Source organism: Bacteroides reticulotermitis JCM 10512, assembly GCF_000517545.1.
Taxonomy (GTDB): domain Bacteria; phylum Bacteroidota; class Bacteroidia; order Bacteroidales; family Bacteroidaceae; genus Bacteroides; species Bacteroides reticulotermitis.
Window position 1 is genome coordinate 1 of sequence record NZ_BAIV01000036.1, and the last position, 57,162, is coordinate 57,162.

General features: G+C 42.5%; 46 protein-coding genes, 2 tRNA genes, 1 other RNA gene and 9 pseudogenes. 39 read left to right on the top strand and 19 right to left on the bottom strand.

Annotated features, from left to right (window positions below; translation table 11 throughout):
• Nucleotides 1-454: 454 nt before the first annotated feature.
• Nucleotides 455-2,485, top strand: a complete 2,031-nt coding sequence (locus JCM10512_RS18080) for a hypothetical protein (protein WP_148298465.1) — start codon at nucleotides 455-457, stop codon at nucleotides 2,483-2,485.
• A 77-nt stretch (nucleotides 2,486-2,562) separates the two neighbouring features.
• Here JCM10512_RS18080 and JCM10512_RS18085 read toward each other — a convergent pair.
• Together JCM10512_RS18085 and JCM10512_RS18090 are read right to left on the bottom strand one after the other, a co-directional pair.
• A tRNA-Asp gene (locus JCM10512_RS18085) sits at nucleotides 2,563-2,636 on the bottom strand.
• Nucleotides 2,637-2,690: 54 nt separating this feature from the next.
• Nucleotides 2,691-2,764 (bottom strand) — tRNA-Asp (locus JCM10512_RS18090).
• A 470-nt stretch (nucleotides 2,765-3,234) separates the two neighbouring features.
• On the opposite strand from JCM10512_RS18090, the gene purU reads away from it, so the two are divergent.
• The 9 genes and pseudogenes from purU to JCM10512_RS18135 all read left to right on the top strand — a co-directional run bounded on the left by purU (nucleotide 3,235) and on the right by JCM10512_RS18135 (nucleotide 10,896).
• A complete protein-coding gene (purU, locus tag JCM10512_RS18095) occupies nucleotides 3,235-4,092 on the top strand; it encodes a formyltetrahydrofolate deformylase (RefSeq protein ID WP_044165126.1) in 858 nt (285 codons plus the stop codon).
• Nucleotides 4,092-4,682, top strand: coding sequence for an imidazole glycerol phosphate synthase subunit HisH (hisH, locus tag JCM10512_RS18100; protein WP_044165127.1), 591 nt, complete (start codon nucleotides 4,092-4,094; stop codon nucleotides 4,680-4,682). Before purU ends, hisH begins: the two co-directional genes overlap by 1 nt.
• A 19-nt stretch (nucleotides 4,683-4,701) precedes the next feature.
• Nucleotides 4,702-5,421 (top strand): 1-(5-phosphoribosyl)-5-[(5-phosphoribosylamino)methylideneamino]imidazole-4-carboxamide isomerase, encoded by a 720-nt coding sequence (gene hisA, locus JCM10512_RS18105; protein WP_044165128.1) that lies wholly within the window; start codon nucleotides 4,702-4,704, stop codon nucleotides 5,419-5,421.
• Between the two features lie 34 nt (nucleotides 5,422-5,455).
• A complete protein-coding gene (hisF, locus tag JCM10512_RS18110; RefSeq protein WP_044165130.1) occupies nucleotides 5,456-6,208 on the top strand; it encodes an imidazole glycerol phosphate synthase subunit HisF in 753 nt (250 codons plus the stop codon).
• 193 nt (nucleotides 6,209-6,401) lie between these two features.
• Nucleotides 6,402-7,013 (top strand): bifunctional phosphoribosyl-AMP cyclohydrolase/phosphoribosyl-ATP diphosphatase HisIE, encoded by a 612-nt coding sequence (gene hisIE / locus JCM10512_RS18115; RefSeq protein ID WP_044165131.1) that lies wholly within the window; start codon nucleotides 6,402-6,404, stop codon nucleotides 7,011-7,013.
• Nucleotides 6,998-7,722: pseudogene (locus JCM10512_RS18120) on the top strand (cell division ATP-binding protein FtsE). The gene hisIE and the pseudogene JCM10512_RS18120 overlap by 16 nt, the downstream one beginning before the upstream one ends.
• Nucleotides 7,723-7,736: 14 nt before the next feature.
• Nucleotides 7,737-9,056 carry an aspartate kinase gene (locus JCM10512_RS18125; RefSeq protein WP_044165132.1) on the top strand — a complete coding sequence of 440 codons (1,320 nt, stop codon included), beginning with the start codon at nucleotides 7,737-7,739 and terminating at the stop codon, nucleotides 9,054-9,056.
• 80 nt (nucleotides 9,057-9,136) lie between these two features.
• Nucleotides 9,137-10,296 (top strand): annotated as a pseudogene (lysA, locus tag JCM10512_RS18130) (diaminopimelate decarboxylase).
• Between the two features lie 120 nt (nucleotides 10,297-10,416).
• A complete protein-coding gene (locus JCM10512_RS18135) occupies nucleotides 10,417-10,896 on the top strand; it encodes a ferritin (RefSeq protein WP_044165134.1) in 480 nt (159 codons plus the stop codon).
• Nucleotides 10,897-10,950: 54 nt separating this feature from the next.
• On the opposite strand, the gene JCM10512_RS18140 is transcribed toward JCM10512_RS18135, so the two are convergent.
• Together JCM10512_RS18140 and kbl are read right to left on the bottom strand one after the other, a co-directional pair.
• Entirely contained in the window at nucleotides 10,951-11,355 is a 405-nt protein-coding gene (locus tag JCM10512_RS18140) for a DUF2721 domain-containing protein (protein ID WP_044165135.1), read from the bottom strand.
• Between the two features lie 70 nt (nucleotides 11,356-11,425).
• Nucleotides 11,426-12,613 carry a glycine C-acetyltransferase gene (gene kbl / locus JCM10512_RS18145; RefSeq protein WP_044165136.1) on the bottom strand — a complete coding sequence of 396 codons (1,188 nt, stop codon included), beginning with the start codon at nucleotides 12,611-12,613 and terminating at the stop codon, nucleotides 11,426-11,428.
• Nucleotides 12,614-12,750: 137 nt separating this feature from the next.
• Here kbl and JCM10512_RS18150 point away from each other — a divergent pair, with 137 nt between their 5' ends.
• The 4 genes and pseudogenes from JCM10512_RS18150 (at nucleotide 12,751) to JCM10512_RS18165 (ending at nucleotide 16,366) form a co-directional block, all read left to right on the top strand.
• Complete coding sequence (locus tag JCM10512_RS18150) at nucleotides 12,751-13,704, top strand: NAD-dependent epimerase/dehydratase family protein (RefSeq protein ID WP_044165137.1); 954 nt, start codon at nucleotides 12,751-12,753, stop codon at nucleotides 13,702-13,704.
• On the top strand, nucleotides 13,704-14,552 hold the full coding sequence (locus JCM10512_RS18155) for a DUF4348 domain-containing protein (RefSeq protein WP_044165139.1): 849 nt from the start codon (nucleotides 13,704-13,706) through the stop codon (nucleotides 14,550-14,552). The genes JCM10512_RS18150 and JCM10512_RS18155 overlap by 1 nt, the downstream gene beginning before the upstream one ends.
• Before the next feature lie 54 nt (nucleotides 14,553-14,606).
• Entirely contained in the window at nucleotides 14,607-15,602 is a 996-nt protein-coding gene (gene murB, locus JCM10512_RS18160; RefSeq protein WP_044165141.1) for a UDP-N-acetylmuramate dehydrogenase, read from the top strand.
• A gap of 3 nt (nucleotides 15,603-15,605) precedes the next feature.
• Nucleotides 15,606-16,366, top strand: a pseudogene (locus JCM10512_RS18165) (MBL fold metallo-hydrolase).
• Nucleotides 16,367-17,290: 924 nt separating this feature from the next.
• Here JCM10512_RS18165 and JCM10512_RS18170 read toward each other — a convergent pair.
• Complete coding sequence (locus JCM10512_RS18170) at nucleotides 17,291-17,665, bottom strand: DUF3127 domain-containing protein (RefSeq protein WP_044165180.1); 375 nt, start codon at nucleotides 17,663-17,665, stop codon at nucleotides 17,291-17,293.
• Nucleotides 17,666-17,816: 151 nt separating this feature from the next.
• On the opposite strand from JCM10512_RS18170, the gene dnaN reads away from it, so the two are divergent.
• The 7 genes from dnaN to JCM10512_RS18205 all read left to right on the top strand — a co-directional run bounded on the left by dnaN (nucleotide 17,817) and on the right by JCM10512_RS18205 (nucleotide 26,018).
• The gene (dnaN, locus tag JCM10512_RS18175) at nucleotides 17,817-18,941 is read left to right on the top strand and encodes a DNA polymerase III subunit beta (protein WP_044165142.1); all 1,125 of its coding nucleotides are present in this window, start codon (nucleotides 17,817-17,819) and stop codon (nucleotides 18,939-18,941) included.
• 10 nt (nucleotides 18,942-18,951) lie between these two features.
• Complete coding sequence (locus JCM10512_RS18180; protein WP_044165143.1) at nucleotides 18,952-19,731, top strand: 3'-5' exonuclease; 780 nt, start codon at nucleotides 18,952-18,954, stop codon at nucleotides 19,729-19,731.
• Nucleotides 19,731-20,942: a bifunctional phosphopantothenoylcysteine decarboxylase/phosphopantothenate--cysteine ligase CoaBC gene (gene coaBC / locus JCM10512_RS18185; RefSeq protein ID WP_044165144.1), complete on the top strand. Its 1,212-nt coding sequence runs from the start codon at nucleotides 19,731-19,733 to the stop codon at nucleotides 20,940-20,942. The genes JCM10512_RS18180 and coaBC overlap by 1 nt, the downstream gene beginning before the upstream one ends.
• 26 nt (nucleotides 20,943-20,968) lie before the next feature.
• Nucleotides 20,969-22,627, top strand: coding sequence for a DNA repair protein RecN (gene recN / locus JCM10512_RS18190; RefSeq protein ID WP_044165145.1), 1,659 nt, complete (start codon nucleotides 20,969-20,971; stop codon nucleotides 22,625-22,627).
• Nucleotides 22,628-22,647: 20 nt separating this feature from the next.
• Nucleotides 22,648-23,391, top strand: a complete 744-nt coding sequence (gene rlmB, locus JCM10512_RS18195) for a 23S rRNA (guanosine(2251)-2'-O)-methyltransferase RlmB (RefSeq protein ID WP_044165146.1) — start codon at nucleotides 22,648-22,650, stop codon at nucleotides 23,389-23,391.
• A gap of 4 nt (nucleotides 23,392-23,395) precedes the next feature.
• Nucleotides 23,396-25,096, top strand: coding sequence for a tetratricopeptide repeat protein (locus JCM10512_RS18200; RefSeq protein WP_044165147.1), 1,701 nt, complete (start codon nucleotides 23,396-23,398; stop codon nucleotides 25,094-25,096).
• A 547-nt stretch (nucleotides 25,097-25,643) separates the two neighbouring features.
• Nucleotides 25,644-26,018, top strand: coding sequence for a RidA family protein (locus tag JCM10512_RS18205; protein WP_044165149.1), 375 nt, complete (start codon nucleotides 25,644-25,646; stop codon nucleotides 26,016-26,018).
• Here JCM10512_RS18205 and JCM10512_RS18210 read toward each other — a convergent pair.
• Nucleotides 25,986-27,387, bottom strand: a pseudogene (locus JCM10512_RS18210) (bifunctional folylpolyglutamate synthase/dihydrofolate synthase). The gene JCM10512_RS18205 and the pseudogene JCM10512_RS18210 sit on opposite strands and share 33 nt — an antisense overlap.
• 136 nt (nucleotides 27,388-27,523) lie before the next feature.
• Between JCM10512_RS18210 and JCM10512_RS18215 the strand changes: the two are divergent.
• A complete protein-coding gene (locus JCM10512_RS18215) occupies nucleotides 27,524-28,849 on the top strand; it encodes a PhoH family protein (RefSeq protein WP_044165150.1) in 1,326 nt (441 codons plus the stop codon).
• Nucleotides 28,850-29,244: 395 nt separating this feature from the next.
• Here JCM10512_RS18215 and JCM10512_RS18220 read toward each other — a convergent pair.
• The 5 genes and pseudogenes from JCM10512_RS18220 to JCM10512_RS23130 all read right to left on the bottom strand — a co-directional run bounded on the left by JCM10512_RS18220 (nucleotide 29,245) and on the right by JCM10512_RS23130 (nucleotide 33,389).
• A pseudogene (locus tag JCM10512_RS18220) lies at nucleotides 29,245-30,215 on the bottom strand (dihydroorotate dehydrogenase-like protein).
• A 53-nt stretch (nucleotides 30,216-30,268) separates the two neighbouring features.
• Nucleotides 30,269-30,937, bottom strand: a complete 669-nt coding sequence (locus tag JCM10512_RS18225) for a YggS family pyridoxal phosphate-dependent enzyme (protein WP_044165152.1) — start codon at nucleotides 30,935-30,937, stop codon at nucleotides 30,269-30,271.
• 5 nt (nucleotides 30,938-30,942) lie between these two features.
• Nucleotides 30,943-31,083: pseudogene (locus JCM10512_RS22165) on the bottom strand (DUF4494 family protein); the annotation flags it as partial.
• A pseudogene (locus JCM10512_RS18235) lies at nucleotides 31,079-32,863 on the bottom strand (GumC family protein); the annotation flags it as partial. The pseudogenes JCM10512_RS18235 and JCM10512_RS22165, both read right to left, overlap by 5 nt.
• 43 nt (nucleotides 32,864-32,906) lie before the next feature.
• Nucleotides 32,907-33,389, bottom strand: coding sequence for a hypothetical protein (locus tag JCM10512_RS23130; RefSeq protein ID WP_183209510.1), 483 nt, complete (start codon nucleotides 33,387-33,389; stop codon nucleotides 32,907-32,909).
• A 463-nt stretch (nucleotides 33,390-33,852) separates the two neighbouring features.
• On the opposite strand from JCM10512_RS23130, the gene tpx reads away from it, so the two are divergent.
• Nucleotides 33,853-34,353, top strand: coding sequence for a thiol peroxidase (gene tpx, locus JCM10512_RS18245; RefSeq protein ID WP_044165155.1), 501 nt, complete (start codon nucleotides 33,853-33,855; stop codon nucleotides 34,351-34,353).
• A 127-nt stretch (nucleotides 34,354-34,480) separates the two neighbouring features.
• On the top strand, nucleotides 34,481-35,365 hold the full coding sequence (locus JCM10512_RS18250; protein WP_044165157.1) for a DUF3078 domain-containing protein: 885 nt from the start codon (nucleotides 34,481-34,483) through the stop codon (nucleotides 35,363-35,365).
• Between the two features lie 106 nt (nucleotides 35,366-35,471).
• Here the strand turns inward: JCM10512_RS18250 and JCM10512_RS21630 are convergent, their stop codons facing one another.
• The 5 genes from JCM10512_RS21630 to JCM10512_RS18265 all read right to left on the bottom strand — a co-directional run bounded on the left by JCM10512_RS21630 (nucleotide 35,472) and on the right by JCM10512_RS18265 (nucleotide 39,562).
• Nucleotides 35,472-35,804: a hypothetical protein gene (locus JCM10512_RS21630; protein ID WP_052517288.1), complete on the bottom strand. Its 333-nt coding sequence runs from the start codon at nucleotides 35,802-35,804 to the stop codon at nucleotides 35,472-35,474.
• Complete coding sequence (locus JCM10512_RS21635) at nucleotides 35,801-36,382, bottom strand: tetratricopeptide repeat protein (protein ID WP_052517289.1); 582 nt, start codon at nucleotides 36,380-36,382, stop codon at nucleotides 35,801-35,803. The genes JCM10512_RS21630 and JCM10512_RS21635 overlap by 4 nt, the downstream gene beginning before the upstream one ends.
• A gap of 143 nt (nucleotides 36,383-36,525) precedes the next feature.
• Nucleotides 36,526-36,912 (bottom strand): hypothetical protein, encoded by a 387-nt coding sequence (locus tag JCM10512_RS21640; protein ID WP_052517290.1) that lies wholly within the window; start codon nucleotides 36,910-36,912, stop codon nucleotides 36,526-36,528.
• A gap of 51 nt (nucleotides 36,913-36,963) precedes the next feature.
• The gene (locus JCM10512_RS18260; protein ID WP_044165158.1) at nucleotides 36,964-38,700 is read right to left on the bottom strand and encodes a glutamine--tRNA ligase/YqeY domain fusion protein; all 1,737 of its coding nucleotides are present in this window, start codon (nucleotides 38,698-38,700) and stop codon (nucleotides 36,964-36,966) included.
• 49 nt (nucleotides 38,701-38,749) lie between these two features.
• Nucleotides 38,750-39,562 (bottom strand): PstS family phosphate ABC transporter substrate-binding protein, encoded by an 813-nt coding sequence (locus JCM10512_RS18265; protein WP_044165160.1) that lies wholly within the window; start codon nucleotides 39,560-39,562, stop codon nucleotides 38,750-38,752.
• Between the two features lie 177 nt (nucleotides 39,563-39,739).
• On the opposite strand from JCM10512_RS18265, the gene pstC reads away from it, so the two are divergent.
• Genes pstC through phoU form a run of 4 tightly spaced genes read left to right on the top strand, consistent with a single transcriptional unit; the run spans nucleotide 39,740 to nucleotide 43,310 of the window.
• The gene (gene pstC / locus JCM10512_RS18270; protein WP_044165161.1) at nucleotides 39,740-40,936 is read left to right on the top strand and encodes a phosphate ABC transporter permease subunit PstC; all 1,197 of its coding nucleotides are present in this window, start codon (nucleotides 39,740-39,742) and stop codon (nucleotides 40,934-40,936) included.
• Between the two features lies 1 nt (nucleotide 40,937).
• On the top strand, nucleotides 40,938-41,813 hold the full coding sequence (gene pstA, locus JCM10512_RS18275; protein WP_044165162.1) for a phosphate ABC transporter permease PstA: 876 nt from the start codon (nucleotides 40,938-40,940) through the stop codon (nucleotides 41,811-41,813).
• 9 nt (nucleotides 41,814-41,822) lie between these two features.
• Nucleotides 41,823-42,581 (top strand): phosphate ABC transporter ATP-binding protein PstB, encoded by a 759-nt coding sequence (pstB, locus tag JCM10512_RS18280; RefSeq protein WP_044165164.1) that lies wholly within the window; start codon nucleotides 41,823-41,825, stop codon nucleotides 42,579-42,581.
• A 42-nt stretch (nucleotides 42,582-42,623) separates the two neighbouring features.
• Nucleotides 42,624-43,310, top strand: a complete 687-nt coding sequence (phoU, locus tag JCM10512_RS18285) for a phosphate signaling complex protein PhoU (protein ID WP_044165166.1) — start codon at nucleotides 42,624-42,626, stop codon at nucleotides 43,308-43,310.
• A 458-nt stretch (nucleotides 43,311-43,768) separates the two neighbouring features.
• Here the strand turns inward: phoU and JCM10512_RS22840 are convergent, their stop codons facing one another.
• The gene (locus JCM10512_RS22840; protein WP_158332238.1) at nucleotides 43,769-43,936 is read right to left on the bottom strand and encodes a hypothetical protein; all 168 of its coding nucleotides are present in this window, start codon (nucleotides 43,934-43,936) and stop codon (nucleotides 43,769-43,771) included.
• Nucleotides 43,937-43,991: 55 nt separating this feature from the next.
• Here JCM10512_RS22840 and JCM10512_RS18290 point away from each other — a divergent pair, with 55 nt between their 5' ends.
• Both JCM10512_RS18290 and JCM10512_RS18295 read left to right on the top strand, forming a co-directional pair.
• Nucleotides 43,992-44,594 carry a riboflavin synthase gene (locus JCM10512_RS18290; RefSeq protein WP_044165168.1) on the top strand — a complete coding sequence of 201 codons (603 nt, stop codon included), beginning with the start codon at nucleotides 43,992-43,994 and terminating at the stop codon, nucleotides 44,592-44,594.
• 29 nt (nucleotides 44,595-44,623) lie between these two features.
• A complete protein-coding gene (locus JCM10512_RS18295; protein ID WP_044165169.1) occupies nucleotides 44,624-45,169 on the top strand; it encodes a nitroreductase family protein in 546 nt (181 codons plus the stop codon).
• Between the two features lie 136 nt (nucleotides 45,170-45,305).
• On the opposite strand, the gene JCM10512_RS18300 is transcribed toward JCM10512_RS18295, so the two are convergent.
• Both JCM10512_RS18300 and rnpB read right to left on the bottom strand, forming a co-directional pair.
• Nucleotides 45,306-46,625, bottom strand: coding sequence for a YihY/virulence factor BrkB family protein (locus tag JCM10512_RS18300; RefSeq protein ID WP_044165171.1), 1,320 nt, complete (start codon nucleotides 46,623-46,625; stop codon nucleotides 45,306-45,308).
• Nucleotides 46,626-46,647: 22 nt separating this feature from the next.
• Nucleotides 46,648-47,009, bottom strand: an RNA gene (gene rnpB / locus JCM10512_RS21645) — RNase P RNA component class A.
• Between the two features lie 98 nt (nucleotides 47,010-47,107).
• On the opposite strand from rnpB, the pseudogene JCM10512_RS18305 reads away from it, so the two are divergent.
• The 9 genes and pseudogenes from JCM10512_RS18305 (at nucleotide 47,108) to JCM10512_RS18345 (ending at nucleotide 57,081) form a co-directional block, all read left to right on the top strand.
• Nucleotides 47,108-48,087: pseudogene (locus JCM10512_RS18305) on the top strand (C40 family peptidase).
• Between the two features lie 38 nt (nucleotides 48,088-48,125).
• Nucleotides 48,126-49,273: pseudogene (locus JCM10512_RS18310) on the top strand (dipeptide epimerase).
• Between the two features lie 219 nt (nucleotides 49,274-49,492).
• Nucleotides 49,493-51,028, top strand: a complete 1,536-nt coding sequence (locus JCM10512_RS18315) for a trypsin-like peptidase domain-containing protein (protein WP_044165173.1) — start codon at nucleotides 49,493-49,495, stop codon at nucleotides 51,026-51,028.
• 182 nt (nucleotides 51,029-51,210) lie between these two features.
• Nucleotides 51,211-52,071, top strand: coding sequence for a sigma-70 family RNA polymerase sigma factor (locus JCM10512_RS18320; RefSeq protein ID WP_002561589.1), 861 nt, complete (start codon nucleotides 51,211-51,213; stop codon nucleotides 52,069-52,071).
• Nucleotides 52,072-52,289: 218 nt separating this feature from the next.
• Nucleotides 52,290-52,811, top strand: a complete 522-nt coding sequence (locus tag JCM10512_RS18325) for a murein L,D-transpeptidase catalytic domain-containing protein (protein ID WP_439644387.1) — start codon at nucleotides 52,290-52,292, stop codon at nucleotides 52,809-52,811.
• Between the two features lie 75 nt (nucleotides 52,812-52,886).
• Nucleotides 52,887-53,288, top strand: a complete 402-nt coding sequence (locus JCM10512_RS18330; protein ID WP_044165174.1) for a hypothetical protein — start codon at nucleotides 52,887-52,889, stop codon at nucleotides 53,286-53,288.
• A 94-nt stretch (nucleotides 53,289-53,382) separates the two neighbouring features.
• Nucleotides 53,383-54,534 carry a clostripain-related cysteine peptidase gene (locus JCM10512_RS18335; protein ID WP_244437291.1) on the top strand — a complete coding sequence of 384 codons (1,152 nt, stop codon included), beginning with the start codon at nucleotides 53,383-53,385 and terminating at the stop codon, nucleotides 54,532-54,534.
• Between the two features lie 938 nt (nucleotides 54,535-55,472).
• Entirely contained in the window at nucleotides 55,473-56,651 is a 1,179-nt protein-coding gene (locus tag JCM10512_RS18340; RefSeq protein ID WP_044165177.1) for an XAC2610-related protein, read from the top strand.
• A 16-nt stretch (nucleotides 56,652-56,667) separates the two neighbouring features.
• The gene (locus tag JCM10512_RS18345; protein WP_044165178.1) at nucleotides 56,668-57,081 is read left to right on the top strand and encodes a carboxypeptidase-like regulatory domain-containing protein; all 414 of its coding nucleotides are present in this window, start codon (nucleotides 56,668-56,670) and stop codon (nucleotides 57,079-57,081) included.
• The last annotated feature ends 81 nt before the right edge of the window (nucleotides 57,082-57,162 follow it).

Genomic DNA, 57,162 nt, shown 5'->3' on the forward strand with positions numbered 1-57,162 from the left:
GGGGTACCCCCCTCCTAAATAACGCCCCCCCTTCTTAATAATTAAATTTGTAACGCGCGAGCGATCACGTATGCGCGCGTATTATTAAGTACCTGACGCTTCCACGCGGTTGGAGTTCTCATTGCATCAGCGAATAAATAGCTCTCTTTTCGCTTTCGCTTATGGGGTAGCGGGGGGATTAAGTGGCCGAACAGAGGAAAATCGAACCCAATTAATGGATGTGTCTCAGGTCATTTTGTTCTGCAAAATTAACGCTTTTCTTCTCGTGATATGTTCCTTTTTCCAATGTTTTTTGTGTGAAATTTATTATCTTTGTATCTGTTGAAATAAAAGGGATGCTTTCCAAATTAGACTAATCTGTTTCTCTTGTTTTTAAGGTATTTATGGCTTTTGCGAATGGCTTGGTTTGTAGGAAAGTCAATTGTTTAATTTATAAATTATTGTTGTGATGACTATGTATTCAAAATTCACCGTGTTGTTGGTTGTTTTTCTTTCCGTTGCAGCGTGTAGCACGCGTGGGCAAAAACAGCGGAAGGCGGGATCAAACGATACGCCTTTTACGATCTCTACGGCGGATTTACCGGCATTGAAGTATGAACTGTTCCGTACGAACAAGAAGGTGGTGAATCAGGATATTCAGAATTTGGCTTACTCTCAGGCGTCGGAAGATGTTGTTTCGGCAATGCCTTCGGCTGTGATGGAGTTCGGTCCCCAAGAAAAGGTCTCCTACCATCTCTTGCCCCGTGCGGCCGATTTAGCGTATCTCATCATTCGCAATGAGATAGCAGCCGATGAAACGAAATATTACTACGGAGAGGAAAGTGATTCCCTGATTTCGCTTTGGGAAATAAGCCCGGTTGTGCATCTTGCGAACGGTAAAAAAGAGAACCGGGTTTTCCGCCTAAGTCTGTTGGAAACGAGAGAGTACTACACGGATATTGCTGTTATAGAATCCCATCCCGGCAAGTTTAGTCGCCAATCTCTGAGCCTCTCTCATGTGTTGCAGGATTTTCCCCGGGATTTTTATAAGGATGAAGCCGATCCGGAGTTTTCCTATTCCGATTACTGCAAACACGGTAAGCTGCCTACGGTGTTCTCTACAAAAGATGTCGGGAAAACTGACTTTGTAAACCTGGACGAGCTTTGGAATCATTTCAGCCTGCGTTATTATGAGAATGATACCTCCGAAGTTGCGTTTCACATACTTCCGCCCTATTATAAAAACCACGACCTGGTTGTGGAACGGACGAAAACCGCCACCGGCACTGACCGCTACCTGCTGCGTCGCATAAACCTGCGATGGGATGGGCAAGAGCAACTCCGGCGCACGGCCAGTGCATACAAATTGTACGAACCGCTTCTTGATTTGACATCGGAGCGGCTCGATACGCTTACCGGTGAGGTGATTACCACGGAAGTTGAGATCCTCGAACGCAACATCATACTTGTTTTCGAAGAGCGTTCACGCGGAGCGTACAACCATAAATCCATCTACTCCGTTTCTCCCTATACGCGGGTAACGGAAGAGCGTTCGGGAGATGACCAGATCGGGTATCAGTTTTATCGTTCGCATCATACGTGGCTTTCCGCTGCATCGAATGATGCTTGGTTCGAGGACATGAAAGAGGCAGCTACGGCTAAGGATTACCTGAAGTGGCTTGGTAAGAATCACGATAAGCTTTATGCGGTTGATATGGTACTCTATCCGAATGATAAGGGGAGGAAGCATCTGGAGGTCTCTATGAAGGCTCGTGACCACATTGTCGGAATGATGCGGCAGAGCGGCCTTGTATCTGAGAAATATGAGCAGTATTGGATTGATTATTTCAATGAAGCGCGCGACTATTACGAGAAAAATCAGGATGATGATGAGCGGAGTGACTACTTTGATTATGATATTTTCCTGCATTCCCAAGAGTCCGATGCGCTTACCGCTATACGCGATAACCGTGTGGTCGTTACCGGAGTTCGCAGCATCGCTCCCGATCGTAGTATCGTTACTATCAATATGGGTTATCAGGATATGATTTTCGAACTCTCATACCACGCCGGAAAATGGTTGGTAGATGGGGCTCGGAATCATTTGGCAACCCATTTCGCTACGGACGAACCTTTGGTTCTATTCATGACCAACGACAATGAGCAGAAGTTACGCATGTTGCAACATTATGGCATGGAGGAAGAAGATAAATTCTACTATACCCTGATACAGAATGCCATCCCTAATTTCAGGAACAACGGGATCGATGTTGACATACTCGACCCAAAGCAGTATCTCTCCGTACAGTTTGCGGATAAGACGACCTTTGATGCGAGGAATGATTTCTATTACTACGATGTCATGCTGTATAAACCGGGAAAAGCTCCGACGATCATACGGAATATCGACCGTAAGGGGAGTTGGCAAGAAATAGGCGCGTACTTCGGAATGGATGGTGCGCTGCTGGACCCTAGTATTCTGAGGATACCGATTGATTTGCAATAGCACGCAAGCGAGGAGGGTGTACATAAAAAAAGCTCTGAAATTTGAAGATTCCAGAGCTTTATGCTTATAAGTTGTTGCGGTGCGTACGAGACTCGAACTCGTGACCCCCTGCGTGACAGGCAGGTATTCTAACCAACTGAACTAACGCACCATTGTTTTTTGTGGATTCATTTACTATTTTGATGTTCTCTTTTAAAATAAGAGGCGGTGCGTACGAGACTCGAACTCGTGACCCCCTGCGTGACAGGCAGGTATTCTAACCAACTGAACTAACGCACCATAATAGTATTTGTAATCCGCATCTCTCTCGATTGCGGGTGCAAAGATAGCTGTTTTCTGTAAACTTGCAAGAGTTTTGAGAAAGTTTTTTTAAAGATAAATGGAGTAGAAATGGTTAGTGTCTCATTCTGAGGTCATTTGTAATGAAAAAAAGTTTGTCTTATTTATCCGGGTTCATCCCTTTGCGAGGTCAACGGCGGCTAGTTTGACTAAAGAAATGTGGCGTACGATCGAAAAGGTACTCGTTTGCGTGCGTGTTTGGATTGTCTTCTTATGTGTCTTCGATTGGGTGATACGTTTACGAGCTTCCGTTATGTATGGGCCGATCGCTTTCTAGATGTCGGAATTTAAGGTTTCGCCGAAACTTTCTGCTTTAATAATTCGTAATTTTGCAATAAATCGTTATTTTTGCGGACTAAATTTATAGAGGGTGAAAGAGATTTGCCCGGAATTGTAAAATACTAACAAGAATGATGACTACAGCCAAACTGTTATTGCACTGTCCCGATAAACCGGGTATTCTAGCCGAGGTGACGGATTTTATCACAGTCAATAAAGGTAATATTATCTACTTGGATCAATACGTGGATCATGTAGAGAACATCTTTTTCATGCGTATCGAGTGGGAGTTAAGAGAATTCCTTGTGCCACGTGAAAAGATTGAAGACTATTTCAGAACCCTTTACGCACAGAAGTATGAGATGGATTTTCGGCTTTATTTCTCAGATGTAAAGCCTCGGATGGCTATCTTTGTATCTAAAATGTCGCATTGTCTTTTTGATATATTGGCGCGTTATACAGCCGGCGAATGGAATGTGGAGATACCTCTTATTATAAGTAACCATCCCGACTTGCAGCATGTGGCCGAGCGCTTTGGCATTCCTTTCTATTTGTTCCCGATTACCAAAGAGACCAAAGAGGAGCAGGAACGCAAAGAATTGGAACTTCTGGCGAAGCATAATATCACCTGCATTGTGTTAGCACGCTATATGCAAGTCATTTCCGAGCAGATGATCAATGCGTATCCCAACCGGATAATCAACATTCATCACTCTTTCCTTCCGGCGTTTGTAGGTGCCAAACCTTATCATGCCGCATTTGAAAGAGGTGTGAAGATTATCGGTGCAACCAGCCACTATGTCACGACCGAACTGGATGCGGGCCCGATTATCGAACAGGATGTTGTTCGTATTACGCATAAAGACTCGGTGGATGAACTGGTCAACAAAGGAAAAGATTTGGAGAAAATAGTTCTTTCCCGTGCTGTACAGAAGCATATTGAGAGAAAAGTTTTGGCGTACAAAAATAAAACCGTTATATTTAGCTGATGAAAATAGCTGTCGTAAAATATAATGCTGGAAATATCCGTTCGGTCGACTACGCTTTGAAGCGGTTGGGAGCTGAGGCAGTTATTACAGCTGATAAAGAAATACTTCAAACCGCCGATAAAGTTATCTTTCCGGGAGTCGGTGCGGCTGATACTACCATGGAGCATCTTCGTGAGTCCGGCTTAGACCGGCTAATCAAAGATTTGCGTCAACCGGTGTTGGGCATTTGTCTGGGCATGCAGTTGATGTGCCGCCATTCCGAAGAGGGTGATGTAGATTGCTTCAACATCTTCGATGTGGATGTGAAACGATTCATTCCGCAAAGGCATACCGAAAAGGTGCCTCATATGGGTTGGAACACGATTGGGAACTTGAGCAGTGAACTGTTCGACGGGTTTACAAAAGAAGAATTTGTCTACTTCGTGCATAGTTACTATGTGCCGCTTTGTGAATCTACGACAGCCGAGACCGACTATATTCACCCTTTCAGTGCCGCTTTGCATAAAGGAAATTTTTATGCGACTCAGTTTCATCCCGAGAAGAGTGGCCAGACAGGTGAGAAGATACTGAAGAACTTTTTAGATTTATGATGAAAAACAAGATGTGTAAATGATAGAAATAATTCCCGCCATTGATATTATTGATGGAAAGTGTGTACGACTTTCTCAAGGTGATTATGACAGTAAGAAAGTGTATAACGAGAACCCGGTGGAGGTTGCCAAAGAGTTTGAAGCGAGTGGCATCCGTCGTTTGCATGTTGTCGATCTGGATGGAGCGGCTTCTCACCATGTGGTGAATTACCGCATACTGGAACGAATCACCTCGCAGACTTCCTTAGTCGTTGATTTCGGGGGTGGTGTGAAGACCGATGAAGATTTAAAGATAGCTTTTGAAAGCGGTGCACAGATGGTGACGGGAGGTAGTATTGCCGTGAAAGATCCGGCGCTGTTTTGTCATTGGATCGAACTTTATGGCCGTGATAAAATAATTCTGGGTGCCGATGTGAAAGATCATAAGATAGCCGTCAACGGTTGGAAAGATGAAAGCATCTGTGAGCTTTTCCCCTTTTTGGAAGACTACGTTCAGCAAGGAATTCAAAAGGTTATTTGCACGGATATAAGTTGTGATGGTATGTTGGAAGGCCCTTCGACCGAATTGTATAAAGAAATACTGGCCCAATTCCCGGAGATGTACCTGATTGCCAGTGGAGGTGTTAGCAGCATCGATGATATTGTGGCGTTGGATGAGGCCGGCTTACCGGCTGTAATCTTCGGAAAGGCACTCTACGAAGGACGGTTTACGTTGAAAGATCTGCGAATCTTCCTATAATAGATGAATGGTTTAATAATAAAGTAATATAGTTGTGTTAGCAAAAAGAATTATCCCTTGTTTAGATATTAAGGACGGGCAGACGGTCAAAGGAACGAACTTCGTCAACCTGCGCCAGGCAGGTGATCCGGTAGAACTAGGGCGCGCTTATAGCGAACAAGGTGCCGACGAATTAGTCTTTCTGGATATCACCGCCAGTCATGAAGGACGTAAAACGTTTACGGATTTGGTAAAGCGTATTGCAGCCAATATTAATATTCCCTTTACTGTGGGAGGCGGAATTAATGAATTGAGCGACGTCGACCGGTTGTTGAATGCCGGAGCGGATAAGATATCCATTAACTCTTCGGCTATTCGTAACCCGCAGCTGATTGATGATATAGCCAAGCATTTTGGTTCTCAGGTTTGTGTCTTGGCGGTAGATGCCAAACAGACCGAAAATGGTTGGAAGTGCTACCTGAATGGTGGACGGATTGAAACGGACAAAGAATTGCTCGCATGGGCGCAGGAAGCGCAGGAGCGTGGTGTGGGTGAAGTCTTGTTTACCAGCATGGATCACGACGGGGTAAAGACCGGTTATGCCAATGAAGCGCTTGCTCGATTGGCGGATCATTTGTCGATTCCGATTATTGCATCCGGAGGAGCCGGAAAGGAAGAGCATTTTCGGGATGCTTTCTTACTGGGAAAAGCAGATGCGGCTCTGGCTGCCAGCGTTTTTCACTTCGGAGAGATCAAAATACCCGAATTAAAATCGTATCTTTGTCGCCAAGGAATTACCGTTAGGTAATTTACTGCTTCAAGCATTAGCCACCAGCCTGTTGCAAGCGATTTGCAGCAAGATGAGTTGGCAATCAAAAAGACGATTTTAGATTGAACTGATGTGTACAATCCTTTGTAAGAAGATGAACACTCGCTCATATCTGAAACCGAACTAACAGATAGAATCGTCATTTGAATTAAGAATTTTAGAGATAGATAAAATGGAAATAGATTTCAATAAGATGGACGGACTCGTTCCGGCTATTATCCAGGACAACGAGACATGTAAGGTCTTAATGTTAGGCTTCATGAACAAAGAGGCTTATGAAACAACCGTTAAAACCGGAAAAGTTACCTTCTTCAGCCGTACCAAGAATCGGTTATGGACCAAGGGTGAAGAAAGCGGCAACTTCCTTCAGGTAGTTTCGATCAAAAGTGACTGTGACCATGATACACTGTTAATTCAGGTAGAACCGGTCGGTCCGGTTTGCCATACGGGAACGGATACTTGTTGGGGTGAGAAGAACGACGAGCCGGTTATGTTCTTGAAATCATTGCAAGATTTTATCAGTAAACGTCACGAAGAGATGCCGGAAGGCTCTTACACGACTAGTTTATTTCAATCCGGTATAAATAAAATAGCGCAGAAGGTTGGCGAAGAAGCTGTCGAAACAGTGATTGAGGCTACCAATGGGACCAATGAGCGTCTTATATATGAAGGAGCCGACTTGCTTTACCACATGATTGTATTGCTTACTTCAAAGGGTTATCGCCTGGAAGACTTGGCGCGCGAATTACAGGAAAGGCATAGTAAAACATGGAAGAAGCATTAATCCGATATAGCGATGTAGAAATTCATCAGCAGGAACTCTGTGTGTTGAAGGGAGTCAATCTCGAATTACACAAAGGCGAGTTCGTTTACCTGATCGGGAAAGTCGGTTCAGGGAAGACAAGTCTGCTCAAAACCTTTTATGGCGAGCTGGATGTAACTGATGGTGAAGCGGAAATATTAGGCTATAACGTACGATCCTTAAAGCGTAAGCATATTCCTCAATTGCGTAGGAAACTGGGAATTGTATTCCAGGATTTCCAGTTGCTGACCGATCGTACGGTGTATAGCAACCTGGAATTTGTTCTTCGGGCTACCGGATGGAAAAACAGACAAGAGATCAAAGACCGCATAGATGAGGTTCTTCAATTGGTCGGAATGTCGAATAAAGGCTATAAACTTCCGAACGAACTCTCCGGCGGTGAGCAGCAACGTATTGTGATTGCCCGTGCCGTCTTGAACTCTCCGGATATTGTATTGGCCGATGAGCTACTGGTAACTTGGACGTGGAAACCGGAAAGTCGATTGTTGAATTGTTGCGTGGGATTTGTGCCACAGGCGCTTCTGTGATAATGACCACTCACAATATGCAACTGCTGCAAGAGTATCCGGGACGTGTGTTGCGTTGTGAAGATCACTGCATCAAGGATGTAACCGACGAATACTTGCCACGATTACGATCGATAGAAATAGAATTGAATATAGATAACTAAAACAGTAACGTAAGATGAAAGTTTTAAAGTTTGGAGGGACTTCTGTAGGATCTGCTCAGCGGATGAAAGAAGTAGCCAAATTAATCGCTGATGGTGAACAGAAGATTGTTGTACTTTCCGCAATGTCGGGAACAACAAACACATTGGTGGAGATTTCGGACTATCTGTATAAGAAGAATCCGGAGGGTGCCAACGAGATAATCAATAAGCTCGAAGCTAAGTATAAACAGCATATTGACGAACTATTCGCTACCCCCGAGTATAAACAGAAAGGATTGGAAGTCATTAAGTCGCACTTCGACTACATTCGTTCCTATACTAAAGACCTTTTCACGTTGTTTGAAGAGAAGGTAGTCTTGGCGCAGGGTGAATTGATTTCCACAGCTCTGGTGAACTTCTATCTGCAGGAAAGCGGTGTGAAGTCCATATTGCTTCCGGCTTTAGAATTTATGCGTACTGATAAGAATGCAGAACCCGATCCGGCTTATATTAAAGAGAAGCTGTTGGCTCAGTTGGAACTTTATCCGGATGCTGAAATTTATATTACCCAAGGTTTCATCTGCCGCAACGCGTATGGTGAGATCGATAACCTGCAACGTGGCGGAAGCGACTATTCGGCTTCGTTGATCGGTGCAGTCGTGAAAGCCGCTGAAATACAGATTTGGACAGATATCGACGGTATGCACAACAACGATCCGCGCATTGTTGATCAAACAGCTCCGGTTCGTCAGTTGCACTTTGAAGAAGCAGCTGAGTTGGCTTACTTTGGCGCGAAGATCTTGCATCCTACTTGTATCCAACCGGCTAAATACGCGAATATTCCTGTACGCTTGTTGAATACACTCGACCCGAAAGCTCCCGGAACATTGATCTCCAATGATACGGAAAAGGGAAAGATTAAGGCTGTAGCCGCTAAAGACAATATTACCGCGATTAAAATCAAATCCGGCCGTATGTTGTTGGCACATGGTTTCCTGCGTAAGGTATTTGAAATTTTCGAAAGCTATCAGACTTCCATTGATATGATCTGTACGTCCGAAGTCGGAGTATCGGTAACTATCGACAACACCAAACATCTGAATGAAATCTTGGACGATCTCAAGAAGTATGGTACGGTTACCGTGGATAAAGATATGTGTATCATCTGTGTAGTAGGAGACTTGGAGTGGGAGAATGTAGGATTCGAAGCGAAGGCCTTGGATGCTATGCGCAACCTTCCGGTGCGAATGATTTCGTTCGGGGGGAGCAACTACAACATCTCCTTCCTTATCCGGGAAGGTGATAAGAAGGCTGCCTTGCAGTCGTTAAGTGATATGTTGTTCAACCACAAATAATCTCTTCGACCCTATAAAGTGCTTTTACCAAACAATTGATAAAGGCACTTTTTTTACCAACTAAATATGATTATTAAGTTATGAAAGGAATATTTCCCATAGATAAACTCCGTGAAATACGTACGCCTTTTTATTATTATGACACAAACGTATTACGTGAAACATTAGCTTGCGTAAAAAACGAAGTCGCCCGATACGAACGCTTTGATGTGCATTACGCCATGAAGGCTAACGTGAACCCTAAAGTCCTGAAGATAATCAGCGAAAGTGGGTTAGGAGCCGACTGTGTGAGTGGAGGTGAGATACGTGCCGCTATTAAGGCAGGCATTCCGGCCGGAAAGATTGTTTTTGCAGGCGTAGGAAAGGCTGACTGGGAAATCGAGCTGGGCTTGGAATACGGTATCTTCTGTTTCAATGTAGAATCGATTCCCGAGCTTGAAGTTATCAATGAATTAGCGTCCGCCCACGGCAAAGTAGCGAATGTGGTATTTCGTATCAATCCGAATGTCGGAGCGCATACCCATGCCAATATAACAACCGGGCTTGCCGAGAATAAGTTTGGTATCAGCATGCAAGATATGGAAGCGGTGATTGACGTAGCACAGGAGTTGAAGAATGTGAAGTTCGTTGGTCTGCATTTTCATATCGGTTCGCAGATATTGGATATGGGAGACTTCATGGCCCTTTGTAACCGGGTTAACGAATTGCAAAATCGCTAGAAGCACGCCATATCTTAGTTGAGCATATTAACGTTGGCGGTGGTCTGGGAATTGACTATCAACACCCTAACAGGCAACCGATCCCGAACTTCAAAGAGTACTTCCGTACGTACAGTGATCATCTGAAACTACGTCCGTATCAGACGCTGCACTTTGAGTTGGGACGTTCCATTGTCGGACAATGCGGCTCTCTGATCTCCAAGGTTCTGTATGTAAAGAAAGGGGTTAACAAACAGTTCGCTATTCTGGATGCCGGTATGACCGATTTGATTCGTCCGGCCTTGTATCAGGCGTATCATAAAATGGAGAACCTGACTTCCGAAGAACCTAATGCGACCTATGATGTGGTAGGCCCTATTTGCGAGTCGTCCGATGTGTTCGGTAAAGCGGTCGATTTGAATCAAGTGAAGCGTGGCGACCTGATCGCTCTTCGATCTGCCGGGGCTTACGGCGAAATTATGGCGTCGGGCTACAACTGCCGGGAGCTACCGAAAGGCTATGTCTCGGATGAGCTTATCTAGCTAATTGTATTTTTTGTTTAAAAAGATAAGTTTGCTAGAACAATATCGCTCGAGTGCTTGTTATCACAGTATAATCCATTTGCTAAATATTACATTAACAACTTATAAATAAATACGATTATGATCTCAGAAAAATTACAAAATGCAATCAATGAACAGATTACGGCTGAAATGTGGTCTTCTAACCTATACTTGGCAATGGCTTTTTATTTTGAAAAAGAAGGCTTTACCGGATTTGCTCATTGGGTAAAAAAACAATCTCAGGAAGAATTAGAACACGCTTATGAAATGGCTGACTATATCATCAAACGTGGCGGAACAGCTAAAGTTGATAAGATTGATGTAGTTCCGAACGGATGGGGAACTCCTCTGGAAGTGTTCGAACATATCTATGAGCATGAATGTCACGTATCTAAACTGATTGATAAATTGGTTGATGTGGCTGCTGCTGAGAAGGATAAAGCTACACAAGACTTCTTGTGGGGATTTGTTCGCGAACAAGTAGAAGAAGAAGCTACTGCTCAGGGTATTGTAGATAAGATTAAGAAAGCTGGTGATGCCGGTATCTTCTTTGTTGATTCACAACTAGGACAACGTTAATTACCGTATAAAGAAACAAAAAAGCTGTCTGGAGATTTCTCTAGACAGCTTTTTTTATTTCTTATGTTTTCCTTCCATCGTGCCCAAGTAAATCTCGAGCGAACGGGTAGATATTTGTATCTCTCTGAATGAGACTCCTAAAGAACCGATTAATAGCAAAAGCGCCAGACCGAATGCGTAAATTGATAATAGCTGTAGCCCGATATATATAAGGAACATACTTACCACACAGAAAAAAAGGCTGGCTATTCCCAAACCTTGCATGGTGCGCGTTAGGTTCAAGCGCTTGCGTAGATTCTCTATTTGCTGAACAGTGATATCCGACGGGTTTTCTACATAGCGATCCCGCAATTGACGTACTAGCTGCGCATAGGATAAAAAGCGATTGGTGTATGCGAGTAAGATTAGCGAAATAGCCGAGAAAAGAAGGGCCGGGGTAGTGAGGGTAAGTTCTTCCATATTGATTAAAATACTTCCATTGTTATAGCCTGATATTTACGGTCTATAACAATGGAAGAAGTGTAAATGTTTATTTTATGACACCGAGTTCCTTACCCACTTTGATGAAGGCAGAGATACATTTGTCGAGTTGATCCTTCTCATGTCCGGCAGAGATTTGCACGCGGATACGAGCCTGATCTTTGGGAACTACCGGGTAGTAGAAACCTGTGACATAAATGCCCTCTTCCTGCATGCGTGCCGCATAATCCTGCGACAACTTCGCATCATAGAGCATCACAGCACAAATCGCACTTTGAGTCGGCTTGATATCAAAGCCTGCTGCGGTCATTTTCTCCCGGAAGTGATTGACATTCTCTACAAGTTTATCGTGTAGCGCGTTACTTTCTTTAAGCATTTTGAATACTTCAATGCTGGCTCCGACAACCGCTGGGGCAACCGAATTCGAGAATAAATACGGACGGCTACGTTGACGGAGCAGATCGATAATCTCTTTGCGTCCGGTAGTAAACCCGCCCATAGCCCCACCAAAGGCCTTACCGAGCGTACCGGTATAAATATCAATGCGTCCGTACGTATTGTATAGTTCACTTACTCCATGTCCGGTAGGGCCAACCACGCCGGCAGAGTGCGATTCGTCAATCATGACGAGGGCGTTATACTTTTCTGCTAAGTCGCATATCTTGTCAATGGGGGGCACGTTACCATCCATCGAGAACACACCATCGGTTACTACGATACGGAAGCGTTGTGCTTGTGCCTCTTGCAGGCATTTCTCCAATTCGTTCATATCCGCATTTGCGTAGCGATAGCGTTTGGCTTTGCAAAGACGTACTCCATCGATGATCGAAGCATGGTTCAATGAATCGGAAATGATCGCATCTTCTTCGGTGAACAAAGGCTCAAATACGCCGCCATTAGCATCAAAGCAGGCAGCATACAAGATGGTATCTTCTGTCTGAAAGTAATCGGAAATAGCCGCTTCCAATTCTTTATGTATATCTTGGGTACCGCAGATGAAGCGTACGGACGACACACCGAATCCTCTCCGTTCCATTATCTGCTGAGCGGCTTTGACTAAGCGGGGGTGATTGGAAAGTCCCAGGTAATTGTTGGCGCAAAAATTCAGTACTTCTTTTCCTTTAACCTGAATGGATGCTTGTTGTGCACTCTCGATAAGTCGTTCCTCTTTGTAGAGTCCGGCTTCTTTAATTTCAGCCAATATCTGACTGAGATGTCCTTGCATTTTACCGTACATAGTGTTTGAATTATTAGTTATGATACAAAGGACACTATTTTTATTGGAATAAACAATAAGTTTTTGGACTTAATCTGAAAAAAAAAGTGCTTACTTTGCACACCAATTAGCTTAATATATCTTTGGACAAGAAGAAAATGGAACATGTTTTGGTGATTGGAGCAACCGGCCAAATCGGTTCGGAGCTCACAATGGAATTGCGCAAACGCTACGGAAACAGGAATGTTATAGCAGGTTATATTCCGGGTGCAGAACCTAAGGGTGAATTGCGAGAATCCGGACCATCAGCGGTGGTTGATGTGACGAACCGGAAAATGATCGAGGCAGTTGTGAAAGAGTATCATATCGATACAATCTACAACCTGGCTGCCCTACTTTCTGTCGTCGCTGAGTCCAAACCGGAATTGGCTTGGAAGATCGGAGTCGATGGCTTGTGGAATGTACTCGAGGTTGCCCGCGAATACCATTGTTCTGTTTTTACACCGAGTTCGATCGGATCATTCGGCGAAAGTACCCCTCATGTTAAAACGCCTCAGGACACGATTCAACGTCCTCGCACAATGTATGGTGTGACTAAGGTCACTACCGAACTACTTAGTGATTATTACTATAATAAATATGGAGTCGATACTCGTGCGGTGCGCTTTCCGGGAATCATCTCGAATGTAACTCCTCCGGGAGGTGGAACGACCGACTATGCCGTTGATATCTATTATTCGGCGGTGAAGGGAGAGAAGTTTGTTTGTCCGATCCAAAAAGGAACCTTGATGGATATGATGTACATGCCCGATGCATTGAATGCGGCGATTATGCTAATGGAGGCTGATCCGGCTAAATTGATACATCGCAATGCTTTCAATATTGCGTCAATGAGTTTTGACCCGGAAATGATTTATCAGGCTATTAAGAAGCATGTGCCTAATTTTGAAATGACCTATGATGTCGACCCATTGAAACAGCGCATTGCAGATAGCTGGCCTGATAGTTTGGATGACTCTTGTGCTCGTGAAGAGTGGGGGTGGAATCCGGTTTACGATTTAGAAAGTATGACTGTAGATATGCTCGAAAAGTTAAGTGAGAGATTGAGATAATGAAAAAACAAATTGTGGGGGTTATGCTACTTGGACTTCTTTGTTCTTGTGGAAATAAGACAACCAAGATTGATCCTTTTGCTGATATAACCAAGGAAGTAGACTCTATTCGGCACAAGACCGACTCTGTCCCTGGAGAGAAACAACCAGAGGAACTTAAACCGATAGAGGCTGACGAGTCTTTTGATGATTTTATTTATAGTTTTGCGTCTGATAAAGAGTTACAGCTTCAGCGCGTCAAATTCCCATTGCCCTATTATAATGGCGATGAGAAGAAAAATATAGAAAAGCGTTTTTGGAAACATGATAACCTTTTTACCAAGCAAAACTACTATACATTACTCTTTGATCGTGAAGAGGATATGGACTTAGTAGGTGATACTTCATTAACCTCCGTGCAAGTTGAATGGATATACATGCGGACTCGGATGATTAAGAAGTACTATTTTGAACGTTTAAAAGGTGCGTGGATCCTGGAGGCTGTCAATCTGCGGCCTATTGAGCATAACGATAATGAGAACTTTGTAGAGTTCTTCAGCCGTTTCGCTTCAGACAGTTTGTTCCAGAGCCGTCGTGTGCAAGCCCCTTTGATGTTTGTGACTACGGATCCTGACGATGACTTTTCGATTCTCGAGACTACACTTGATCTCAATCAATGGTTTGCCTTTAAACCGGTATTGCCGGCTGATCGTCTTTCGAATATAAATTATGGGCAACAGAATAGTGACCAATCATCTACCAAAATATTAGCGCTGAAAGGCATTGGTAACGGTTTTTCCAATATCCTTTACTTTCATCGCAAGGGTGGCGAATGGGAACTTTATAAGTTTGAGGACACTAGTATTTAACGACATTCCGAGCTATATTCATAGTTCGAATTAAGAAAAATAGATAACTGATTCATGGAGAAGTATTCGCTATTATCTCATAATACATTCGGTATTGATGTCTATGCAAAAAACTTCATTGAATATACTTCGGTAGATGAACTGAAAAAGTTGATTGCGCAGAACGCTTTTACCGTTCCTTTTTTACATATAGGCGAGGGGAGTAATCTCCTGTTTACCCGCGATTATGAAGGCTTGATTCTTCATTCCCGCATCAGGGGTATTGACGTAGTTGAAGAAACAGACGAATTTGTAACTGTTCGGGTTGGCGCCGGTGTCAACTGGGACGACTTTGTTGCCTACTGCGTTGATCGGAACTGGTATGGAGTAGAGAACCTATCACTGATTCCGGGTGAAGTAGGCGCAAGTGCCGTGCAAAACATTGGCGCGTATGGCGTTGAAGTCAAAGATTTGATAACCGAAGTCGAAACAATCGACTGGCAGGGGCAAGAGCGCATCTATCCGGTTTCCGAGTGTGCCTACGCTTACCGGACTAGTATTTTCAAGCAATCGGATAATAAGACGGTTTTCATTACGTATGTGCATTATAAGCTGCGCAAACAAGCGCATTATACTTTGGATTACGGTACCATTCGGCAAGAGTTGGAGAAATACCCGGCCTTGTCATTGGCTACTGTGCGTAAAGTGATTATCGACATTCGCGAAAGCAAGCTGCCCGATCCGAAGGTGATGGGTAACGCAGGTAGTTTCTTTATGAATCCGATTGTTCCATATACGCAATTTGAGGCCTTGAAAGGGGAATATCCACTGATGCCATTTTACGAACTAAGTGACGGACGTGTTAAGATCCCGGCGGGTTGGCTCATCGATCAGTGTGGCTGGAAAGGAAAATCCTTGGGACCTGCTGCGGTGCATGATAAACAAGCTTTGGTACTGGTGAACTGCGGAGGTGCCAAAGGTAGCGATATTATAGCTTTGTCGGATGCCGTTCGGGCATCTGTACGTGATAAGTTTGGGATTGAAATTAATCCGGAGGTAAACTTTATTTAATTTATGAAGATACGGATATTAGGAAGCGGAACCTCTACCGGAGTGCCACAGGTAGGATGCTATTGTCCGGTTTGCACTTCTGCCGACCCTAGAGATAGCCGCCTGCGAACCTCTGCTCTTGTAGAGACCGATGATGCTCGGATACTGTTTGATTGTGGTCCCGATTTTAGAGCACAAACGCTTGCGCTTCCTTTTAAGCGCATCGACGGGGTACTTGTCACACACGAGCATTACGATCATGTAGGCGGTTTGGATGATTTACGTCCTTTCTGCCGCTTTGGTGAAATACCGATTTACGCCGAAGCTTACGTGGCTCGCGGATTATGTTCCCGTATGCCGTACTGTTTTGTAGATCATACCTACCGGGAGTTCCGAATATCCCTTTGGAAGAGATAATGCCCGGGAAGTCTTTTAAAATTAATCAGACTGAAGTTCTTCCGGTACGAGTGATGCATGGGAAGCTTCCCATTGTGGGCTATCGGGTTGGTCGTATGGCCTATATTACGGATATGCTTACCATGCCTGAGGAATCGTACGAGCAATTGAAGGGTGTGGAAGTTTTGCTGGTCAACGCGCTTCGGATAGCTCCTCATTCTACGCATCAAAATCTACAAGAAGCTTTGGAGGTGGCGAAGCGTATACAGGCTAAAGAGACTTACTTCGTACACATGAGCCATGACATAGGATTGCATCAGGAAGTCGAAGAGATGCTTCCGCCTAATGTGCACTTGACCTATGACGGTTTAGAAATAAGCTGGCCCTAGTCCTCATTCTCATCCAGGCGTTTATTATTCCAACCAATGAAGAGGGGAGGATTACCCGGCCCTATTCGTGCGCTCGTGGCATTCCTTTGCCCCGGGCATTTTTTTATTTGCCCGGGGCATCGCATGTGAAAGCCAAGGGCAAATGAGAAAATGCCCGGGGCTAGCATCAAGAAATTTCACTTGTGTGACTTTACTTGGTTTCAGTTTATACGATTTTTGTTATCATACGTTTTTCATGGTCACTATTATATGCTTCGTACTAAGTTGCTTTACGGCTTTTGGTTTTACGTACGGTCGCTGAATAAAAAGCCCCCGATATCTTTTATTCAACCGCAACTTATTTTGTAGAATCCTTCGCTCGATTTCAGTTGGGCACGCAAGGCTTTCTTCTTTTTACGACTGAATTCTACTACGCTGTCTTCTCGGATTTACGACCGATAATCTTTAAATGAAACAGCTGAAGAATTGAACTGGAAAGAGAATTTGGGGTAAAATCGGCTTGAAAATAAAGTTTTTGCTTTTTCCATTCAGCTTTCAGTTTTGAAGGTAATTGGTTGGTTTATAGCGTTTTTGGGCTGAAGGCAAGAACTGAAAGCCGGGAGTCTGGTTTCAGCCCTTGCTTTTAGTCGTATTCTCTTGTTATTCAGTCGTTTGTTGGGTAAACTGAAAGCTGAAAGCAAGAAATGAAACTTGTGTAGAGACCGTGTGGAGGCGATGGTGAAAATGTCTCGTGATAATCTTCCCGATGTGATTGCGCAAATGTGTAGCTTGTAGTTTGTTAATGCGAGGAGTGTGTTTCGTGCATGGGTTTCAAAGACAAAAAAGGTTGCCAAACTTTTAAGTAAAGAGTTCGGCAACCTTTTTTATAGTTGGTTTTGTTCTTCCGTATTTATTAGGAAAAACTACGGCAATGTCAATTTAGAATCAAAACGGAAGGTCGTCTTTCACGTCTCCCACATTGAAATCCGGAGTAGCGCTGGGAGCTGGAGGAGGAACCGGAGAACCTGTACTCATGCTGCTATCAACACCGGCACGTTCTACCTTCCAAGCACGAATACTATTAAACCAGCGATCCTGCCATTGGCGTGCATCAATGTCGAACGAAACCGTAAGTTCTTCACCCATTTGAATATTGAATTGTTCGATTTTGTCTACACCAAATACATCAAAACACATTTTGCGTGGATATTGATCGTGATTTTCAATTACGAACTCTTGTGATTTCCACTCGTTGCCGCTAGTCTTTGAAACTCCACCTCTAGGAGGAAGGATAGCGATAATTTTTCCTGTAAATTCCATTGCGATAATTTTAAATTCTGCTGCGAAGTTACAATTTTTTGGGAATATCCCCCACACTCCAACTGTTTTTTCTTTTGTTTTGTTGGGTTGCCACAATCTTTTTTCGTAACTTTGTGCATTAGTTCATTCAAAACTTAAATACTCGAAATATATGAAATTTATCGTTTCAAGCACTGCTCTTTTTAGCCATCTACAGGCTGTCAGCCGCGTGATTAACTCTAAGAATACGCTGCCAATTCTCGATTGTTTTCTCTTCGAATTGGAGGATGGAACTCTGTCGGTAACTGTTTCGGACAGTGAAACAACCATGGTCACCACGTTGGAAGTAAATGAAAGTGATGCGAATGGACGCTTTGCAATTGTTGCCAAGACTTTACTTGATGCGCTGAAAGAAATTCCGGAACAACCTTTGACGTTCGATGTAAATGTTGAAACTTATGAAGTTGGCGTTCAATATCAAAACGGAAAATATAGCCTCATGGCTCAAAATGCGGATGAATTTCCCCAATCCGTTACACCGGGTGACAACTCTGTCCGAGTGGAGATGGATGCGGAAATCCTTTTGGGAGGAATCAACCGTGCGATCTTTGCTACAGCAGATGATGAACTGCGACCGGTAATGAACGGTATTTATTTTGATATAACTACAGAAGATATCACCATGGTGGCTTCCGATGGACATAAACTTGTTCGTTGCAAAACATTGGCTGCCAAAGGAAATGAACGCGCTGCGTTTATTTTGCCGAAGAAGCCGGCTACATTGCTTAAAAACCTTTTACCTAAAGAACAAGGCAGTGTTTCAATCGAGTTTGATGAGAGAAATGCCGTTTTCGTACTTGCAAGCTATCGCATGGTATGTCGTTTGATTGAAGGACGTTACCCCAACTATAATTCGGTTATTCCGCAGAACAACCCACACAAGGTTATTGTAGATCGTATGCAGTTGATCGGTGCTTTACGCCGTGTATCTATATTTTCCTCACAAGCTAGCAGTTTAATCAAACTTCGCATGCAGGAAAATCAGATTGTTATTTCGGCACAGGACATCGATTTCTCTACATCCGCAGAGGAAACTCAAATCTGCCAATATGCCGGTACTCCGATGAGCATTGGCTTTAAGTCTACATTCCTGATCGATATACTGAATAATATTTCAGCGGAAGAAGTTGTCATTGAACTGGCTGATCCGTCACGTGCCGGAGTAGTAGTTCCTGTAGAGCAAGCGGAAGATGAGGATTTATTGATGTTGTTGATGCCGATGATGCTGAATGATTAATTAAGGAAATATGAAATTGAATCTTAAGAACCCTATTGTTTTCTTTGATTTAGAAACAACAGGCACCAATATAAATACAGATCGCATTGTTGAGATCTGTTATTTGAAAATTTATCCGAATGGGAATGAAGAGACGAAGACGATGCGTATCAATCCCGAAATGCATATCCCGGAAGAATCGTCCGCTATACATGGTATTTACGATCCGGATGTTGTAGATTGCTCGACTTTCAAAGAGGTAGCTAAAAATATAGCTCGCGACATTGAAGGATGTGATCTGGCAGGCTTTAACTCCAACCGCTTTGATATACCGGTTCTAGCTGAAGAGTTCCTTCGTGTTGGTGTGGATATCGATATGACTAAGCGCAAGTTTGTTGATGTGCAGGTTATTTTCCATAAAATGGAACAGCGTACCCTTTCTGCCGCCTATAAGTTTTATTGCGACCAGAGCTTGGAAGATGCGCATACGGCCGAAGCAGATACTCGGGCTACCTATGAAGTGTTGAAAGCACAACTTGATCGTTATCCGGAACTTCAGAATGATGTTGCTTTTCTGGCGGAATATTCCAGCTATAACAAGAATGTAGACTTTGCCGGTCGTATGGTATACGACGAAAATGGGGTAGAGATCTTCAACTTTGGAAAATATAAAGGGATGTCGGTAGCTGAAATTATGAAGAAAGATCCGGGATACTACAGCTGGATTCTCAATAGTGATTTCACGTTGAACACAAAAGCGGTTTTAACAAGAATACGCTTGCGTGAAATGAGCAATTTGATTACAAAATAATGCTGCAGGGAAAGAAAATTATTCTGGGAATAACAGGGAGCATTGCTGCCTATAAAGCATGTTACATTATCCGTGGATTGATTAAGCAAGGCGCGGAAGTACAAGTTGTCATCACTCCCGCAGGTAAGGAGTTTATTACTCCGATCACACTTTCGGCTTTAACCAGTAAACCGGTTATCAGCGATTTCTTTGCTCAACGCGATGGCACATGGAATAGCCATGTAGACCTCGGATTATGGGCGGATGCCATGGTGATAGCACCTGCTTCGGCATCTACAATCGGGAAAATGGCTAATGGGATAGCGGATAATATGCTAATCACAACTTATCTATCTGCCAAAGCACCGGTCTTTGTTGCACCGGCTATGGACTTGGATATGTTTGCCCATCCTTCTACACAAAAAAATATAGAGACTCTTCGTTCCTACGGGAATCATATCATTGAACCGGGAACGGGAGAACTGGCTAGTCATCTGGTTGGAAAAGGGCGAATGGAAGAACCGGAGCATATAATCCGTGTGCTCGATGAGTTTTTCTCCGCTACCGATGAGTTGAAAGGACGAAAGATCGTAATCACAGCTGGTCCTACGTATGAGAAGATCGATCCGGTGCGCTTTATCGGCAACTACTCATCCGGTAAAATGGGGTTTGCGCTTGCCGAAGAATGTGCGCGACGTGGTGCGGAAGTTACATTAATTGCCGGACCTGTGCAGTTAGACACACACCATTCCCGTATTCGGCGAGTGGATGTAGAGACCGCTCACGAAATGTATGAAGCGGCTTGTCGTGACTTTGTTCAGGCAGATGCGGCCATCCTTTGTGCAGCCGTAGCTGATTTCCGTCCCGAAAGTGTAGCCGATCAAAAGATCAAACGTGAAAAAGAAGATGAATATGTGCTGCATCTTCGTTCCACAGAAGATATAGCCGCTACGCTGGGACAGCTGAAACAACCTGCTCAGAAACTGGTTGGCTTTGCACTTGAAACGAATGATGAACAGCAAAATGCTGAAGGAAAACTGGAACGTAAAAAACTAGATTTCATAGTCCTCAACTCACTGAAAGACAGTGGAGCCGGTTTCCGTCACAATACAAATAAAATTAGTATAATTGATCGACAGGGACGCGTAGACTATCCGTTGAAGTCCAAGCAAGAAGTGGCACAAGATATTGTTACGCACTTAGTTGCTGTGCTGTCGAACGATGCTTCCTGAGTTTTTAATCTAAAAAAAGCTTCAACGTGTTACGCTCATTATACATTCAGAATTATGCATTGATAGAGAAACTGGATATCAGCTTTGATACAGGTTTTTCTGTTATTACAGGAGAGACGGGAGCCGGAAAATCTATTATCCTGGGAGCTATCGGCCTGCTGCTTGGGCAACGCGCTGATATGAAAGCAATTCGTCGCGGAGCCGCAAAATGTATTATTGAAGCCCGCTTTGACATTTCCGCTTACGGGATGGAAGAGTTCTTCGAGAATAATGAACTGGAGTATGAACCCGAATGCATTCTTCGCAGGGAAGTGCAAGCTTCCGGCAAGAGTCGGGCTTTTATTAACGATACGCCGGCCTCATTGACACAGATGAAAGAATTGGGCGAGCAATTGGTTGACGTACATTCGCAACACCAAAACCTTCTGCTCAATAAAGAAGGTTTTCAGTTGAACGTTTTGGATATCCTGGCTCATAATGACGCGGCTTTGGATACTTACCATTCATTGTATGCGGAGTGGAAGCAAATAGATAAGCAATTAGCGGAGCTGATTGAACTCTCAGAACAAAGCAGAGCCGACGAAGACTATATCCGTTTCCAGTTGGAACAACTCGAAGAAGCAGCCCTTACGGAAGGCGAACAAGATGAGTTGGAACTTGAAACCGAAACACTGACTCACGCTGAAGAAATCAGAGCAGGCTTTTATCACGTCGAACAAGCACTGTCTGCCGACGAAGGTGGAATCTTGCCCTCTTTTAAAGACAGTCTAAACACCCTCAATAATTTACAGAAGATTTATCAGCCTGCCAGAGAGTTGGCCGCGCGCATGGATAGCATCTATATCGAACTGAAAGATATATTGCATGAAGTGGCGTTGCAAGGAGAATCCATTGAGTTCAATCCTACCCGCTTGGAAGAAGCGAATGATCGCTTGAACCTGATCTATTCGCTGCAACAAAAACACCGGGTACAAACATTGGCGGAGCTGCTGGCTCTAACTGAAGAGTATCGTGGAAAGCTGTCGGCCATAACTTCCTATGATGAACGTATCGCAGAACTTACTACACTGAAAGAAACACTTTATAAGAAAGTGAAGCAGCAGGCGGAAGTGCTCACACAAGCTCGTGTGCGGACTGCCGGCGAGGTAGAGAAGCAATTAGCGGCTCGTCTGATTCCGTTAGGGATGCCGAATGTTCGTTTTCAGGTAGAAATGGGTTTGAAGAAAGAACCGGGTACACACGGTGAAGATACGGTTAGCTTCCTCTTTTCGGCCAATAAGAACGGTGCTTTACAAAGCATAGCTTCTGTTGCCTCGGGAGGTGAAATAGCTCGCGTGATGCTTTCCATAAAGGCAATGATCGCCGGTGCAGTGAAGCTTCCGACAATTGTATTTGATGAGATTGATACCGGCGTTTCCGGAGAAATAGCCGACCGTATGGCAGATATTATGCAAGAAATGGGCGAGCAAGACAGACAGGTGATCAGCATTACGCACTTACCTCAAATCGCTGCCCGTGGACATGCGCATTATATGGTGTATAAGATAGACAGTGATACCGAGACGAATAGTCATATTCGACGGCTTACTGATCAGGAACGCATCGAAGAAGTGGCTCATATGTTGAGCGGAGCTACCTTGACGGAAGCTGCGTTGAGCAATGCCAAAGCATTATTAAAGTTATAACCCCAATTAAGACATAAACAATGGATGATAAAAGTGAAATGATTTTCGGTGTTCGTGCCGTTATAGAAGCAATACAGGCAGGTAAGGAAATAGACAAAATCTTGGTTAAGAAAGATATTCAGAGTGACCTCTCCAAAGAGTTGTTCGCAGCTTTGAAAGGTACCTTGATACCTGTACAGCGCGTTCCGGTAGAACGTATTAATCGCGTTACCCGAAAGAATCATCAAGGAGTTATTGCTTTTATCTCATCCGTGACCTATCAGAAGGCAGAAGATCTCGTTCCATTTCTTTTTGAACAAGGGCGGAATCCTCTTTTTGTCATGTTGGATGGAATAACCGATGTGCGAAACTTTGGTGCCATAGCCCGTACTTGCGAATGCGGAGCGGTTGACGCCATTCTTATTCCGGCTCGTGGGAGTGTTTCGGTGAATGCCGATGCGATGAAAACTTCCGCAGGAGCTTTGCACACCCTTCCTGTTTGTAGGGAACAGAACTTGCGTACTACGTTGCAATATCTCAAAAATAGCGGATTCCGTATTGTTGCGGCAACCGAAAAGGGAGATTATAATTATACCGAAGCGGATTATACAGGGCCATTGTGTATCATTATGGGAGCGGAGGATACAGGCGTGTCTTATGACAACTTGGCTCTTTGCGATGAATGGGTGAAGATTCCAATGCTTGGTAGTATCGAATCGTTAAACGTATCTGTGGCTGCCGGTATCTTGATTTATGAAGCTGTGAAACAAAGAAACAACGACTGATATTATGATGAAGAAATTGATTTTACCTTTTGCGCTTTTTCTTTTCATGCAAAATGGCATGGCGCAGACTCCCAAATGGGTAGAGAAGGCTAAACGTGCCGTCTTCTCTGTTGTGACCTATGATAAAGAAGATAAAATGCTGAATACCGGAAATGGCTTTTTTGTGTCCGAAGATGGTTTGGCTTTGTCCGATTATACCTTGTTTAAAGGTGCAAAACGTGCAGTGATTGTCACTTCGGATGGAAAGGAAATGCCGGTAAATACAATTTTAGGAGCTAACGACATGTACGATGTTGTTAAGTTTCGGGTCGGCATAACAGAAAAAAAGGTTGTTGCCTTGGTGGTAGCAGCAACTGCACCTGTTGGAGGAGCAGATGCGTGGATGTTGCCTTATTCTACACAGAAGAGTATTGCTTGTGTGCCCGGTAAGGTAAAGGATGTTTCGAAAGTAGGCGGTGAGTACCATTATTACACATTAGGCATGCCTATGAAAGATAAGATGGTTAGCTGTCCGGTCGTGAATGCTGAGGGACAAGTATTTGGCATTGCGCAGAAGTCGTCGGGAGCAGATACGGTATCAACCTGTTATGCAGCCGGAGCAGACTTTGCGATGGCACAAAAGATTAACGCACTTTCATTAGGTGATGTTGCCCTGCGTAGCATTGGTATAAAGAAAGGGCTGCCTGATACGGAAGAGCAGGCATTAGTTTATTTGTTCATGGCATCTTCACAAATGACTGGAGATGAATACCTGAAATTGCTTGAAGATTTCATCACCCACTATCCAAATAGTACCGAAGGCTATCTGCGTCGTGCCAATTACTTTGTGACAACACAAGACGAATCCACGTTTGATAAAGCTGTTGCCGATTGGAATCAGGCGTTGAAAGTTGCCAAGAAAAAAGATGATGTTTACTACAATATAGCTAAGTTGATGTACGCTTATCAACTCTCTAAACCGGAGAAAACCTATAAAGATTGGACCTACGACACTGCGTTGAAGAATATTCATGATGCCAAAGTCTTAGATCCTTTGCCGGTTTATATCCAATTGGAAGGCGATATACTATTTGCTAAGCAGGACTATGCAGGCGCATTGGCTTGTTATGAACAAGTGAATGCAAGTAATTTGGCTTCCCCGGCAACGTATTTCAATGCAGCTAAAACAAAAGAGGTGCTAAAGGCCGATCCTAAAGAGATATTAGTTTTGATGGATAGTTGTATAGCTCGTTGTCCACAACCTATTACGGCCGACTTCGCTCCTTATTTACTGGAACGTGCGCAGGCCAATACAAATGCTGATCAACCCCGTAATGCAATGCTTGATTATGACGCTTACTTTACGGCGGTAAATGGTAACGTGAATGATCTGTTCTATTATTACAGAGAGCAAGCAGCCTTGAAAGCGCGTCAATATCAACGGGCTTTGGACGATATAGCTAAAGCGATTGAAATGAATCCGACCGATTTGACCTACCAAGCTGAGCAGGCTGTTATAAACTTGCGTATAGGCCGGTATGAAGAAGCGGTGAATGTTTTGAACGGTGTGATAAAGACGGAACCAAAATATGCGGAAGCATATCGTTTACTGGGTCTTTGCCAGATTCAGATGAAAAAGACGGATGAAGCATGTGCCAGCTTTGCGAAAGCACAAGAGCTTGGAGATCCTAACGTGGCTGAATTGATTAAAAAGTACTGTAAGTAACCACATACGATAGGTTTATCTATTAAATTAAACCCCTGCTAACTTCAACAGTTGGCAGGGGCTTTCGTTTGGGGACTTCATAAACTCTCTCTCTCTTAGTACTTTTCCCCTCTTTGTTAAGTTTAGGTTTAGATATAATATGAGTGTTTAGGTTTGATTTCTAACCTTTGCTTAATAAATGCAGAGGCTTGCCGAATACTGCACCCTATTCTTTTTTATTTCGAGGGAATATAGCTTATTTAACTTATTTTAAGCCAGTAGCTTGCTTTTATTTCGATTGAATATCTCCTTACATTGATGACTTTTATCCGACTTTCCTCAATAGATGTTTAGGAGAGGTAGGTGAACACCCGCATATGTGGCGATTTAGATTTAATCTCGAAGAAATTTTGCTTAGCTATTTGTGGATTGGGATTTTTCGAGATATGATAAGCAATACGTATATCCTTAAATATATCGAACTTTTGAGGTGCACTACGCTTTGGGGGCGTTTTTTTATTTATCTTTGGCACTATAAATAATAAACATATAAATAAACAGGAAGATTATGAAGAAAGTAATTTGCAGCGAGAAAGCACCTGGAGCTATTGGACCATACAGTCAGGCTATTGAAGCCAATGGAATGATTTTTGTATCCGGTCAGTTACCCATTAACGCTGTAACAGGCACTATGGCTGAAACGATTGAAGAACAAAGCCGTCAGTCATTGGAAAATGTAAAGCATATCCTTGAGGAAGCCGGGTTGTCAATGAAGAACATTGTGAAAACAACCGTCTTCCTTGCAGATATGTCTTTATTTGCCGGGATGAATGGCGTTTATACCACTTTCTTTGAAGGCGACTTCCCCGCTCGTTCGGCTGTTGCCGTTAAGGGATTGCCCAAAGATGCTTTAGTGGAAATTGAGTGCATCGCGGTTCGTTAACAAGTCGGCCACAATAAAACTACTGCCTCCTACGAAGATGAAGTCTTCCGGGAGGCTTTTTGTTTGCGCATCCTTCACCGCCTCCACAACAGTAGGGTAGGAACTTCCATGCAAACCGACCTCGGTTGCCAACTCCATTAACTCCTTCTCAGGTAAAGCACGCTTCACACTTGCCCGGGTAAAGTAATAGATAGCCTCTTTCGGCAACAGATGGAGGACACTGTGAATGTCTTTGTCGTTCACCATACCAAAAACAATATGCAGTTTGCCGGTTCCGTTCTGCATTGCAGCCGTCAGTTGTTGGACGATGTACCGGATGCCGGCTACATTGTGTCCGGTATCACAAATCACGGTCGGATTGGTTTGCAGTTTTTGCCAACGTCCCATGAGCTGTTAGTTCGCATACATACCCAAAACCTTTGCGGATTGCTCCGGCTGGGATTGTATAGCCGACCTCTTGCAACGTGCGGAGTGCACATAAAATGGTCCGTCCGTTCTCGTATTGACAGTCGCCGGTGAGCTCGCCATAAATTGCTTCGGATAGCTTCGGAGCGCATGTATACCGCAACAAGTCTTTATCTTTTGCAATTAGCTGTTGTAGGTCTTCCACCTCTTGCGCGGTTTTCGGCTGAGAGCTTGAAAGACAGTCACGTAGATCTTGAACAGATACATGGGTTGCCTGATATCCCTTCATCGCTTGTTCGGCATAAAGCAGCGGCGCACCTACGGCATGAGCTTTCTTTGTGAATACTTGCTTTACACTACCACTTGCATTACCTATTATTACCGGTATATTCTCCTTGATAATACCTGCTTTCTCCTTGGCTATTTTGGGTAGCGTATCTCCCAGATATTGCGTATGGTCTAAGCTGATGTTGGTGATAACGCATAAGTCGGGTTGAATGATGTTGGTACAATCCAATCGTCCTCCCAGACCTACCTCTACGACGGCCACATCTACCTTTTGTTCGGCAAAATAACAGAAGGCCATGCTGGTGGTTAGTTCAAAGAAGGAGGGGTGGAGTGGTTCAAAGAAAGGGCGATGCTCCTCCACAAACCGAATGACGTAGGACTCAGGCATAACTTCACCGTTTACCCGGACCCGTTCGCGGAAATCGACTAAATGTGGCGAGGTATATAATCCAACCCGATAGCCGGCTGCTTGCAGTACTGCGGCAATGGTATGTGAACAAGATCCTTTTCCATTGGTTCCGGCAATATGTATTGTTTTATATTTCCGATGCGGATGTCCAAAATGTTTATCTAATGAATGCGTGGTTCCCAATCCCGGCTTATAAGCTTTCCCCCCTATCTGCTGGAACATAGGCGCACTGTCGAATAAGTACTTTAAAGTGTTCGTATAATCCATGTTTTGTATTATTTAACTAACAGTCGATCTTTATTGCCCGTTAATTTGTTTATCTTTCAAAGCGTTGATCGAATAGTCGTAAACGACCGATTAATCGTATGTAAATGCAAATATCATCATTTAAATCTAAGTAAGAATGGGAACTAAGAAAAATTTTGTGATTGATACCAATGTTATTCTTCACGACTACGACTGCTTGAAGAATTTTGAGGAAAACGACATCTATCTTCCGATCGTAGTGTTGGAGGAACTGGATAAATTCAAAAAAGGTAATGAACAGATCAACTTCAACGCACGTGAGTTTGTGCGTGAACTGGACTTGCTGACCGACGACGACCTTTTTTCCAAAGGAGCGGAGTTAGGCGAGGGGCTGGGACGTCTGTTTATTGTAACCGGAGAGATTGATGCTCCCAAGGTACATACCTCTTTTCCTGCCCGGAAGCCGGACCATCAGATCTTGGCAGTCGCCGAATATTTGGGTAAAAAGGATCCGGATACAAAGACTGTTTTGGTGACCAAGGATGTAAACTTACGGATGAAAGCCCGTTCGGTTGGTATTCTAAGTGAGGATTACATTACCGATAAGGTGGTGAACATTGATATTTTTGATAAATCGAATGAGGTATTCGATCATGTTGACCCTGCCTTGATCGATCGTATTTACTCCTCTCGGGAAGGTCTTGATATTAGCGAGTTTGAGTTCAAAGATTTGTTGCACCCCAACGAATGCTTTGTGTTACAGAGCGACCGGAATACAGTGTTGGCCCGTTATAATCCCTTCAATCATGCCATATGCCGCGTGACAAAAGGACGTAATTACGGAATTGAGCCACGTAATGCCGAGCAAAGCTTTGCTTTCGAAATCTTGAATGATCCGAATGTGAAGCTGGTTGCTTTAACGGGAAAAGCCGGAACAGGTAAGACCCTTTTAGCGTTGGCTGCTGCTCTGAATAGTTTGAACGATTACAAGCAAGTATTGCTGGCCCGGCCGATCGTTGCATTGTCCAATAAGGATATCGGTTTCTTACCCGGCGACGCGAAAGAAAAAGTGGCTCCGTATATGCAACCTTTGTTTGATAACTTAAATGTGATCAAGCGGCAGTTTGCTCCTAACTCCACCGAAGCCAAACGTATCGAAGAGATGCTGAAAGGCGAACAATTAGTGATTGAGGCTTTGGCTTTTATCCGGGGACGTAGCTTGAGCGAAATGTATTGCATTATAGATGAAGCTCAAAATTTGACTCCGCATGAAATCAAAACTATCATTACGCGTGCGGGAGAAGGCACGAAGGTGGTATTTACGGGTGATATCCAACAGATTGACCAGCCTTATCTGGATAGTCAGTCAAACGGATTGGTTTACATGATCGATCGCATGAAGGACCAGAACATCTTTGCGCATATTAATCTGTTGAAGGGTGAGCGCAGTGAACTGAGTGAATTGGCCAGTAACCTGTTGTAAGAGCCAATATATGTACATATTGAGGGAGTCTGAAAAGGCTCCCTTTTTCTTTGCCGAGTGCTGCTCCCATGCTTTCTAAATACGCTCTTCTTCTCTCTTTCCTTCTCTTCTCACACTATTAATCCACTTTTTAAAATCAGTAAAAGAATCGAAGTGTCAGCCTGTGCCATGCTATTGTCACAACAGTGCCAACGCTTTGGCACAACTGTGCCAGTGCTTGGCATTATGTGGCACTCTCTTGCCAACGGGTAAAACAGTTGTGACATGCTGACGGAACTGTCGTGATAATGGGTTAGTATGGCTTGATGTATAGACAGAGTTCCTAGTGATAGAGTGGGGTAAACGAAAACAGGAGAATACTTTTGAAAGCATCCTCCTGTTCCTTTTACTAGTATTTATTCTCTCTCGAAGTACTTCAGGAATTGCGTACGCTCGAACGTGTTAATGCCTTTGACATCTTTGGCGTTCAGCTTCCTTTAAACTGAGATATTCCTTCAAATCCTTTTCGGTCCATCCACGCGCTCACAAAGCGCAGCGCCTCGCCAATAAAAAGATTCGTATTTTGATAAACAGCACTACAGACTTCTACTGCCGATGCTCCGGCTAAGATCGCTTTTACAACTGATTCGGGGTTAGCTACCCCACCAGATGCTGCATAATCTATTTTATCTACTCGGGAAGAAGCTATTCCGATCCATCGCAGTGGGATGGTCAAGTCGGATGGCTTGCTGAATATATTGCCCGATGTTTGCTCTATTTTCTCAATATTGATATCCGGTTGATAGAAACGGTTGAACAATACCACAGCCGCCGCACCATTGGCGTATAGCTGATTGATGAGAGCTACGGGATTGGTGAAATTGTCCCCCAATTTGAAAATAACCGGGATCTGGATGTGTTTCTTGACTTGGCGCAAGATATCGACATGACGTTGTTCGAAAGAGCCAGGCGTATATTGTATTTCTGACTGAAGAGCCAGTACATTAATTTCTAACGCATCCGCCCCCGCTGCTTCTATTTGTTTGCTGAAATGTGCCCATTCGGTATTCGTATAGCAGTTGATACTTGCTATGATGGGAATTGAACACGAGCTTTTACTCTCTTGAATGAGCGTTAGGTATTCGGATAGTTTGTGTTCTCGAATGTATTCTTTGAGGTAGTCACTACCCTCGGGGTAGATCGGATCTTTTAGTTGCTCGGCTTCCATCAAAATTTGTTCTTCAAATAATGATTTGAGCACAATAGCACCTGCACCGGCTTCCGCCAGTTTCTTATTCTTGCCGGAACTATTGGTTAGTCCCGAACTACTGATAATAATGGGGTTTCTAAGTGAAAGCCCTGCAAAAGTGGTTTTTAAGTCGGCCATATTATAACTGGTGTTTAAATTGTGAATAATGTGGCTGGCACATTCACTTATTTTTAATAAATTCTTTCTCCAAATATTTTGCTTCCTACTCTAATTAATGTGCTTCCTTCGGCAATGGCTTCATGATAATCATGAGACATTCCCATGGATAATTCACAGAAAGTAGTGGAATCAGAGAACCAGGTTGACTTTACTTCCTCGAAGTATTCACTTAAAAAACAAAATTCCTGCTTGACTTGTTCAATATTGTTAGTGTTACTGGCCATCCCCATCAGGCCACAAATGCGTACATGGGTTAGTCCTTTCCATGCTTCGTCTGCAAGCATCTCCCGGCATTCCGCCGGCGTAAAGCCGAATTTCGTTTCTTCCCGGGCAATATATATTTGCAATAAACAATCAATTACACGTCCCGCTTTTACAGCCTGTTTATTTACTTCGGCTAATAGTTTATACGTGTCAATTCCATGTATCATTGAGACGTATGGAGCCATGTATTTGATTTTGTTACTTTGCAAGTGTCCTATAAAATGCCACTCGATATCTTTAGGTAAACTTTCGTATTTCGCTGTCATTTCCTGCACTTTGCTTTCTCCAAAAATACGCTGTCCCGTTTGATATGCTTCTTCGATCGCCTCATTGGGGTGGTATTTTGAGACAGCAACCAACCGAACTCCTTTGGGAAGCTCGGCTAGCACTTGCTTTAAATTGTCAGCAACACTCATTTTGATTATGCTTTATTAGGATCAAACTCTGGCTTGTCATTCGGACCGGAGCTATATGGAAATACGTCCATGATTGCAGTCTCGGCTACAGAACCGATTTGATAGTCGGCCATTGTTCCTTTCATTCCTTCATCCAGTTTCTTTCTTGTCGTTTTGCAGCATGAATTGGATGTTGGTACGGATGTTACGGAACGTCTCGCTCATCAGGTTGTTCTGGTTCTCAAAAACGGCAATAGAGCCATTGTTCCCTTCCTTGTCCTCGGTCAATGGGATGTCGCCCACGATGGGTAGAGAGGTTAGCTTTTCTACATCTGCCCGGCCTTCTATCTTAAACTTAGTTATTCCGATCAGATAGATTGCGCCTACGGGTATACCTATTCCCAATACTAAGGCGATCAGATAAATCATTTTGCCTTTGGGAGATACCGGATTCTCATCGGCAACAGCGTCGTCGATGATCTTGGCATTATTAGCCGTTGCTGCCAGCGTGATTGCATTCTCTTCACGTTTCTGGAGTAACATGAGGTATAGACCGGCTTTAATTTCTTGTTGGCGGGCAATACTAACGTACTGTCTTTCCTGTCCCGGTGCATTACTGATCCGACGAGAAAAACGATTAGCTTCCCGGTCGAGATCTGATTTGGTAATCAATAAGCCTTGCAATGTTGCGTTAATCGTGGTTTGCACGTTTGCTCTCATTGCCCGGATACTTGTGTCCAGGTTGACAATGGCGGGATTGCTCTCGGTAGAAGTACGTAATAAACGTTTGCGCTCAATTATGACTTCGTTGTAGCGGTCTATTTGTGTAGACAGGCCTACATCGGCCAATCCGATATTGCTAGGCAATACTTCGTGCTGATTGGAAGCGTCATTGATATATTTAGCTAAGTCGCGTACTAAATTAATTTGTGTACCGTTCTCAACTTGTTTCTTTTCGTACTCCGCATTTCCGGTAACGGCCAGCTGAGCATCGCTGCTAATATCAGTCAGTCCGGCATTACGTTTGAATGTTTCTAGCTTTTCCTCCGTATTTCCAAGTTCTTTGTCGATAATCTCGATACGGGCATTGATAAACTCTTTTGTTTTTTCCGCAACTTCATTTTTGTCATTATTAGTATTGCGGTTATACATATCCAATAGCTTGTTGATAAAGTCCTGACCGCGCTTTTGGTTGGAGTTTATCAGCGAAACAACTGCTACAGATGTTGTCTTCGAAGTCGGTTCGATGGTCAAGGCAGTGCGATAGTTCTTGGCAACCTTGAAGGGTTGGTTGATCACCGCTTCGATATGTTGTATCTCATCCTTCCTCTTTTCATTGTTGCGGGTAGAATCTCTCAGCGAGAAACCTAGCGTTCCGAAATCGGTCGGCAACACTGCGGGTAGTTTGTCGAAATGCTTATTGTACTCTTCCTCATCTATTTTCATGTTTATCGTTAAACCGCCTTCCGGAGATAACTTCATATCGATAATGGCAGGAGCAGGTAATCCGTCAGCCTCTTGCGGAGTTAGGTTAACAACTACAGGAGACGCGTTGTAAAGCTCTTTTGGAGGAAACTCGTCTTCATCCGTGTAGGTGATGTATAGTTCCAAGCTATTGACAACCTCTTTAATGATTGTTTTGGAAGATAGCACTTCTATCTCATTGTCAATGTTTTGAGACGCGCCTATCATGCCGCCTAATCCCAGATTCTCCAGACCGGCAGCTGTTGCACCGGTAGCACCACCTTTTTTCTCATCTTTGATAATGATAGAAGCAGATACATTATAAGTCGGAGTCACAAAATGCAAATATAGTTTAGCTCCAATAAGACATATTAGTATAGATGCTACAAACCATGGCCAATGGATAGCATATCTGAAGAATAACTCCTGGATATCTATTTTCTCGTCCTTATCATCGCGCATATCTTCTGAATTCTCTCTCATTGTTTCTTAGAATTATTTTTTTAATGTTTAATAAGTTACTTGTTTATCTCTTGAAAGCAGCTAGGGTACAGATGTGTATCTTGTATTCTTTCCCGTTTTCTGAATCCATATCCTCTATATCCTTACTCTGGTTGCTTCCCACAAATGCTACTCTACGCATATTCTTTTCTTGCTCCCGTTGCTTCACTGGGTTGCAAATGAATAGGCGAAAGCCGACTAAACAGGCTGTAAATGAAAGGATGATGTGGGGAGATAAGCTTTCAAAGCTGAAAAAGACCCGTACACAGATGGATAAAATTGAAAAAATAAGGATATCACGAACCACTCTCCATCGAATATGTTCAGTACGAACCACTCGTTCCGGGAGAATGATGCCAGGCTGGAGGTTGCAAATGTGATAATAAAGATTTAATAAAACCAATACCGCCGGAAGCTGATGAATTAAAGTACTTCCCTGGAATTGTTCTCTAAAAACGCTATACTGAATGATCAAGATAACGTTTAGAATCATTAAACCTCTCGACATAACTATCACTTTTAAAGCCTTATTCAATCGTAATATTTGCCCCATGAGATTCTAATATTGTAATAATACCCCTTCTAATAATCCCTTTTTCTTACTTAAAGTAGACTTCTTACAGGCTACAAAAATAGAAATAAAAATCCTTTCTTGCCAAATAAACAATAATTATTTTTTAAATCAATACTCCAAACTAACCTTGAACTCTTGTTTCGCTTTTAGATATCGCTTGTAATCGGTTAGCGTATATTGATATAGAATCGTTGTGCAAGACAACTCTCGGCTGTTTATACGTTCTTTTTTGGCAGGTAAATGTCTAAAGTTTTTCTTTCAGATAAGATCGTATATATAAATAAAGCTGAGTTCCATATCGGGGAATAACAAAATATAGAAGGAAAAGGTTTGTGATGAACATATTTTGGAGCTCAGTTGTTCTAAAGAAAAGTAATATTAAAAAATTAAATGCATTATGGCAACTACAAATTTCAAAGGTCAACCCGTAAAACTAATTGGTGAGTTTATACAGGCAGGTGAAATCGCACCTGATTTTAAATTGGTTAAGAGTGATTTATCTTCACTTTCATTGAAAGACTTGAACGGTAAAAATGTAATCTTAAATATTTTCCCTAGCCTCGATACAAGTGTTTGTGCTACTTCTGTACGCAAATTCAATAAGCTAGCTGCAAGCTTGCAAGATACAGTTGTTTTGGCTATTTCCAAAGATCTTCCTTTTGCTCATGGACGTTTTTGTACAACAGAAGGTATCGAAAATGTTGTTCCACTATCTGATTTCCGCTTCTCGGATTTCGATGAAAACTACGGCCTTTTAATGCAAGATGGCCCGTTGGCAGGATTATTGGCGAGAGCTGTTGTTGTGGTAGGAAAAGATGGTAAGGTTGCTTACACCGAATTGGTTCCTGAAATCACTCAAGAACCGGATTATGATAAAGCTCTGGCTTCTTTGAAATAACATTCTTGTTCTATTTGGTATAAATTGTAAACTAAATAATTGAGCCTAATTAAGAAACGTTCTTTTGATCATATCATTATGAGTGTGTGCTTAATTAGGCTCTTTTTATGATTAAAATCTAAACTCTATGAATAAAAAACAACTTTTACTTGTCTGCTCGTTGTTTGCTAGCGGCGGAGTTCTTCTAGCTCAAACAGTCGAAAAGAGTGATTCTTCTTATTGGAAGAAAGAAGGGTTCGCCGGTTTGAAAATGACACAGGTCAGTCTCACGAACTGGGCTGCCGGAGGTGATAATTCGGTTGCATTTGATTTGCAAGGTGCCTATCAGGCTAATTATAAAAAGGGAAAGCATCTGTGGAGCAATCGCATGGAATTAGCTTATGGTTTGAATAAGACTGGAGAAGATGGCGTACGAAAAGCTAATGATAAGATCTATCTTCATACAAACTATGGTTATTCTATAGCAAAGAGCTGGTATGCCAGTGCATTCGCTACATTCCAGACTCAGTTCTCTTCCGGATACGATTATAAAGTCAATAAAGACATCGCTATTTCGGAGTTTATGGCTCCGGCCTATCTTACCACCGGTTTGGGATTTACCTATGATCCGGGGAAGATCTTTACGGTTGTTCTTTCGCCCGCTTCATGGAGAGGGACTTTTGTTTTGAACGATCGCCTTTCTGACGAAGGGGCTTATGGGGTTGATCCGGGAAAGCATTTACTTTCAAGCTTCGGAGCTAATGTGAAAGGAGAAGCTAAATATGAATTCCTACCTAATATGACTGCTTATTCACGTTTGGAGTTGTATTCGGATTATTTGCATAAACCGTTGAACGTTGATGTGAATTGGGAAGTTCAAGTAAACATGATCATCAATAAATGGTTCTCAACTACCCTGACTACCAACTTATTGTATGATGATGATGTGAAGATTGCGCAGAAAGATGGGAGTAAAGGCCCGCGTGTGCAGTTTAAAGAGATTTTGGGAGTAGGCGTTCAATTTAATTTCTGAAACTCGGTTCATACGAATAGACGAAAATAAAACGACTTATATAATAAAAGAACACAGCCTGCTGATTCATATTGCGATCAGCAGGCTGTGTTCTTTTATTATCAAATTACTTTTGATTATTGCCTTTGTCTTTTTTCTTGTTTTTCTTTTCCTGTCTGTCCTTCTTCGATCGTAGCTTTCCCAATTGGTCGGTGAGTAAGGCACATACATCTTCCATCAGTTCCAGATTCAAGGGAGAATCCGACTCAGCATTGTATTTGTTGAAGGTATCAATATCATTGTTTATGATGGAAACGACAGCCAACTGTTCGAGCAATTCTTTGGTAGGAGCCAATTCGTATGCTTTTTCGAATGCATACTGTGCCTTTATGAACATTTCAGACTCGAAGCAAAAGGTTGCAATAAGGTGCCACGTTTCGGCATCATTCGCATACTTCATCGCTGTTTTACATGCTGATCAGCTTCTTTTGGCTTCTTCTCATCCAAATAGATGCGTGCTTCCGATAAGTAAATAAAGGGTTCGTCTATTTGGATTTCTTTTGCTCGCTCACAATATAAGTGAGCTTCTTCGTATGAACCTTGCACGCTGACTACTGTTGCTAAATTGGCGTAGGCTTCTACTAAGACGCTTTGATCTTCCATGGTTTCTTCTAGAATTTCTATGGCTTTTTTATTGTAAAATATAGCTTTTTCCCAATCAAGCCTGTTGCTATAAATAAGTCCGAGAAACACATAGGCCATTCCGTAAGAAGGGCTGCGGTATTCAATTGCTTTGTTGTAGTCATCGAGAGCTTTATCCACATTGCCGAGCTGATAGTAGTCATGTCCACGATACAGGTAAGCCTCTCCGTATTTGTCATCACTGGCTAACGCGTAATTACAGGCTTCGATCGATTTGTTGAATTCCTCCATGATGAAATAGCATTTAGCCAATCCAGCCCAATAAGAAGGATTAAAAGAGTCGCTATCAATCAGGCGGTCGTAGTATTTAACTGCTTTCTTAGCCTGATCAGTCATCTGATAGAACTTGGTGATAAATATCAGAAACTCTTTGTCTTGCTCAAATTGTTTTAGTCTGTCATCAATCAGCTGTTGGGTTTTCTCAGGATAGCCCGTATCTAAATAGATGGTTGCGATATCGATTAGCGTATCGACATCGTCTATATTTTCGATCGAATTAAATATATCTTCGGCCTCATCCGGTTTGCCTCATTTAATAGTATTTCAGCTTCGAGAAATTGAACATCTTCGTGATAAGTCTCTGTGATTGAGTCAACAACTTCTCTAGCCAAATTCAATTGTTCGTTACTGAGGTATAGATATCCCTGCTTTACTAACAGGTTCGTGTTCTTGGGGTGTAGTTTAAGTCCGTAGTCAATAGCCTGTTGCGCTTCATTGAACATGGACTCCATCGTGTAGTATTCTGCTATATTAGCTAGCTGATCGCTATCCCAATACGTCGATTTACCTTCTGCTTGATCCAATTCATATTTAATGATCAGATTGGCCAGCTCTTCTTTTTCGTTTGACGATGCTCCTTTATCCATTTTTGTGTTGAATACTTAAATGGAGGATAACTTAATATCCTCCATCTTATTTTACTTGTTTATTTTACCCCATGTGTCCTTTAGGCCAACAGTGCGGTTAAATATCAGTTTGTCTGGTGTAGATTCCTTGTCCAGGTTGAAATAACCTATGCGTTGGAACTGTAAATAAGAGGACGGCACTAGTGTAGCCGCAAACTTTTCAATGTAACAGTTAGAGAGGATTCTCAAAGAATCCGGGTTTATGATTTCCTTCATAGCCTCTAATACGTCACAATTCTTAGCTTCCCGAATGGCAGTCAACTCATCACGTGGATTCTCCACTTTCCACAGGCGATCGTATAAACGAACTTCTGCAGTGATGCAATGCGAACTGCTAACCCAATGAAGCGTTCCTTTTACCTTGCGGTTGGCCTCAGGCATTCCGCTGCGCGTATTCGGATCATATTCACAGTAGATTTCGGTAATAACTCCATCTTCATCTTTTTTGCATCCGGTGCATTTCACGATGTATGCACTCTTCAGACGGACTTCTTGTCCCGGAGTCATTCGGAAATACTTCTTAGGAGCGTCTTCCATAAAATCTTCGCGCTCAATCCATAGTTCGCGGCTAAATTCAATGATATGACTTCCTGCATTCGGATCTTCAGGGTTGTTAATTGCTTCCAATTCTTCCACCTGGCCTTCCGGATAATTAGTTATGATGAGTTTAACCGGATTGATAACTGCGGATATGCGAGTCGAACGGCTATTTAGATCCTCGCGGACAGCACTCTCCAACAATGCGAGGTCGTTGAGGGCGTCGTAGGTTGTATAACCAATCTTATCAATAAACTTGTGAATCGAATCCGGTGAATAACCTCGACGGCGGAAACCACAAATCGTTGGCATACGCGGATCATCCCAACCGTTTACAAGTCCTTCTTTGACTAAAGTAAGCAGGTTGCGCTTACTCATTAGCGTATAACTTAGGTTCAGTTTGTTGAATTCAGTCTGGCGCGGACGATTATCTTCCAAGTCTTTCCCTTCTTTCAACCAGTCGATGAAGAGGTCGTACAAGGGGCGGTGGGCAATAAATTCGAGTGTACACAAAGAATGAGTTACTCCTTCAAAGAAGTCACTTTGTCCATGCGCAAAGTCGTACATCGGATAAGCTTTCCATGTAGTACCTGTGCGGTGATGTGGATGATTGACTACGCGATAAATGATTGGATCGCGAAAATGCATATTGGGACTGGCCATATCTATTTTGGCACGCAAAACCATAGTACCTTCTTCAATCTCTCCGGTATTCATCTTTGCGAACAGCGTAAGGCTTTCCTCTATGGGGCGGTTCCGATAGGGGCTTTCGACTCCTGCCTGAGTGGGTGTTCCCTTTTGTTGGGCTATCAGCTCAGACGTTTGCTCGTCAATGTATGCCTTACCTTCTTTGATCAGGTTGACAGCAAAATCCCATAGTTGTTGGAAGTAGTCGGATGCATAGAAAACATTTCCCCATTCGTATCCTAACCATTGGATGTCTTCTTTGATTGCTTCCACATATTCTACATCTTCTTTCGTTGGATTTGTGTCATCGAATCGAAGGTTGCAGATACCATTGTGTTTAGCTGCAATCCCGAAGTCAAGGCAAATAGCTTTGGCATGGCCGATGTGGAGGTATCCGTTCGGTTCCGGCGGAAAACGTGTTTGTACTTTTCCTCCGTTCTTACCTTCTTTTAAATCCTTTTCTACAGCCTGTTCAATGAAATTGAGACTTTTCTTCTCACCTACTTCTTCTTTAATATCTGTCATAACGCTAAGTGTTTACTCTGTTCTTGACCACAAAAGTAGGATATTTTTTCTATTTTACAGGGATATAGCCACTCTTTTTTATAATCTCCTGTCCTTGGGGTGATAAAATAAACTCTATCAGGGGAGTTACTTGTTTTTTATTCTTTACGTTATAGTAGTAATAGAGCGGCCGGACAATCGGATATGTTTTATTTGATGCATTCTCTACAGTGGGTGTGGCGTAATGACTATTATCGTAGGAAACAGAAAGTGTTTTAATTCTGGGAGACACATAGGCTAACCCTACATAGCCAATAGCTCCCTTGGTTTGGCTTACCGATTGGATAATGGCTCCTGTAGCGGGCATTGAAAGACTTCCCGGCATATAGTTTTTATTTTTAAGTACACTTTCCTTGAAGAACTCGTATGTTCCGGATGAAGTTTCGCGCGAGTAAACTACTATTTTCCGGTCGTCTCCTCCCACTTGTTGCCAATTGGTTATCTTTCCGCGGAAGATAGCTTCCAACTGTTCGCGTGTTAACTTTCTGACCGGATTGGAGGGATGCACAACTACCGCAAGCGCATCATAAGCTACAATCACTTCGTTCACGTTCTCTCCGGCAGCCTTCATTTTCATCTTTTCGCTGAACTTGATCGGACGAGACGCCATAGCAATGTCGGTTGTATTGTCCATTATTGCGGAGATACCAACTCCTGTTCCACCTCCGGTTACGGTTACCCGAGCTTCCGGATGTAAGTTGATGAACTGTTCGGCTGTTTGTTGGGCAACCGGTAGTACGGTATCGCTGCCTTTAATCCGTTGAGCGTTGGTAGTCAGAGAGAATAAGATAAAAGAGGCGACTAGGATACTTCTTACTTTCATATTTTTCTTTTTTATTTCGTGTCACAAAGGAAACAATTGGATGTTACAATTGTATTTCAAAACATAGGCACTTACGCGTTGTAACAGAAATGTAACATAAATGAAATGTTTCCTTCAAATGTTAGTCACACTCTCTTAATAGCGACCCGCTTTCTTTGCATCAGAAATCAAGTAAATATGAAAAAAGTTTTTGAAAGAGTTATTGAAGGGGTTTTAACATGTAGCGGCTTCGTAACAAGCATTACTATTTTGCTTATTGTGCTCTTCTTATTTACCGAGGCGTTCGGCCTATTTAAGAGTAAGGTAATCGAAGACGGTTATGTGTTGGCTTTGAATAAGAGTAATAAGGTACACTCCTTAAGCCCGGAACAGATAAAACTAATTTTTGATGAGGAGATAACAAACTGGAAAGAACTCGGTGGGGAAGATGTTCCTATCCGGGTTTTTCGTTTAGAAGACATTACGCATTACTATTCAGAGGAAGAGTTGGGTGCTGCCTATGAAAATGCGGGTGATAAAATCACCGAATTAGTCGAACAGACACCGGGTATTGTAGCTTTCGTTCCTCAGAAATTTATAGTGCATCCTGATGCTGTACACTTTATCGATGATAAGACGATCTCTCCGGCAGATGTTTTTGCAGGAGCCGAATGGTTTCCAACAGCCACTCCGTCTGCTCAATATGGTTTTCTACCGCTGATAACGGGTACATTATGGGTCAGCTTGTTCGCTATTCTTTTTGCTTTACCGTTTGGGCTCTCCGTTTCCATTTATATGTCTGAGGTTGCCAATCCCAGTGTGCGAAATTGGTTAAAGCCTGTAATTGAGCTCCTGAGTGGTATTCCCTCAGTTGTTTATGGCTTTTTCGGATTGATTGTAATCGTTCCGCTCATTCAAAAGCTCTTCGATCTTCCGGTTGGAGAAAGCGGACTAGCGGGAAGTATCGTATTAGCCATCATGGCACTGCCGACAATCATCACCGTCACCGAAGATGCCATGAGGAATTGTCCCCGGGCAATGCGGGAAGCGAGTCTAGCCTTGGGCGCTTCGCAATGGCAGACAATCTATAAAGTGGTTATTCCATATTCTATATCCGGTATCACCTCGGGAGTTGTTCTGGGCGTCGGACGAGCTATTGGTGAGACGATGGCAGTATTGATGGTGACAGGTAATGCAGCCGTAATACCGACTTCTATTCTTGAACCTCTTCGCACAATTCCTGCTACAATCGCGGCAGAGTTGGGAGAAGCACCGGCGGGTGGCCCACACTATCAGGCTTTGTTCCTGTTGGGTGTTGTCTTGTTCTTTATTACATTAATTATCAACTTTAGTGTGGAGTACATATCCTCTAAAGGCGTAAAACGTAGCAAATAGTATGAATATTAAAAGTAATCGTTTAGCTAAACACCGTTCACAGAAAGTCGCATTTGGAATATTCCGCTTGTTGAGTTTATGTATTGTGCTGATTCTATTTGCCATCCTCGGCTTCATTATATATAAAGGTATAGGTGTTATCAGTTGGGAGTTCATTACTACTGCTCCTACCAACGGAATGACAGGCGGCGGAATATGGCCGGCCATTGTCGGAACATTCTATTTGATGATTGGTAGTGCTATCTTCGCTTTCCCGGTGGGAGTGATGAGTGGTATATATATGAACGAATATGCCCCCAAAGGAAAGCTGGTTCGTTTCATCCGGGTAATGACCAACAACTTGAGTGGTATCCCTTCCATTGTTTTCGGTTTGTTTGGTATGGCCTTGTTTGTCAACTATATGGGATTCGGTGATAGTATTTTGGCTGGATCTTTGACATTAGGCTTGCTTTGCGTACCTTTGGTTATTCGTACAACGGAAGAAGCGTTGAAAGCAATACCCGATAGTATGCGTGAAGGTAGCCGGGCACTCGGCGCAACAAAGTTACAAACCATTTGGCATGTGATTCTGCCCATGGGAGTACCGAATATTATTACCGGACTGATCCTGGCTTTGGGACGCGTATCGGGTGAAACCGCGCCAATCTTATTTACTTGCGCAGCCTACTTCCTTCCTCAGTTGCCATCGAGTGCTTTGGATCAGTGCATGGCCTTACCGTATCACCTGTATGTTATTTCAACCAGTGGTACCGATATGGAAGCACAATTGCCTTTAGCCTACGGCACAGCATTGGTCTTGATTGTAATCATCCTGATGGTCAATCTGCTGGCTAATGCATTGAGAAAGTATTTTGAGAAAAGAATAAAAATGAACTAAAGATATAATATGAGTACAGTAAAAATAGATGCGCGCGACGTAAACTTCTGGTACGGTGGCTTTCAAGCACTGAAAAACATCAGTATGCAGATTGAAGATAAGTCTGTGGTAGCTTTTATTGGTCCTTCCGGATGTGGGAAATCTACCTTCCTGCGTCTTTTCAATCGCATGAACGACTTGATACCCGGTTGTCGTCTCGAAGGAGAGGTACAGATTGATGGACAAGACATTTATGCCAAAGGGGTAGAAGTGGACGAACTCCGTAAAAATGTAGGTATGGTATTTCAACGGCCGAATCCTTTTCCTAAAAGTATATTCGAGAACGTTGCCTATGGATTACGAGTAAATGGAATAAAAGATAACTCTTTTATTCGTCAGCGAGTGGAAGAAACGTTGAAGGGAGCTGCCCTTTGGGATGAAGTAAAGGATAAACTGAAAGAATCGGCTTATGCTTTGTCCGGCGGTCAGCAACAACGACTTTGTATCGCTCGTGCTATGGCTGTATCACCTTCGATATTGCTAATGGACGAACCGGCTTCGGCACTCGACCCTATTTCTACGGCGAAAGTTGAAGAGTTGATTCACGAACTTAAAAAGGAGTATACTATTGTGATTGTAACGCACAATATGCAACAAGCGGCTCGTATCAGTGATAAAACAGCTTTCTTCTATATGGGGCAAATGATTGAGTTTGACGTCACAAAGAAGATATTCACGAATCCGGATAAAGAAGCTACGCAAAATTATATCACAGGTCGCTTCGGATAAGCTAAAAAAAGAAATCGTTAATACATTTAAATAACAAAAGTTATGGTAAAGTTTATAGAGTCAGAGCTGGTTTTACTAAAGAAAGAGATAGATGAAATGTGGACATTGGTCTATAATCAGCTTGACCGTGCAGGAGAATCTGTCTTAACACTTGATAAAGAGTTGGCGCAACAAGTAATTGTACGCGAACGTAGGGTAAATGCTTTTGAACTAAAGATAGACAGTGATGTAGAAGATATCATTGCTTTGTATAGTCCGGTAGCGATTGATTTACGCTTTGCATTGGCTATGTTGAAGATAAACACGAACTTGGAACGTTTGGGAGACTTTGCGGAAGGGATCGCCCGTTTTGTGTTGAAATGTTCCGAGCCGGCCTTAGATGATGAACTAGTGAAAGCTCTGCGACTTGAAGAAATGCAAGCCGAAGTTCTTTCAATGCTTGAACTGGCTAAGCGCGCTTTGAACGAGGAAAGCCTCGAATTGGCTACTTCCGTGTTTGCTAAAGACAATTTGGTGGATGAGATTAATGCAGACTCAAGTAAAGTCTTAGCTAGTTATATTAAGGAGCATCCGGAATCCGCTCATACTTGTTTAGAACTCACCGGAGTCATTCGTAAGTTAGAACGTTCGGGTGACCATATTACGAACATTGCTGAAGAAATCGTGTTCTTTTTTGATGCAAAAGTGCTTAAGCATAGTGGGAAAACAGATGAAAGTTATTTGAAATAAGCAGATAAACGATCTTTTTTAAATAAAAATTAGTCCTGATTAGAAAAAAACTATATATTTGTTTCTTGTAACGGAGTTCATATAGAGTTTGAGCTTTAAATGATAATAATTCCAAAGAAAATTCAAAAATATGTTATATGACATGTTTTATAATTTGGATAGTATCGGGAAAAGCACCTATATTTGCACCGTTATCCTGAAAACAATCTTTTTACCTTAAAAAAAACTAATACCTATTGAAAACTGAAAAATGGAGCTTTGTGAAAAGCCCCATTTTTTTTGTGCGTATATGTACTGTGCTATGCTTGAGGCAGGAAGTGTTCTGAAAATCAAAGATTAAGGCCTGGTGCAAGATCTGAGGAGTAGAGCGAGCGAGTTATAAACTTATCACACTATTTTATCCGGATATCTACGGGAATATCCAAAATACTTAGAATGCACCAAATCAATACATCTTTTCATGCAAAAGAACGCTTGTTTTGCCCTAAAACAGTATATGCTTTGAGCCTATTGACTGACTTAGGTAAATAGCTTGCGTATAGTTGAGATGAAACAGGAGTAGTGCCTTTTCCTTTAGCAAGGCAGAGAAGCCCACCTGAAATATATTTTTCGGTTTCTGTTTCCAAGCTCCCGCCTTATTCGTATCTTTGAGGTCTAAACCATATAAATAGTAAATTAATTATGTTTTCCGGAATAATAGAAGAATACGCTACTTTGGTGGCATTGGTGAAAGACCAAGAAAACATACACTTTACCTTTAAGTGTTCGTTTGTTAATGAGTTGAAGATTGATCAGAGTGTTTCCCATAATGGTGTTTGTCTGACGGTAGTAGACCTGACGGAAGATACCTATACGGTAACGGCGATGAAGGAGACTTTAGAGTGCTCTAACCTCGGTTTGCTTAAAGTGGGAGATAAAGTGAATGTGGAACGTAGCATGATGATGAACGGACGATTGGACGGACACATTGTTCAGGGCCATGTCGATCAAACCGCAACCTGTATAGAAATTAAGGATGCCGAAGGAAGCTGGTACTTCACCTTCCGCTATGCGTTCGATAAAGAGATGGCCAAACGTGGCTATATCACCGTTGATAAAGGCTCGGTTACGGTTAATGGCGTCAGTCTGACTGTTTGTAACCCTACCGAAGACACTTTTCAGGTTGCCATCATTCCGTATACTTACGAATATACCAACTTCCACACGTTTGAAATTGGTAGCGTGGTGAATCTGGAGTTTGATATTATCGGCAAATACATCAGCCGGATGATTCAGTATAGATAAGGGCTTGAATCCTTGAAAAGATAACGCGAATGGATTACAACGATTTTCTACAGTTAGTATTATCCCGGCAGAGTGACCGGGCATACGATAAAAACCGACCGGTTGAGAAAGAAAAGCTGGAACGGATACTTGAAGTCGCCCGGTTAGCCCCTTCAGCGTGTAATTCTCAGCCTTGGAAGTTCGTTGTAATTACCGATAAAGAACTAGCCCGTAAAGCGGGAAAAGCAGTTGCCGGATTGGGTATGAACAAGTTTGCGAAAGATGCGCCTGTGCATATCTTAGTCGTTGAGAAGTCGGCCAATATAACCTCTTTACTCGGTGGTAAGGTGAAAGGTAAGCACTTTCCCCTAATCGATATTGGGATCGTAGCTTCGCACCTGGTATTAGCCGCCGAAAGTGAAGGACTGGGTTCGTGTATACTGGGCTGGTTTGATGAAAAAGAGCTGAAAGAACTGGCCGGTATTCCAACTAATAAGCGTTTGTTGCTGGATATTGTTATCGGGTATTCGGTGAAAGAGAAACGAAAGAAGATAAGAAAACCGAAAGATAAAATTGTTAGCTATAATAGCTATTAGTCGAATTCGGAAGATGCTATAAATAGATAGTCTGATTGCTTTAGAAACTTAATTCAGAAGCAATCAGACTATTTTTATCTTCATACACTTGACGCCATTTATTTACTTGCTCGTCTAAGAAGCAAACGGAAGCGCTCTATAAGTCTTTTAGCAGTACTTGGCTGGCATTTTTATAATACTCCTCTCTCGATTCGGTTAACACCCTCCATTCATCGCTGAACTCGTCTTCCTTATCTATTTTGAAGTTCTCCGATCCATACGTATCCAAACGATCGATCAACATGCCCACATTTAGCTGATTGATGTCTATCGATGGTTGATAGCCTATCTCCTCACTCTTTTGGTCGGTTATAGCTTCATGAATCAGGTTGATCTCCTGCAACTGATACAAGATCTGATTCGTCAGTCGGATGGGTATCTGATACTTCTCCGATATTTGAACGGCCGTGTAAGGAGCTTCGTTCTTTTCAAACCGCTTGGCAATGAGCGACATGATCAGGATTGAAATAAAGTCCCGGTACCGTCGGCTGATGTTACGCGTGTCTTGATCGAAACTGAAGTTTCGAACGTTCTGTCCGGCATAAGTCAGTTCGGCACCGAACAAACAAATAGTCCAAGATATCTGGAGCCATAGCAAGAACATGGGAAGTGCCGCGAAACTACCGTAAATCGCATTGTATTTAGAAACCCACAACTGGCTATTGATGTACAGGAACTGAAAAGCCTGATAAGCTGTTCCTGCTAAAACACCCGCTATCAGAGCATGTCTAAACTTTACTTTGGTGTTAGGCATAAACATATACAGCCCGGTAAACATAAGCCAGGTCAGTACAAATGGAATGAGTCGGATCAGGAATTTAAGAATAGGGGTTAGCAATTCAAAGTTCTCCATCTCCTTCAGCATCGTGCCGACAAAGATAGAAAGACCACCGGATACCACGATTAAGATAGGCATGAGCAGGAGCATCGAGAAATAATCCGTTATTTTACGATACAAAGACCGTGCTTTCTTGATTTGCCAAATTCGGTTGAAAGTTATTTCTATATTTGTGATCAGGTTGGTTACCGTCCACAGCAACATCACTAAACCTACTCCAATGAATACGCCGCTTTTTGTTTGCGATAAATAAGAATCGACAAACGACAGAATCGCTTCCGTTGTTTCGGGATTTCCGGCAAGGCCGTTGCGGAGTTGAAGCTCCATCAAACTGTCAAAACCGAAACCTCGTGCTATGGCAAATAGGATGGCTAAAATAGGTACGATAGCAAGCAATGTACTATACGTCAAAGCCGAAGCTTTATTGGCCAGCCGATCTTTGGTAAATCGATTGATACAAACATAGAGGGTTTTTATAATGTTGTAGAGTGAGAACTTTGTTCGAGTCACTTCATCTTCTGTGATACGCCAAATATCGTACGTCAGGAATTTCCAGATATCGGTGATTTTATTTTTCATGGCCTTTGGTATTAAAAAAGGAAAAAGCAGTCAGCCTGTAAGCCGGGTTCTGTACCTTAATAAATCAAGGTGTCTGTCATTTATCTGAGTGAAATGTCACCAAGTCACTTTAGCGGTCTACCCTCCGACATGGAGCGAGCGACTCTCATAACGCCGGTATACATGACCTTACAACTCCCAAGACGCACAGCCTACATGTCGCCATGTAGCTGGTAGGCTCTTACCCCACCTTCTCACCCTTACCTCTCCCCGAAAGGAGAGGCGGTTATTTTCTTCTACGTTACTCTACCCTCGCGGACAGCTTTCTGTTAGGAAGTAGGATGCTCTATGTTGCCCGGACTTTCCTCCTGTACAAAATGTACACGCGACAGACCGGCCAACTGCTTTATGACGCAAAAGTACGTCATTTTTTTTGTTTTAGCCAAGGAAAGTGGCATAAATAGAAATAATTTCTACCTTTGTTATAACCAAATCGAGGTTCAATGAAAAAAAACATCTTCTTTATTTATCTGCTGTCGTGGTTGGTAGCACTCGGAGCAAATGCACAAGAAATACGTCCTCTGTCAACTGATTCGGCTTATGGAGTCGTAAACGTTTCCGTGTGCAACCTACGCGAAGAGGGCAAGTTCACTTCAGGCATGAGTACCCAGGCACTGTTAGGTATGCCTGTCAAAGTATTGCAGTATACAGGCTGGTATGAAATACAGACTCCGGACGACTATACCGGTTGGATACACCGAATGGTGATCAGCCCCATGTCCAAAGAGAAATACGACGCATGGAATCGATCGGAGAAGATCGTTGTCACTTCTCATTACGGGTTTACTTATGAAAAACCGGATCAAGAGTCGCAAACAGTCTCCGATGTTGTAGCCGGCAATCGACTGAAGTGGGAGGGAAGTAGCAAATATTTCTATAAAGTATCATATCCTGACGGGCGACAAGCCTATATCTCAAAATCAATAGCCAAGCCGGAAAAAGAGTGGAGAGCATCACTTCGGAAAGATGAAAACAGCATTCTGCGGACAGCTTATTCGATGATGGGAATCCCGTACCTTTGGGCAGGCACTTCTTCCAAAGGAGTAGATTGCAGCGGATTCGTGCGTACCGTACTTTTTATGCACGACATTATCATCCGAGAGATGCTTCTCAGCAAGCATATATAGGCCAGCATCTTGACATAGCAGCCGACTTTAGCAATCTGCAACCCGGTGACTTGGTCTTCTTCGGACGAAAAGCTACCGCAGATGCCAAAGAAAGCGTTTCGCATGTAGGCTTCTATCTCGGCGATCAGAAATTTATCCATGCCCTAGGCGATGTACATATCAGTAGCTTTAATCCTACCGATGCAAACTATGATGCGTTCAATACCGGGCGGTTACTTTTTGCCGTTCGCTTCCTACCTTATATAAATAAGGAAAAGGGGCTGAACACCACTGATCTTAATCCTTATTATAATTAACGGGCAAGCGACTGTCCGGGCTAGAATAAACAATTAGTATGCAGAATCGAAGAGATTTCTTAAAAACCGCAGCTTTTGCTGCTATCGGATCGGGGCTATCCATCCAGCAAGCATTGGCTACTGATGCGATTCCTCTTTTTTCTATAAACAAGCTAGGTGCGAAAGGGAAAATGAAAATGACCTTTTTCCCCTATGAACTCAAGTTGAAACATGTGTTTACGGTAGCTACCTATTCGCGAACCACCACGCCCGATGTGCAGGTAGAGATTGAATATGAAGGCCTGACCGGATATGGAGAGGCCTCCATGCCTCCATATCTGGGGCAAACGGTTGATTCGGTGCTGACATTTCTTAAGAAGGTAGACCTTACCCAATTTGATGATCCGTTTCAATTGGAAGATATTTTATCCTATGTAGATAGTCTTTCGCCGGGTGATTCGGCAGCCAAAGCAGCGGTGGACATCGCTCTGCACGATTTAGTCGGTAAAATGCTAGGTGCCCCGTGGTATAAAATCTGGGGATTGAACAAAGACAAAGCACCTTCCACCACTTTTACGATTGGAATTGATACACCGGATGTGGTGCGAGCCAAAACAAAAGAGTGCGCCGGACAGTTTAATATATTAAAGGTGAAGCTCGGACGAGATAACGATAAAGAAATGATTGAAACCATTCGTTCGGTTACCGATCTGCCCATTGCCGTCGATGCCAATCAAGGTTGGAAAGATCGGCAATACGCGCTTGACATGATTCATTGGTTGAAAGAACAAGGAATTGTATGATTGAACAACCCATGCCTAAAGAGCAGTTGGATGATACAGCTTGGGTGACGCAGCATAGTCCTTTGCCGATATTTGCCGATGAATCGCTGCAACGATTGAACGAAGTAGCGGCCTTGAAGGGTGCCTTTACCGGTATCAACATCAAATTGATGAAATGTACGGGTATGCGTGAGGCTTGGAAGATGGTAACATTGGCACATGCGCTTGGTATGCGTGTTATGGTAGGCTGTATGACCGAAACATCCTGTGCCGTATCAGCCGCTGCTCAGTTTTCGCCTGTGGTTGACTTTGCTGATCTGGATGGCAACTTGCTAATCTCCAACGACCGCTTCAAAGGCATGGAAGTTTTAAAGGGAAAAATAACCTTGAATGATCTGCCCGGAATAGGAGTTGTGAGAATCTAATCTTACTGAATGAATGTCAGTGTGTTAATGTCATCCGATGTGCAAGGAATGTAAATTTGTCAGTTATTGTCGTTAATCGCTGTTAAGCTCCAATTGATCTCTGTTAAAAGAGGACAAAAAAGCATGACAAGTGGAATCAATGAACGATTTTTGTTATTATTTTAACGTCGTAAAAGTTAAATGAATACTGAATATTAACATTTAAAAGAATTATAAATCATGAAACAGACAACAAAAAACATTCTGGGAATAGGAGCCATCGTTCTTCTTAGTTCAGGAGTTGCAGGATTTACTACCTATAAAATGTTGCGCTCGGATGACGCAAGTAGGGAAACATCTTTCAATGAGATGTTCAAACAGAATCCCAATGTGAAATTGGCTGCTTTTGACGCATTAGATGCTCAACCTGTTGATTTAACTCAAGCTGCGGAAAACTCGCTTCATGCCGTTGTACATATAAGATCTACTCAAGAGTCTAAAACGAGATCAGTTCAACAAGCACCGGATATCTTTGATTTCTTTTTCGGTGATGGACGCGGGCAACAACGCCAGGTACAAACTCAACCCCGTATTGGTTTTGGTTCCGGAGTGATTATTTCAAAAGACGGTTACATCGTAACAAACAATCACGTGATTGAAGGTGCTGATGAAATTAGTGTAAAGCTAAATGACAATCGTGAATTCAAAGGACGTGTAATTGGTGCTGACCCCAGTACTGACCTTGCCTTGGTGAAAATAGAAGGCGACGATTTCCCGACCATTCCGGTAGGCGATTCCGACGCATTGAAAGTAGGAGAGTGGGTGTTGGCCGTGGGTAACCCGTTTAACCTCAATTCTACCGTTACTGCAGGTATTGTAAGTGCGAAAGCCCGTTCCTTAGGCGTATACAATGGTGGTATAGAATCATTCATTCAGACTGATGCCGCTATCAACCAAGGTAATAGTGGAGGTGCATTGGTTAATGCCAAAGGCGAGTTAGTGGGTATCAACTCCGTGTTATCGTCTCCCACAGGAGCCTATGCGGGTTATGGTTTTGCCATCCCGACCAGCATTATGACCAAAGTCATTGCCGACCTGAAACAATATGGAACTGTACAACGTGCCTTGCTTGGTATTCGTGGAGGCTCTATCGGTAGCAGCTTGATGGATGATAAGCAACAGATCAATGAGTCGGGTACTACATTGGCTGATAAGGCTAAAGAACTGGGCGTTGTAGACGGTGTATGGGTTTCCGAAATCGTAGAAAACGGTTCTGCTGCCGGAGCTGATATTAAAAAGGATGACGTCATTATTGGTTTGAACAATAAGAAAGTCTCTAATATGGCCGACTTGCAAGAAGCACTTGCCAAATATCGTCCGGGTGACAAGGTGAAAGTGAAGCTGATTCGCGAAAAGAAAGAAAAAACCGTCGAAGTTACCCTAAAGAATGAACAAGGTACGACTAAGATTGTTAAAGATGCAGGAATGGAAATTCTGGGAGCTGCCTTTAAAGAACTACCCGATGATCTGAAGAAGCAGCTGAATCTAGGTTACGGTTTGCAAGTAACCGGCGTATCTTCCGGAAAGATGTCCGATGCAGGTATACGTAAAGGTTTCATAATCCTCAAAGCGAACGATCAGCCAATGCGCAAAGTTAGCGATTTGGAAGAGGTAATGAAAACCGCTGTGAAGTCTCCGAATCAGGTTCTTTTCCTCACCGGAATGTTCCAGTCGGGTAAACGAGCTTACTTCGCTGTCGATTTGACACAGGAGTGAAAAGCTAAAATACAATAAGAGAATAGCAGTATAAGCTAATGAAATCCAAAAAAGGTGTCGATATGCAACCAGTCGACATCTTTTTTGTTCTTATAATGGGAAAACTAATGAAAAAGTTTGGCTAAATAGTATGTTAACAAATTATTTGTCGTAACTTTGCACTCCAAATCTGTTTTTTAAGAATGAGACAACTAAAAATTACCAAAAGTATCACTAACAGAGAGAGTGCTTCTCTTGACAAGTATTTACAGGAAATCGGACGTGAGGACCTTATTACTGTTGAAGAAGAAGTAGAACTCGCTCAACGCATTCGTAAGGGTGACCGCGTAGCATTAGAAAAATTGACACGTGCCAATCTTCGTTTCGTCGTATCTGTGGCTAAGCAGTATCAAAATCAGGGATTGAGTTTGCCTGACTTGATTAATGAAGGCAATTTAGGACTGATTAAGGCTGCCGAGAAGTTTGATGAAACACGTGGATTTAAGTTTATCAGCTACGCAGTGTGGTGGATTCGTCAGTCTATTCTGCAAGCATTGGCAGAGCAGTCGCGTATTGTTCGTCTTCCGTTAAACCAAGTTGGCTCGCTGAATAAAATCAGCAAAGCTTTCTCTAAGTTTGAGCAGGAGAATGAACGCCGTCCGTCTCCCGAAGAGTTGGCAGATGAATTGGAAATACCGGTTGATAAGATCTCTGATACATTAAAAGTATCAGGACGTCATATCTCGGTAGACGCTCCTTTTGTAGAAGGCGAAGACAACAGCTTGCTGGATGTGTTGGTGAACGATGATTCGCCTATGGCGGACCGCTCTCTGGTAAATGAGTCTCTTGCGAGGGAAATTGATAGAGCTCTTTCTACGTTAACCGATAGGGAAAAAGAAATCATACAGATGTTTTTCGGTATCGGACAACAAGAAATGACATTAGAAGAAATCGGCGATAAGTTTGGTCTCACACGTGAGCGCGTTCGTCAGATTAAAGAAAAAGCAATAAGAAGATTAAGACAAAGTAATCGTAGTAAATTGCTCAAATCTTACTTGGGATAAGTAGGAAATATCAGTTTCTGAAAAAATTAGAGTCGCATTAACTGCACCATTCCTTGTGAAAGAATGCAGTTGTGCGGCTTTTTATTTTGTATCTTTCAAAGCTAGGCTATTATGAAGAAAATAATGAGAATTACGCTATTTGTACTTGTCGTTCTGCTGTTTTCCGGCACAGGTTGATTGTTTATGGTAAGTGTAGCGATACTACCGTAGCACCCCTTGTGATTAGTGAACGCTTAAATAAAAAGGCGAGTGAAGCACGGGCGTACAGTATCAGTAAAGGTTTTAATACGAACTATTGCATGTTAGTGGATTTTGGAATTCACTCAGGTAAGAAGCGTTTCTTTATTTGGGATTTCAAAGGAGATTCAATCAAATATTCAAGTCTATGTGCACATGGGTATGGCCGAGATAGTACGCATGACAAGCCCGTGTATAGCAATGTAGAAGGAAGTTATTGCTCCTCTTTAGGAAAATATAAAGTGGGTGTGCGGTCATATAGTAAATGGGGGATCAATGTACACTATAAATTGCATGGCCTGGAACCGACCAACAACAATGCTTTCAAACGCTATATCGTACTCCATTCCTATACGCCCGTGCCTGTGAGAGAAATCTATCCGGCGCATCTTCCTTTAGGAATGAGCCAAGGATGTCCGGTTATTTGCAATGACGTAATGAAGCAACTCGACGCGTTGCTTAAAACAGAGAAGAAACCTCTTTTGCTCTGGATTTATGAATAGAAAAGCTATTTATTGTTGATAAAATGATGAAATATCTGCTTTTTTGTTACCTTTGCCACATAAAATGAATAAGATATGAAATACGTTAAAATACTATTTGCTGTCGCACTTGTCTTTACAATGTGTTCTGCGTTTTCAATTAAAAAGAGTAGCTCTAAAACGGTGTATGCATTTGGCATATCGGCTTCATTTACCGATACTACCGTATACTACACGAGCATTCAAATACTGGATAGCGCAAAAGTGAGTAAAGATGGTTTTCTGGTTCATCGTGAGCAGTATAGCTACCAATTGAAATCCCATTTGGAAAACTCGGGCGTGCAGGAAAATAGTACATGTATGGTATACTTTTCTACAAACAAGAAGAAACTGGAAAAAGAATCCGCTAGGATCTTATCTAAATATAAGAAGAATAAAAATACTTCCGTTGTGCAAGTCGAACCGGATAAGTTTCACTTCACTAAACCTGAAGAATAAGAACAAATCGATTCTTAAATCGTTAATATAGTAAGAGATGCAATTTTGTATCTCTTATTTTTTATATTTGCGATATAATAAATAAGAATAACTGATGAAAAAGATTAAGATATTTACCTTGCTTCTCTGTTTAGGGGCATTCTTTGTGGCTTGTAACAAGGACGATGATGGGCCCGATGTCCCTCAACCTCGTGAGCAAGTAGGCCGTACAGTCTTGGTATATATCGTGGGTGATAATGGAGCCAACGAATTATCCAGTCTTTTTGAAGACAACTTTAGGGATATGAAAGAAGGCATGAAGGATGTTGACTATTCAAAATGCAACCTGATTGTTTACAGTGAGTTGGTTAATGACGTTCCCCGTCTTATCTCCGTGAAAAAGAAGAGTGGGAAAGTAGTTGCCGACACGCTCTTCACTTATCCGGAGCAGAATCCCTTGGAGAAGAAAGTCATGTCTGCTATTATTTCTCAAACCGTTAGTTATTTTCCGGCCGATAGTTATGGGTTTGTTTTCCTTTCTCATAGCTCTTCGTGGGTGCCGGCATCTAATAATGCCAACTCTCGTTCGATTGGTTATTACCGTAGAACACAGATGGATATTCCGGACTTTCGCGATGCATTGCAAAGCTCCTTCCCCAAACCTTTGAAGTTTATATTATTCGACTGCTGTAATATGCAATCGGTGGAAGTGGCTTATGAACTTCGTGAATGTGCTGACTACTTCATCGGTTCACCTGCTGAAATCCCCGGTCCCGGCGCTCCTTATCAGAGAGTTGTTCCGGAGTTCTTTACAGAAACTGATTTAGCTAAAAACATAGCAAATGCTTATTTTGGTTATTACGAAGAACATTATAAAGGAACAATTCCGAAGAGCAATGACGATTGGACAGGAGGCGTTGCCACCTCTGTAGTGGAGAGTGCTGCTTTAGATCATTTGGCGGCAGCAACAAAGAGTGTTTTAAAGAAATACATCGAACATCGATCAGACATAAGTAGCGTTGGTATACAGCGATATGATTTCACTTGGACAGATGCTAACTATGACCTGGAAGGATTCATCCAAACTCTTACAGGAGGCACAGATAACGCTGATTATAAATCTTGGCGGACCGCTTTTGACAACGCAGTTGTATTTTGGGAAACAACGCCTCAGAACTATTCTGGTATTATTTATAGAATGTTTTCTATGGAAAAGGCCACAGGCCTCTCTACTTATATACCTATGGAGAGCAAAATTCAACAATGAATGTATTCTATCCTACTTTGGAATGGTATTCCGCTGCCGGCTGGAATGACATAGCTTGGTGATATAACTATTTTTCCATTCATTCTTTTCTCGAAAAGATCGAAGTGAATACCCAAAACGTACTCATTTAACTTTGACGTGTCGTGAACTCGTGATAAATATATCACCAGTGCTTGATATAAGCTCTGTGCACAATGATACATCACCCTTATGTCAAAGTCACTTTTTTGTGTATCATGCAGTATATCAATTAATTGCAATGCGCCTTCTTTTTTTTGATCATTTTATTCTGATGATCGATAGCTATTGCTTGCTTCCCCCAAAAATAGAGTTTTCAAGTCATCAAACAAGCCTTTTAAGGAGCCGTAACGTGCGCAACTATTCGTAAATTAAAGCAGTCCTTCCCTATGTTTATGTCCTTTTATTTCCTGTTCCACATATTGTGCGACGCCTGTTCCACATAATGTGGGACACGTGCTTCACAATGTGTGAGTCAGCTGTTCCACAACTGTGGAACAGGAAATATAATAGGCAAAGATGCTTTTTACTAGTTTTTTACTACTATCTGTCGGGGGAATTTTGCCAAGTACAGAGCCTTCGGAAATCGGTATTATCTATTGAGTAGATCAGTTTGAGAAAAAGAAGGCGCAATGTATTAAGCTGTCAGTCAGTTGTTTGTGGCAAAAAGTGATTATGACATATATCTCTTTACATTTTGTTACTTGCTTAAATTCCGTGTTTTACTGGTTAATTTGTTTATAAGTGCAGTCTATTTTCCTAGATTTTAGGCTAACCTCAGTAAAGGAGAAGGTACAGTCAATATCTAGGCAAACCGTACTCGACTTGCCGGTGCTCTAAATATTTACTATTTTTGGGGACGGGCTGTAATTGAATGACATTTACCTTGTCCTATACGATTCGCAACGAAAAAACGGATAATGAATAAAACAATTACTTATATCACTTCTTTTTTGTGGCTGTTGATTTTTTCAGCAAGCTATGCCGGTGCGCAAAACAAGCAGACACCCCTGTTTACAGAGCTTCGCACTGCCGAGGAGGTCGAAAAGGACGAATGGAGTAACAAAATAGTTGCTGTTGAAACCTTGGCGAACCACATTGTCCGGTTGATAAGCTCAAAAGACAAATATGCTTCCGGGCAATGGGAGTGCATCCAAGTGTTGGACAAAAGAACAGGGAAACTCACTCAAACTATTGATTTAAAAAAGCGTGAAGTTGATGTATATTATGAATGGATTGTAAGTGGTGATTATAATTTCGACGGATTCAGTGACTTCTATCTCGCGGCAAGTGCTACCCGAACAAACAGTTGGGGCTATTATTTTTTGTATGATAAAGAAACAGGAGAGTTTGTAGAGTCGGAAGAACTCACAGGCTTGTTATCACTCGAGTTTACCGACCGTAAAACCGTTATCGAACGCGTTGTGCAAGACGATGCTGCTTACGTAAAAGAATATCAATATATCGACAATAAGTTGGCTTTGGTAGCCTCGGACTCTACATTTTGCGAGCCGCCATTAAGCGAATTGGCTTTGTTCTACAGCAGAATCAATAGCGGGACTACCTACGCTCGTGATATGTCAATCCTTGACGTAATGAAGGGATATGCGAGGGATTCAATATCAATTGATCGAACGTTCAAGGATAGCAATGGGAAGAATAAACTAAAAATAAAAGTGATTAATCCTTGTTGCCTCGATGACGATGCTTATAGGGTTGATGGTATGATCAATTATATCTCTGTTGAAATTGCGAACAAAAACTTTGCAGACACATTGATTTACTATAATCCGGATGTGCTAATGTCGTTGATATCTCTTTCAGAAAGCAAGATTACCCTAAAATCCATTGGCAGAAGAAAGGCTGTATTCATTCCTTTTAGTTATTGTTGCAATGCCGATGATGATGTACGAATGGGAATTATTGTATGCTGCAACGACAAAATTAGCTTATATCATATAAACCTAAGAGGCGAAGATTTTGCGAACTATAAAATCAATGATGATCTAGACGAAACGTTTGCAGAACTTTCACCAGCATTGAAGAAGAAATTAATTCAATTTATAGAAACACAGTATCAAACGTTTATCCACGATTAATGAAGGCAACTAATAGATGAAGATTTTAAAAACAAAAAAACTCTTAGGCATTGCCTTGGTCATTGTTTTTGTGATAGTATATAAGCTGGCAAAAACACAATATTACTATTCAGGGTATGTGGTTGATGAATCAAAGCATCCCATTTCAGATGTCTTAGTTAGAGAATACAAGGGTAAACGCAGTACTGTAACAGATAAGAATGGGCATTTCAAGTTTAATAGAGATCAAGGGAATGAACGCCATTTAATATTTGAGAAAGAAGGCTATCTAACAGATACCGTATTCGTATTTACATTGGTGAGCGAGGATGAGGTGCGGTATAATCCCAGAATACTTGGAGGCAAAGAGAAAGTTGTATTACGCAAAGTTCGCTCTCAAGACGAAGAACCTCATTCCTGGGAGTCTGAATTTATAAACAATGTATTCTGATGAGAGAAGGATAATCTAATTACCAATGAGATAATTTAAAGTTGCTAGTACGCTCTTGTTATTCTGGCTGTTAGTAGATGG

Bases quoted from the DNA above. Each gene is read 5' to 3' on its own strand.
- JCM10512_RS18135 (WP_044165134.1), top strand. From the start codon at position 10,417: ATGATCTCAGAAAAATTACAAAATGCAATCAATGAACAGATTACGGCT.
- murB (WP_044165141.1), top strand. From the start codon at position 14,607: ATGGAGAAGTATTCGCTATTATCTCATAATACATTCGGTATTGATGTC.
- tpx (WP_044165155.1), top strand. From the start codon at position 33,853: ATGGCAACTACAAATTTCAAAGGTCAACCCGTAAAACTAATTGGTGAG.
- pstA (WP_044165162.1), top strand. From the start codon at position 40,938: ATGAATATTAAAAGTAATCGTTTAGCTAAACACCGTTCACAGAAAGTC.
- JCM10512_RS18340 (WP_044165177.1), top strand. From the start codon at position 55,473: ATGAATAAAACAATTACTTATATCACTTCTTTTTTGTGGCTGTTGATT.
- kbl (WP_044165136.1), bottom strand. From the start codon at position 12,613: ATGTACGGTAAAATGCAAGGACATCTCAGTCAGATATTGGCTGAAATT.
- pstB (WP_044165164.1), top strand. From the start codon at position 41,823: ATGAGTACAGTAAAAATAGATGCGCGCGACGTAAACTTCTGGTACGGT.
- phoU (WP_044165166.1), top strand. From the start codon at position 42,624: ATGGTAAAGTTTATAGAGTCAGAGCTGGTTTTACTAAAGAAAGAGATA.
- JCM10512_RS18250 (WP_044165157.1), top strand. From the start codon at position 34,481: ATGAATAAAAAACAACTTTTACTTGTCTGCTCGTTGTTTGCTAGCGGC.
- JCM10512_RS18080 (WP_148298465.1), top strand. From the start codon at position 455: ATGTATTCAAAATTCACCGTGTTGTTGGTTGTTTTTCTTTCCGTTGCA.
- JCM10512_RS18125 (WP_044165132.1), top strand. From the start codon at position 7,737: ATGAAAGTTTTAAAGTTTGGAGGGACTTCTGTAGGATCTGCTCAGCGG.
- coaBC (WP_044165144.1), top strand. From the start codon at position 19,731: ATGCTGCAGGGAAAGAAAATTATTCTGGGAATAACAGGGAGCATTGCT.
- JCM10512_RS18140 (WP_044165135.1), bottom strand. From the start codon at position 11,355: ATGGAAGAACTTACCCTCACTACCCCGGCCCTTCTTTTCTCGGCTATT.
- hisH (WP_044165127.1), top strand. From the start codon at position 4,092: ATGAAAATAGCTGTCGTAAAATATAATGCTGGAAATATCCGTTCGGTC.
- JCM10512_RS21635 (WP_052517289.1), bottom strand. From the start codon at position 36,382: ATGACTGATCAGGCTAAGAAAGCAGTTAAATACTACGACCGCCTGATT.
- JCM10512_RS21640 (WP_052517290.1), bottom strand. From the start codon at position 36,912: ATGGATAAAGGAGCATCGTCAAACGAAAAAGAAGAGCTGGCCAATCTG.
- JCM10512_RS18225 (WP_044165152.1), bottom strand. From the start codon at position 30,937: ATGAGTGTTGCTGACAATTTAAAGCAAGTGCTAGCCGAGCTTCCCAAA.
- JCM10512_RS18215 (WP_044165150.1), top strand. From the start codon at position 27,524: ATGGGAACTAAGAAAAATTTTGTGATTGATACCAATGTTATTCTTCAC.
- JCM10512_RS18320 (WP_002561589.1), top strand. From the start codon at position 51,211: ATGAGACAACTAAAAATTACCAAAAGTATCACTAACAGAGAGAGTGCT.
- JCM10512_RS18300 (WP_044165171.1), bottom strand. From the start codon at position 46,625: ATGAAAAATAAAATCACCGATATCTGGAAATTCCTGACGTACGATATT.
- JCM10512_RS18200 (WP_044165147.1), top strand. From the start codon at position 23,396: ATGATGAAGAAATTGATTTTACCTTTTGCGCTTTTTCTTTTCATGCAA.
- purU (WP_044165126.1), top strand. From the start codon at position 3,235: ATGATGACTACAGCCAAACTGTTATTGCACTGTCCCGATAAACCGGGT.
- JCM10512_RS18295 (WP_044165169.1), top strand. From the start codon at position 44,624: ATGGATTACAACGATTTTCTACAGTTAGTATTATCCCGGCAGAGTGAC.
- JCM10512_RS18260 (WP_044165158.1), bottom strand. From the start codon at position 38,700: ATGACAGATATTAAAGAAGAAGTAGGTGAGAAGAAAAGTCTCAATTTC.
- JCM10512_RS18290 (WP_044165168.1), top strand. From the start codon at position 43,992: ATGTTTTCCGGAATAATAGAAGAATACGCTACTTTGGTGGCATTGGTG.
- hisIE (WP_044165131.1), top strand. From the start codon at position 6,402: ATGGAAATAGATTTCAATAAGATGGACGGACTCGTTCCGGCTATTATC.
- JCM10512_RS18170 (WP_044165180.1), bottom strand. From the start codon at position 17,665: ATGGAATTTACAGGAAAAATTATCGCTATCCTTCCTCCTAGAGGTGGA.
- hisA (WP_044165128.1), top strand. From the start codon at position 4,702: ATGATAGAAATAATTCCCGCCATTGATATTATTGATGGAAAGTGTGTA.
- JCM10512_RS18155 (WP_044165139.1), top strand. From the start codon at position 13,704: ATGAAAAAACAAATTGTGGGGGTTATGCTACTTGGACTTCTTTGTTCT.
- JCM10512_RS18265 (WP_044165160.1), bottom strand. From the start codon at position 39,562: ATGAAAGTAAGAAGTATCCTAGTCGCCTCTTTTATCTTATTCTCTCTG.
- JCM10512_RS18150 (WP_044165137.1), top strand. From the start codon at position 12,751: ATGGAACATGTTTTGGTGATTGGAGCAACCGGCCAAATCGGTTCGGAG.
- pstC (WP_044165161.1), top strand. From the start codon at position 39,740: ATGAAAAAAGTTTTTGAAAGAGTTATTGAAGGGGTTTTAACATGTAGC.
- JCM10512_RS18180 (WP_044165143.1), top strand. From the start codon at position 18,952: ATGAAATTGAATCTTAAGAACCCTATTGTTTTCTTTGATTTAGAAACA.
- JCM10512_RS18345 (WP_044165178.1), top strand. From the start codon at position 56,668: ATGAAGATTTTAAAAACAAAAAAACTCTTAGGCATTGCCTTGGTCATT.
- JCM10512_RS23130 (WP_183209510.1), bottom strand. From the start codon at position 33,389: ATGTCGAGAGGTTTAATGATTCTAAACGTTATCTTGATCATTCAGTAT.
- JCM10512_RS18330 (WP_044165174.1), top strand. From the start codon at position 52,887: ATGAAATACGTTAAAATACTATTTGCTGTCGCACTTGTCTTTACAATG.
- JCM10512_RS18205 (WP_044165149.1), top strand. From the start codon at position 25,644: ATGAAGAAAGTAATTTGCAGCGAGAAAGCACCTGGAGCTATTGGACCA.
- dnaN (WP_044165142.1), top strand. From the start codon at position 17,817: ATGAAATTTATCGTTTCAAGCACTGCTCTTTTTAGCCATCTACAGGCT.
- rlmB (WP_044165146.1), top strand. From the start codon at position 22,648: ATGGATGATAAAAGTGAAATGATTTTCGGTGTTCGTGCCGTTATAGAA.
- JCM10512_RS18335 (WP_244437291.1), top strand. From the start codon at position 53,383: ATGAAAAAGATTAAGATATTTACCTTGCTTCTCTGTTTAGGGGCATTC.
- JCM10512_RS18315 (WP_044165173.1), top strand. From the start codon at position 49,493: ATGAAACAGACAACAAAAAACATTCTGGGAATAGGAGCCATCGTTCTT.
- JCM10512_RS21630 (WP_052517288.1), bottom strand. From the start codon at position 35,804: ATGAAGTATGCGAATGATGCCGAAACGTGGCACCTTATTGCAACCTTT.